Source organism: Corallococcus sp. AB018 (genome assembly GCF_003986945.1).
Taxonomy (GTDB): domain Bacteria; phylum Myxococcota; class Myxococcia; order Myxococcales; family Myxococcaceae; genus Corallococcus; species Corallococcus exiguus.
In genome coordinates this window covers 1-45,474 of the sequence record NZ_RAWR01000056.1, presented here as the reverse complement: position 1 = coordinate 45,474, position 45,474 = coordinate 1, and the positions used below count along the sequence as shown (strand labels likewise).

Below are 45,474 nucleotides of genomic sequence, written 5' to 3'. Positions count from 1 at the left end.
CTCCCCATGCGTGCATTGCCCTCCCCCACCCCCTCCCTTCGGAGGGGGCGATGTCGCGGGCCTCACTGGTAATCCCGAGTGCGCAGCTCTTACACGCTCACCCAGGAGATCCCCATGGTCCGTACCCCGCAAGTGGGCCCGAGCAAGAACCGGTGGCGCACCCGAGCCGGTCTGCTGTGCGCCGCCGCATCGCTGTTCGCCGCATCCCCCGCCGCAGCCCAGGCGCCCTCGTTCATCGAGTTCGAGAGCGCGCACGTGCGTCCGTTGGCCCTCTCTCCGGACGGGACGAAGCTGTTCGCCGTCAACACGCCGGACAACCGCCTGGAGGTCTTCAATGTCACCAGCGCGGGCCTGTCGCTCGCGGCGGAAGTGCCGGTGGGCCTGGAGCCCGTGTCCGTCGGCGTGCGCAACAACACCGAGGTCTGGGTGGTCAACCACCTGTCCGACAGCATCAGCGTGGTGAGCGTGAGCGGCACGCCGCACGTGGTGCGCACGCTGCTCGTGGGTGACGAGCCGCGCGACATCGTGTTCGCCGGCGCCAACGGCAATGCGTTCATCACCACCGCGCACCGGGGCCAGCAGCGCACGGATCCATCCATCGCCTCCGTGCCCGGCGCGGGGGACCCGCAGCTCACCACGCCGGGCGTGGGCCGCGCGGACATCTGGGTCTTCAACCCCGCGTCCCTGGGGGCGACACTGGGCGGCACGCCCGTCCGCATCCTGACGCTCTTCGGCGACACGCCGCGAGGCCTCGCCGTCAGCCCGGACAAGAAGACGGTCTACGCGGCCATCGCGCAGTCCGGCAACCGGACGACGACCATCAACATGGACAGCGTGTGCAACGGCTTTGGCAGCGCGGGCGTGTGCCTGGTCCAGCCGGACTCGTTCCCGTGGGGCAACAACCTCTTCCTGGGCGGCCTGCCCGGCCCCTCCACGAACGCCCAGGGTGCGAAGGCGCCGGAGACGGGCCTCATCGTCAAATGGAACAGCGCCCTCAGCCGCTGGGAGGACACGCTCGGCCGCAACTGGAACAACGGCGTGCGCTTCAACCTGCCGGACAAGGACGTCTTCGCCATCGACGCGGACGGCCTGCAGCAGAAGGCGTTCTACACGGGCGTGGGCACCACCGTCTTCAACCTGGCCACCAACCCGCGGACGGGCGCGCTGTACGCGACCAACAGCGACGCCAACAACCACACCCGCTTCGAGGGCCCCGGCACCTTCGGCGGCAGCACGGTGCAGGGCAACATCGCGAAGATGCGCATCACCGTCATCAAGGGGACGACGGTGTCTCCGCGCCACCTGAACAAGCACATCGACTATTCGAAGCTGGCCGGCGCCCCCGGCTTTGACTCCACGGCGAAGAATCACAGCCTCTCCACGCCCACGGAGATGGCCATCTCCAGCGACGGCGCGAAGCTGTACGTGGCCGCGTTCAGCTCCAGCAAGGTCGGCGTGTTCGACACCGCGGCGCTGGAGGCGGACACCTTCAATCCCCGGACCGCGAGCGCCAACTACATCCCCGTGAGCGGCGGCGGCCCCAGCGGCCTGGTGCTGGACGAGGCGCGCAACCGCCTCTACGTGATGACCCGCTTCGACAACGCGGTGAAGGTCATCGACCTGGCCACGAAGAGCCAGGTGGCCTCGGCGGCCCTCTTCAACCCCGAGCCCGCCTCCGTCGTGCAAGGCCGCCCGTTCCTCTACGACGCGAACTTCTCCTCGGCCAACGGAGAGGCCTCCTGCGCCAGCTGCCACATCTTTGGCGACAAGGACGAGCTCGCCTGGGACCTGGGCAACCCGGATGACCCGGTGACGACCAACGCCATCGACAAGCGGCTCGCGAGCAACCTGGAGATTGGCGCGTTCCGCCTGCTCACCGGCCACCCGAGCTCGGACGTCAACGGCACCGGCAACCAGAACTCCTTCCACCCGATGAAGGGGCCCATGACGACGCAGACCCTGCGCGGCATGTCCACCTCCGGCGCCATGCACTGGCGCGGGGACCGGTCGACGGGCTTCTTCGGCTCGGGTTCGTATGACGAAGCCCTGTCGTTCAAGAACTTCGTCGTCGCCTTCCCGGGGTTGCTCGGCCGCGTGGATCAGCCCACCGAGGCGGAGATGAACCAGTTCACGAACTACCAGCTCCAGGTACAGCTGCCGCCCAACCCCATCCGCAAGCTGGACAACTCGCTCACGTCCACCCAGGCATCCGGCCGCGACTTCTACTTCGGTAGCCGCCGCGTGGACGGCCTGGCGATTGGCACCAACACCGGCTTCAACTGCAATGGCTGTCACACCATCGACGCCGCACAGGGCCACTTCGGCACCGACGGTCAGGCCAGCTTCGAGGGAATCAGCCAGATCATGAAGATTCCCCACGTGCGCAACATGTACACGAAGGTCGGCATGTTCGGCTTCCCGGACAGCAGCTTCTTCCAGCACTCGGAGACGGGGCCCACGGGCGACCAGATCCGCGGCTTCGGCTACACGCACGACGGCGCGGTGGACACGCTGTTCCGCTTCTTCAGCGCCATCGTCTTCTCCAACACCAGCATCGGCGGGCCGCTGGTGGGCTTCCGCGGCGACACCGATCGCCGCGAGGTGGAGGCCTACATGATGGCGGTGGACTCCGACCTGGCGCCCATCGTCGGACAGCAGGTGACGCTCACGTCGACGAACGCCTCCGCGGTGGGAGCGCGCATCGACCTGCTCATCGCCCGGGCGAAGGCGCCGTTCGTGTCGAAGATCCTCGGCGGCTCCACGTATGAGGCCGACCTGGTGGCGAAGGCCGCCATCGGAACCCGCGTGAAGGGCTTCCTCTTCGACCGCGTGGCCGGCACGTGGAGGCCAGACGACGGCACCGCCAACCTCACCACCACGGCCCTGCGCGCGCTGGCGAACACCCTGGGCCAGGAGGTGACCTTCACCGCGGTGCCTCCGGGCTCCGGCACGCGCATCGCGCTCGACCGGAACCTGGACGGCAGGCTCGACGGTCAGTGACGGACTGACGTGGATGGCCCCCTCCCCGCCTCTCCGGTGCCCCCGGGGAGGTGGGGCTTTTTCGTGTCCGCTGGCCGGGGCTCTCAAATAACTGAGAGGCCTGTCGGCACGGTCCCCCGGAAAACGATGGGATGACCATGGCCTGACAGCTGCATCAGCGCCAGAGCCCAATCCCAGGAGGATGCAGATGCGACTCACACTTCCGTTGATGGCCCTCACCACGCTGCTGGTGGCGTGTGGGGAGGTAGAGGTCTCTCTCTCCACGGACGCCACGGAGTATCGGCCCGGCGACACCGTCCAGTTCGAACTGCGCAACGAGGGCACTCGCGAGGTGGGCTACAACCTCTGCACCGTCCGAGTCGAGCGCAGTCAGGACACCGCGTGGAGCACCACACCGCACCTGGACGAGGGCGAGGCGTGTCCGCTCATCCAGCACACACTGAAGGCCGGCGCCCGGGCCCATGGCACGCTGAGGCTCCCCACGGAGTTCCCTGCCGGCGAGTACCGCATCGTGCACGACGTGGACACCCTGCGGACCGACTCAGAGGGGCGGACCCTCCAGGAGCAGGTGATCAGCAATCCCTTCCTCATCGAGCCGTGACGATGCGGGATGGCTGGCTCAGCGCGCCTTCGGGTTCCATTGCTCGACCATCAGGTCGATGAAGCGCCGCACCTTCGCCGGCAGGTGACGTTTGCTCGGGTAGAGCGCCATGATCGGGACATGCTCCGTCTCACAGGACGGAAGCAGCGCCTTGAGCCGCCCGCTCGCCAGGTCTTCGTTGACCAGGAAGCCAGGAAGATAGGCGATGCCCAGCCCCGCGACGGCTGCGTCCCGGATTGCCTCGCCACTGTCGAGCCGCAGGCGGCTTCGTCCTTCCACCTTCACCGTGGAGCCGCCCTTCTGGCGCAGCTGCCAGTGCTGCCGTCGCGTCCGGCTGCTGAAGGCCAGACACTCATGCCCCGCCAGGTCCTCCGGCGTGGCGGGTTCGCCGTGCGCGTCCAGGTAGGCGGGCGCCGCGCAGACGAACACGGGGTATCGGGCCACGGTCCGTGAAACCAGGCGCGTGTCGGTGCTGGAGGCATTGATGCGCACCGCCAGGTCGTAGCCCTCCTCGATGATGTCCTCGACGCGATCGGAGAAGCTCACCTCCGCCTGCACCTCGGGCCAGGTCCGCAGATAGTCCCGCAGCAAGGGAAGGACCTGCAGTCTGCCGAACGCGGCGGGCAGCGTGAGCCGCAGCAACCCCCGGGGCGTGCCCGTGCGCTGTCCGACGCTGGCTTCCGCGTCGTCCAGGGCCGCGAGGACCTGCAAGCAGCGCTCGTGAAAGACGCGGCCCTCGTCGGTGAGGCTCAGGTGGCGCGTCGTGCGGTTGAGCAGGCGCACCCCCAGGCGGGATTCCAACCGGGCCAAGGCCTTGCCAGCCGCCGAACGCGTCAGGCCGAGGGCCTGTCCTCCACCCACGAAGCTGCCCGCGTCCACGACGGACATGAAGGCGAAGATTTCATCCAGTTGGGAGCGCTTCATCGATGGCGCTCGATTGTAGCGACCGCGTCGCGGGAGAGGGGAACGCCGTTCGTCAATGGCCCCGGTATACGAGCCAGTCACTCACCTTCCCTTTGGAGATGATCCATGCCCGTGACCCTGCTCAACCCCGACGGAATCATGAAGCCCGACGTGTACCGGCAGGTGGCCATCGCCACCGGCACCCGGCAGGTGCACATCGCGGGACAGGTCGCGTACGACGCGGAGGGCCAGTTGGTCGCTCGCGGCGACCTGGCCGGACAGGTGGCGCAGGCCTACCGCAACGTCGCCATCGCCCTCGCGGCCGCCGGGGCGACGTTCGACGACGTCGTCCGGCTGACGTTCTACGTGGTCGACTGGAAGCGCGAAGCGATGCCTGACTTCATCGCCGGCATCGAGCAGGCCGCCAGGGAGCTGCGGATCTCGCCAGCGCCGGCCTCGCTGATCGGGGTCTCGGTGCTTTACGAGCCGGGCGTCCTTGTGGAGATCGAAGCCACGGCCATCGTGGGCTGAGCCGCTTCCCGCTTCAGGGGTCACCCGGACCGGCTGCGCCGCGACCTGGCGCGCGGGTGTGGCGGCTTCTCGCGCGGCGGCTTGACGACCTTGGGGGCCACGGGCGTCCGGGCGAGGTGGAGCATCTGGTAGAGGCTCAGCAGCATCATCGTCACCGCGAGGGACTCATCCGGGGTGGAGGACTTCTCCTCCCCCGTGTCCTTCGGGACAAAGGGACGCCAGGTCTCCTCCAGCTGGATCCGGAGCCGCAGGTGCTCTCCGGTGATGCGCAGCCGCTGGAGCTTCGCGCCGGGAGGAAGGCGCACGGTCGCCCGGGCCCGGTCGAGCGACAGCGCCACGAGCCGCGGGTGCCGCTTCTCCTTCACTCGCAGCCGGGCCTCCAGGAACAGCGCATCGTGTTCCTTGATCCGCGTGCGCCGCCGGGGCCCGTTGGGTCCACGGTCGCTGACCCGGACACGGCGTCGCTCCACCGCGCTCAGCCGCAGGTGCGAGCCATCCGCCAGCCGCGTTTCCAACGTGAGCCACGGGTCCAACACATCCGGCGGAGCCGTCTTGATGCCCTTGAGGAAATACAGGCTCGAACCCGGTCCCTCGGGCCGGGGATCGGGACGAAGCCGCAGGCGCACGGACGCGTCCGGTGCGAGGTCCGCCTTGAGCCGCTGGAGCACCCGGACGACCAGCTCCGGCCGGCGGCCCGGATCGTCGCCAGCGTGCCCGGGCACGCGCAAGCGGGTGGAGAACATCCCGCGAATCCCCAATGCGGCCACAAGCCCGAGCCCCAGGACTCCCGCCACGACGGACAGCGGGCCTTCGACAGTGCCAGCAATCCCGATGCACAGGATGACGACCCCCAGCGGCGCCAGGGACCGCGCCCCGGACAGCAGGCGGTGCCTGAAGCGACGGGCCTGCTGGGCCGCGGGGAGCGCGCGCAGGGCACTCTCCACGCCTGACAGGGGGCCTTCTACCGCCAGGGCATCCAGCGCCGGGTCGATGCCATCCGAAGTCGCCAAGGGGCCCCTCCTTCCAACATGGACATGTTCGGGCGCGGGCATGCTAGCCGATATGCTGGGTGCCCATGAGCCCCTCCCCCACACAGGATGAAGCTGGAGCCCATCGCGACGGCTACGCCCGGCGTGTCGGTTTGTTCTCGGGGGTGATGCTCGTCATTGGCGGCATCATCGGTTCGGGCATCTTCCTCAACCCGGCCATCGTCGCGCAGCGCGTGCACACACCCGCGCTCACCCTGGCCGTGTGGCTGCTCGGCGGAGTCGTGGCGCTCATTGGCGCCTTCATCTACGGGGAATTGGGACAGCGCATCCCCAGGGCGGGCGGCAGCTATGTCTATCTGCGCGATGCCTTTGGTCCCCTGCCCGCGTTCCTCAATGCGTGGGGTTTGATGCTGATGATCGCCACCGGCGCCATCGCCGCGGTGGCCGTCACCTTCGCCAACTACACGCTCGCGCTCACCGGCCTGGGGCCCGGCTTCCGCTTCCCCCTCGCCGTCGGCGCCATCCTCCTGCTCTCCGGGGTGAACTACTTCGGCGTGCGGTCCGGGACGCTCACGCAGAACGTCTTCACCGTGCTCAAGCTGCTGGCGCTCGCGGTGCTCGTGGGCGCAGGGCTCCTGCTCGAAAGCGCCCATCCTGCCGCGGTGGAGGTCGTGGCCGCTCCGGTGGCGCCCGACTCCCTCGTGCTCGCGCTGGGGGCGGCGCTCGTCCCGGTGCTGTTCAGCTACGGCGGCTGGCAGCAGACGAACTTCGTGGCCGAGGAGATGGTCGACCCCGAGCGCAACCTGCCGCGCGCCCTGCTGCTCGGCGTCATCGGCGTGGTGACGGTGTACCTGCTCGCGAACCTCACCTACCTGCGCACGCTCGGCGCGGTGGGGCTCGCGGCGAGCAGCGCTCCGGCGGCGGACGCGCTCGGCCAGCTCATCGGGCCCGCGGGCCGCACGTTCATCACCCTGGGCGTCGCCCTCTCCACCTTCGGGTTCCTCAACCTCGTCATCCTGGTATCTCCGCGCGTCTACCAGGCCATGGCGGCGGATGGACTGTTCTTCCCGTGGATGGCCCGGCTGCACCCGCGCTACCGCACGCCCTCCAACGCCATCCTCTTCCAGGCGGCCTGGGCCATCCTCCTCACGGGCACGGGCACGTACGGCGAGCTGCTCGATTACGTCGTCTTCGCCGACTGGCTCATCTTCGGCGCCACGGCCGCGACGCTGTTCGTCTACCGAGCGCGCGAACGCCAGGGGCTGGTGCCTCGCGCCGCGTACCGGGTGCCCGGCTATCCCATCACCCCGCTCCTCTTCATCGCGGCGGCGCTGTACGTCCTGCTGGGCTCCACGGCCTCCAACCCGCTCAACGCGCTCAAGGGCACGTTGCTGTTTGGCGCGGGCGTGCCCGTGTTCCTGTTCTGGCGCCGGCGCACCCGGCGGACAGAGACCCCGCCGGCCCTGGGCGCGCCTTGATGGGAGGCCCGGCGATCCATCGCGATCGCCAGGCGCCCCGGTTCACGCTCGCGACTCAGCTCTCGACGGCGGCGGACTGCTCAGCGGCCGGGTTCTGCTCGCTGCACACCTGCGCGGAGGCATCGGCCTGCTGGACCGCTTCCGGGGTCGCCGGGGCGGAGGAGTCGCTGGAGCCGCCAATGCCATCCACGCAGCCCCAGAACATCGCGTTCTCGGCGCACGTGGTCGTGCGTCCCCAGACATCACAGACCATGCTGCAGGGCCTTTCATAACAGATGTCTTCACACTGGGGCTTCGCGGCCAGGGCCGCCGCGGGCGAAAGGGAAACAACAGCCAGGGCAGCCAGAAGGGACTTCCGCAGCGTGCGCATGTGTGCTCCGTCTGAGAAGAACTGCCCCACCAGTGTATGATGTTGTTTGACTACGAATACAACACGTATTTGTTTTGCTCTCAGTCGCTCAACGACATCGGGGAGCTGACGGAAGCCTGCGGCTGATTGAGCCCATTGCGTCTCCCCCCCGCTCGCCTGCCTACCCGGCGAGCGGGGGCACGCCGAACCCAGGTGGCGTGTATGGGTAGACCCGTGGAAAACCCCTAGCCGGGCCTCCAACGCAATGTGCAACACCGTCCGGACGCAATCGTCCGCGCCCACAGGAATCACCTGATTTGCTCGTTCTGATTTGCAGTTAAATCAAGACCAGTGATAGGAAGTCCTCGGCTTCGGCCAACCCCACACAATCAATTCAGGAGTAGTCCATGACGAGGAACGTGAAGCGTTTCCTGGCCGCCTCCCTGTTGTCCCTCGCGCCGTCGGTTGCCTTTGCCGCTCCGGCCGACCTCGGGTTCCCCGACTACCTGTCCCAGCGCGACGAGTACGTCAGCGTTCGCGAGGGCGCGGTTGAAATTGCCCAGGTGAAGGGCGGCGCCTCCATTGGCCCGGCCCTGGAGAACTTCTTCGTCTCCAACCAGAGCGGCGCCACCATCTCCCTGGGCCTCCAGACCGTGACCGGCACGTTCAACGGCGTGTTCTCGCCCTATCCCGTGCCCACCGCCACCCTGGGCGGGTTCCAGATCAACGCCCCCGCGCCGGCCCCGTCGTTCTCCCAGCAGTACTACTGGACGGTCAACCCGTCGGCCCCGTCCACCTCGAAGACCTGTGTCTGGCGCGTGGACATCGCCGACAACGCCGGGACCTGCACCGCGACGGTCTATTACGGCACCTATGGCGGCGCCATCTGCGCCGTCGACACCATCAACTCCATCATCGACGTGAACACCTGCCAGGCGCAGATCGTCACCATCATGCAGTGACGTGAGCGTCACTCCGCCCGGGGCCGTTGCAGGAGGCCTCGGGCGGTGCAGGGTCAATCGCGACATCCTGGAGCGCAATGACAGCTCTGGAGATGATCCAGCCGGCCGTGGCAAGATTCGCTGGGTCCTCGCCCCAGAGAAGACATGCGCCGAGCTGACATAGCCCTGCTGCCGTTGCTGTGTGCCGTCCCGTCGTTCCAGCAGGCCCAAGCGAAAGAAATACCGGCCCGCGTCCGCGACCTGACTCCCGGAACGCTGTCGGGTTCTCCCTCGACGTTCACGTCCATGGGGAACGCCCGGTTCTTCTTCGCGAACACCCACGGCCGCATCGACGTCTGGAGGTCGGATGGCACGACCCTGGGCACGGTGAGCGTGTCCAATCCACAGTCAGCCAACACGGGCCAGGAGCCCGGATGTCTCCCACTGGGCCCCGCCGTGGGTGGACGCGCCCGACCACTTCACCGGTCTGGGCAACACCGCCTGCTTCGGCGCCAGCAGCGTGCGAAGCGACGCGGGGGACCATCCTGTCCAGTGTGCCCAACGGCCCCCTGCTCTTCGCGGAGGAGGCTCCCGGAGGCCACGGTGGGGCGGCGCCTGCCCGAACCGAAGGGGCCGGGCAATACCTCTTGAGGGTGAGGGACAGGTTTTCAGCACATCGCTATGGATGAGCGGTCGCGACGTACAAACCCGCAGGGTTGCCCCAGGAGGGTGGATGTTCAGTCCCATGAATCGCACTGCCGACGGGATCAAGGACCGGGCCCTCTTGGCCCTCAACAGCACGCTGCTCCTCCCCCAGGCCCTCGATGCCGTACGCGCCCCCTTCCTCGAGCTCGTCCAGGCCGACGCCATGGCGCTGTGCCTCATGCACGTGGCGCCCAACGCGGACTTCCGGTGGTTCGTCCCGGGCCACCCGCTCCGCATCCTCGATGAGTATGCCAGCCTGATTGACCATGACTTCCTCCGGGCCCCCATCTTCGCCCGGCCCAACGTGCCCGTCCGCGACACGCAGCTCCTCACCCGCGGAGAGTATGAGCGAACGCTCATCTACCAACGCAGCCGGGAGCTGGATCCATGCCTGGAACACATCATGGCCATGCTCCTCCCCGTCCGCCCCGGTCTGGTCGCCGCCCTCGCGCTCTACCGGAACCGGCAACGCGCCTTCACCACCCACAACTCCGCCGTCCTCTCCAACTTCGCCCCGCACCTCGTGAACGCCGTGCGCAACTGCGGTGACTTCCAGACCCTCATGACCGGTGCCAGCCTCCTCGATGAGCTCTACCGCCGCACCGACTCCGCCTTCCTGATCGTGGAGTCTTCCTTCGAGGAGGCGCTCCGCTCCGACTCCGCCGTCGCCCTCCTGGATCGGTGGTTCGCCCGCTCGGACCTCCACTCCTCCGGGCTCCCGCTCGTCCTCAAGGAGCGGTTGGACGCCTTGATTCGCATGGACGCGGACGCGCGGCTCGGCAAGAGCCAATGGGTCCTCAACCATGACGATGGCAACCGCACGTGCCGGTTCGTCGAGCTGCCCACCGCTGACGGCCCCCGGCGATGGGCCCTCCTGCTGAACGAGACGCCCCACTCCATCCCGCTCCCCGCGGAGATGAAGAGCAAGCTCACGCCCCAGCAGGTCACCATCGCGACGTTCCTGCTCCGCAACTGGACCAACGAGCAGATCGCCAGTGAGATTGGCCGAACCCATCTGACCGTGAAGACCCACGTGCGGAACATCTTCGACAGGCTGGGCATCGACAGTCGCGCGGACCTCATCTACCAGGCCGCGCGCCTCAACAAGCCTGTCTGAGAAATTCGAACGCAAGGAAAGACGCCTCCCGTAGGGCCAGGGCTTGAACGGGAGGCTCTCCCAGCTTGCGTGTGTTTGTCTCTACCTCGTGTGGGGGTGGCCGGCGGTGGCGTCCTCGCGGAAGATGCGCGGGTAGACGCTCCGGGCGACCCGGGCGGAGAAGAGGATGGCCTCCTGGTCCTCCGGATCCGTCAGTGGCGTCAGGATCTTCTGCATCTCCGCCACGTGGCCCCCGTCCAGCGCGCCGTGGCTGCGCAGGAACGTGACGGACTTGCGGATGTTGGGGATGGTGGACACCTCCAGCAGCCGCTCCGCCCACACGCCCGCCCGCGTCTGCGACAGGTACTCCAGCGCGTACGCGGTCCCCAGCACCGCCGTCGGCACGCCCGAGAGCGACGTGAAGAAGTTCCACCCCGTGTAGGCATCCACCGCGGGGTTGTGCGCCGCCGCCTCCACCTGCGCCTCCGGGACGCCCAGGTTCTTCAGGTCCGTCAGCAACCAGATGTCGTGTCCCCGCTCCTCCTCCCCCTTCTGGATCAACAGCTTCGCCAGCTCCGGGTGCCGGCCCAGCCGGTTCAGCCGGTGGCCCGCCTCGGCGAGGATGGGGGTGCTCCAGCGGGCGTAGTGATACGTCTGGACGAGGTAGTGGATGTAGCCCTCCACGTCGAGGGTGCCGTCGAGGAGGCCGCGGGCGTCCGGGTGCGCATCCACCGCCGCCACCAGCCCCCGCGCCTCTTCGTCCAGCGCCGCCAGCCAATTCGTTGCCGTCTGCTGCTCCGTCTGGGTTTGCACGTACGTCTCCTGTCCGGGGCCTTTCGGGCTCCCGGTTGTTGCGTGTGGAAGGTGAAGGGAAGGAAGGAACGGCCCCGGCCTAGGCGGCGGGGCTCACACCGAACTCCAGCGCGTGGAAGCGCGCCAGGCTGTCCGCGGGGATTTCATCCAGCGCCATGACGAGCGGCAGCGTGAACCACTGGAAGTACGCGTCGTAGAGCGGCTCCGAGATGAAGCGAGCCCCCATCGTGCTGGCGAAGAGCGAGGGCGACCGGGGCAGCCGCAGTCCGTCCAGCTGCCCCTGCTCCGCCCTGGCCCGCTCCTCGGGCGTATAGAAGCGGTTGCGGGGATGCACCGGCGCCTGCCACGGGTCGGGCACGTCCACCCGCCAGCGAGGGCTGAGCCATCCGCGGCTGGCCGCCACCTGCCACGACAGGAGCGCGTCCTCGGGCGAGTCCGTCTCCAGGTTCGCGGACGCAATCCAGTGCGTCACCCCGCGCCGCCGGCTCTCCGTGTACATGGCCGTCTGCAGCCAGGTGACGGCCTCCGTGCGGCGCCACTTCGGCAGCACGCAGAAGCGCGAGGGCTCCGCGAACGACATGCCCGGCTGGATGACCCTGGAGAGGTCCACCCGCTGAGCCATCTCCAGCCCCACCGTCCCGCCCAGGTTCGCCGCCACCTCCGCGTTGGGCAGCGCCACCCGCATGGTCGCCACGGCCTCCGAGCCGGCATGGACGAGCAGGTGCACCGTGGTGTCGAGCGTGTCGATGCAGGTCATCTCCCGCCGCGACACCGACCACTGCGCGTGCAGCAATCCCATCTCTCCGCCAAAGACGGCCCAGCGGATGCGAGCCACGTCATCGAGATCCCGCTGTGTGGTGGCAACACGCCAGCGCCAGTGAATGCAGCTCATGGGTCCTCTCCCGGTAGGGAAACGGGCCGGTGTCTCACCGCCCTCACACGTTATTTCGTCGCGGGTGACCCGAGTTCGAGCGCGGATTCGACTACGCTGAAACATGCGGCCGGGAGCATGGGGCCCTGACCGCGACGGATGGGGGCATCGAGGATGAGCGCGGTCGCAGCGGGAGTGTGTCTGCTGGTGGAGCTGGGGCTGGGCGTGGCGCTGCTGGTCGGCACCTTCTTCACCCTCGCCTTCAGCAGCGAGTCGTACCGGCACTCCGCCACGCCGCTGCATCAGGCGTTGAACGGGCTGGCCTTCGTGCTCGCGGTGCTCCCCCTGCTCCTCACCCTCTGGGTCGGCTGGCGGCGCTTCCTGTCGGACCGCCCGTTCGACTCGCTCCCGCTGGGGATGGGCCTGCCCATGGTGGCGCTGGTCGCGTGCGCCGTCACCGCCGCCCTGGCCATCATGGGGGGCGAGTGGTCGACGTCGCGTCACCGCGCACGGCAGGAGCTGGAGGCGCGGCTCGCGCTGCGCGCGGCGGTCGAAGGAGGCGCGTCGGACAAGGCGTGCGACCTGGTGGCCGCGGATCCGCGCGCTTCGGCCGAGGACATGCGCCGGTGCCGCGAGTTCATCGAGTCCCGCCCCGACGCCGAGGCCCGCTGGACGGAGCTCGCGAAGTTCGCCGACTCGCGGGGCGGCTTCAACACCTGGCACCTGGGGCAGACGGGGCTCGCGCCGGACTGGGAATGGGGCAGGACGGTGCCGGTCATCCGGTATGACCAGGAGTGGTTCCTCCGCACGTTCTATGAAACGTGGCTGGCCCGGAGACAGGACCTGCCGACCCTGGAGGACCTGGGCGGGTTGCAGCTGGCGCTCCAGAGCAGCACCCGCTACCTGGGCTGGGATGCCCGGGCCGTGGAGACCCTCCGCACCCAGGTGCTCCCCACGCTGAGCGCGCGGCTGGAGGCCCAGGAGCCCCGCCTGCGCGCCCTGCCGGGCATGGACCCCTGGGTGCTGGACGCGATTCGAGACCGCATCCAGAGCCTCCAGACGAAGCCTGACGACGGCGTGGAGCCGCTGCCCCCGTTGCCGGGAACGCCGTCGCCGGGAGACGTCGGCGTGGCGCGGATGGACGACACGGGCGCGCTGGACCTGTGGCTGCGCGCCACGCCCACCTCGGGGAACTTCGGAGACGTCTACGTGCGCCGGGCGTCGTACGACAGCGAGTACGAGAAGTGGCTGAAGTACCTGGGGCCGCTGCGTCCCGGAGAGCTCCGGTTCATCCCCGCGCCCTGAGCCTCAGCGCAGCTTGCCGGCGAGCAGCTCGCGCATGCGCACCGGCTCACGCCCGAGCAGCTGCCGCAGCGTGGGGTCGACCGCCGCGAACTCGCCGTCGCGGCTCGCGCGGTAGAGGCCGAGCGAGATGCCGACCACGGGCGCGGGCATGCCGCTCGCCACGAGCTTCGCGCGCATCTCGTCCTCCGACACGGTGCTTCGACGGAGGGGACGTCCGAGGATGCCGGACGCGATGTCACACAGCTCTCCGAAGTCGAGCGCCTGCGACGCCGTGAGCGGCGGCGTCGGCCCGTCAAACCGCCCCTCGTTCGTGAGGATGACCGCCGCCGCCTCCGCGAGGTCCGCGTGCGTGGTCCAGGAGACCTTCCCGTCCGCGGGGGCCTCGAACACGCCCGATGACAGGGCCCGCTCCAGCAGGAACGCCGCGCTCGAGGCGTAGAAGCCATTGCGAAGCGAGGTCCACGCCACACCGGACTCCGCAAGCATCTGCTCCGTCGCCGCGTGGTCGAGCATCGGTGGAAACGCCGACGTACGGCTCGCGCCCATGTGGCTCGTGTAGATGATGCGCCGCGCGCCGGCGGACCGCGCGGCGTCGATGGCGGAGCGGTGCTGGGCCAGGGGATCGCCCCCATGCGCGGCCGCGTTCGACGAGACCATCAGCACCTGGGTCGCGCCCTCGAAGGCATGCGCGAGGCTCTTCGGCTCCGCGAAGTCCCCGCTCCGCACCCGGACGCCGCGTGCCTCCAGGTCCTGGGCCTTCTGGACGTCCCGGACGCTGACGGCGACCCGGTCCACCGGGATGCGGGCGATGAGCTTCTCCACGATGAGGCGGCCAAGCTGCCCTGTTGCTCCGGTCACGACGATCATCGAGCGTCCCTCTTCCCTGTCAACGGAAACAAAATCAAGATACCGACGATAACGTAGCGGCCGCTATCGCCGTTATCAAGCGTTCGTTACCGCCGTTCCGGAAGCCGCGTGTTAAGTCAGGCGCATGAAGGACCGGGAGAAGGTCACCGCCGAAGACGCCGAGGGCCCCGATACGCGTGCGCGCATCCTGGCGGCCGCCGCGGACCTCATCGCCTCTGGAGGACCCGACGCAGCGACCACGCGTGCCGTCGCCGCCGCGGCAGGCGTGCAGGCACCCACGCTCTACCGGCTCTTCGGCGACAAGCACGGGCTCCTGTCGGCCGTCGTCGAGCACGAGCTGACGAGCTACGTGGCGAAGAAGGCCGCGCGCAAGCCGCACCCGGATCCGCTTCAGGACCTGCGGATGGGCTGGGACATGCACGTCGCGTTTGGACTCAGCCATCCAGGGCTGTTCGCGCTCATGTGCAGCGACCTGGAGCCAGCACCGCAATCCTCCGTGGTCAGCACGGGGAATGAGGTCCTGCGGCGCCGCATCCGGAACATCGCGCTCGCGGGCCGCCTGAGGGTCAGTGAAGAGCGGGCGCTCGGCCTCGTGTCGTCCATGTGCAACGGCGCCGTGCTCACGCTCCTGCGCCAGCCCGAAGGGCAACGCGACCTCGGACTGTCCGAGGCCGCGCGAGAGACGGTCATGGCCGCCATCTCCAGCGAGACGGCGCCTCCGGCGAATACGGAGGTCCGTTCAGCGGCCACCACGCTGCGAGCCTCCCTGGACCGGCTCACCGTCCTGACCCCAGGCGAAAGCGCGCTGTTGAGCGAACTGCTGGCGCGCATCACGGATGCCGGGTGACAGCGCGCGTCGTCAGGTAGGGGCCGGAAGCCGCCGGTCCCCCACCTGGAGAAATTCGTTACGGCATGGGCCGCGAACCGGAGGACGGAGCTTCCGGAACCGCGGGCCAGCCGTTGGGCCACGTCATCGCATCCACGAGCATCACCCGGGCCGTGTGGGCGCTGTTCCACGCGTGGTAGACCATGACCGTGTCCCCACCGGGTCCGGTGACCACCGAGTTGTGGCCGGGCCCCACCCAACCGCCGCCCGTCTTGAGGATGGGATTGCCCAGCTTCGTATAGGGCCCCAGCGGACTCGTGGCCCGGGCCACTCCCACGGCGTAGGTGCTGTTGGCGTACGAGTTGCCGCTGTAGAAGAGATAGTAGTAGCCGCCCCGCGCGACGACCCACGGCGCCTCGACGACGCCGCCCTCCCAGCCGAGCGTGTTGCTCATCAGCGTGCGGCGCGTGCCGGTGAGCGACAGCCCATCCGCCGACAGCGTCTGGCCATAGATGGGCGTGGGCTGCCCCACCGCGTTCCCGTCCGCCTTCCACACGAGGTACGGCACGCCCGCGGTGTCGTAGAAGAACGTGGCGTCAATCATCCCCATGCCCGCGTCATGCACCAGGGGATGGCCCAGGTCCGTGAAGGGCCCCAGCGCGCTGGTGGCCGTCGCGGCGCCAATGGACAGCTTCCCGTCCTGATGGCGCGCGGTGAAGTACGCGATGTACCGCGTGCCCACCTTGTGGAGCTCCGGCGCCCAGTAGTCTCCCGTGGCCCACGTCGGCCGGCGCGCGGAGGGGAAGATGTTGCCCGCGGCCGTCCAGGTGACCAGGTCCTTGGACGTCCGCAGCGGGAACGCGTTGGCCGCGCCCCCGGACGTGCAGGCCGCGACGTACTGCGTGCCGTCGTGGATGACGCCCGGATCCGCGCAGTCCACGGGCACCACGGGGTTCTGGTAGAGCCCTCCACAGCCCGTGTAGCGCAGCGAGATGCCGCACGCGTTGGTGCCGCTGAAGTACGGCGACCAGTCGTTCGACAGCACCGTGTACGAGTTGGGAGAGGCATTGGTGCAGCCCCGGTCCCACGTCACGCGGCCGCCCACGTCGTCGTACTGGGCCGCGTGTCCCGCGGGGTGCAACCACGCCGGACCGTAGGTGACGCGCGTCGCGCAGGTCGTGGCGCCGGAACAGTCCGTGTCGAGCGCCAGCACACAGGCGTTGGGCCCGGTGAAGTACGGCTTCCAGCCGTTCGACAACACGGCGTAGGAGTTGCTGCCTTCGTTGACGCAGCTGCCGTCCCAGGTCACCAGACCGCTCGCGGTGTCGTGCTGCTCCGGGTGCCCGGGGTGGATCCACCGGTCCCCGTAGGTGATGCGCGTGGTGCACGCGAGCGCCCCGCTGGACGTGCCCACCGGGGCCTCGTCCACGAGGGGGGCGTCGGAACGCTCTTCACCACAACCCGCCGCGAGCGCGGCGAGGACGACGGCGGAAAACAACGAGGGGTTCTTCATCGATGGACCTCCGAGTTTGCTAAGACTCGGAAGTCCTATTTATCAGCTTTTACCAGTTGTCGAGATTCCGTCCCGTCCCGGGCATGGGAAGGGTCTGTCAGCGAACCTCGAGTTCGTAGATGCGCGTCGCCGGGTCACCGTTCTGGCTGGGGGTCGTGATGTTGAGCCGGACGTAGCGCGCGGACGTGGCGCTGATGGCGTGGGTGGAGGTGTTGGCGGTGTTGTTGGTCACCGTCACCGGGGTGCTCCAGCTGGTGCCGTTGGTGGAGGTCTGGAGGGTGAAGGCCCGGGTGTTCCAGGTGCTCGCTTCGCCGCCCGCGCCGGCATGCTGGACCGTGAAGCTGCTGACCGTCTGCGCCGAGCCGAGATCCACCTGCATCCAGGCGCCCGACACCAACGAGCAGAACTTGTCGGTGGTGCCACCGGAGACGCTCCCGTTGACCGCCTTGGCGGGCGTTTCGCTGCTGTTGCAGGCGGTGGAGCCGGTCGCCGGTTTGTTGAGCGCCAGGTTGGCGTAGCCCGAGCCGACCGAGACGGCCTGGGTCTTGGTATTGCTGGCGCCACCGTTGTCCGTCACGGTCAGGCTGACGTTGTAATTGCCAGCGCTGGCATAGACACGACTGGGATTCGTCGCGGTCGAGCCGCTGCCGTCGCCGAAGCTCCAGTTGCGTGAGGTGATGGTGCCGTCGCTGTCGCTGGAGGCGTCACTGAAGGTCGCGGTGAGTCCGCTCACGGTGACGCCGAAGTTGGCCACGGGAGGGGTGTTGCCGCTGACCGCAGTGTTGATGGCCGCCGCGTACTGCGCGCTCGTGCCCTGCGCCACGCACTTCTGGATGTCGTCATACAGCCACATGAAGCCGCCGTTGATGCCAGCGCTGCTCTTCCAGGTGCTCATCCGGCTCTGCACCGAGGCCGGACTGTCGCCGCTGGCGCAGTTGGTGCCGTGGCGAGACCACAGGCCCGGGTCGACGGTCATGCCCATCGCGGTGTTCCAGCTCGCGGGGTTGTTGCCAGCGCCGCCGTCGTAGACCTGCAGGTAGATGCCGTCGACCGCGGCGCCGAGGTTGTCCTTGAGGTTCCGCCAGAAGGTCTGCTGGGTGTAGGGCGCGAAGGTGATCTTGAAGCCCTGGCCAATGAGCATCTGCCCGAACTGCGTGGTGGGAGCGAGGTCGTAGGCGCTCTCGTCGTCGAAGTTGACCGCGTTGGCGCCGGTGGCGGCCTTCAGCGCCTGGAAGTTGCGGTAGAGGATGCTGTTGGTGCCGGTGCCGCAGACGAGCGTGCTGCCGCAGCCGGCGGCGGTGCCGTTGACCAGCCGGGCCATGCGCTCGAAGTCGGGGACGCTCCAGGCGCCAATGGACACCTCGATGCGATTGACCGAGGTCGGCGCCGTCTTGAGCGTGGCCAGCCGCGTGGGCCAGGCCGGGTCGCCGATATAGGCGCCGTTCCTGACGACCGGGATGTCGTTGTAGACGAGGTCGCCGTTGTCCTCGATGTGGAAGCTCCAGAGGATCACGGTGGTGAAGCCCGAGCCGCGCAGGTCGTTCATCACCGCGGTGCCGCCGGAATAGAACGGGCCGCCGCCGTAGATCGCGGAGTCGGCAAGGGCCACTGGCGAGACCGTGGCCAGCGCGAGGGCAAGGCAGGACGCGAGTTGCTTCGACTTCGGCATGGTGTGCTCCCCAGTCATGGACGCGAGGCCATGGACATTGCGAGCACACAAACACGAATGTCAATACTAGTCAGACAAACTGCATTAACCAGGAATCCTTAAGAGGCTACCGGGGAAGATCCGCCAGGTATGCCAGAGCGTGCCGCCCTGGGGGTTCCAGGCGGGCGAGTGCACATCGCCCGCGCCGACCTGGAGCTCGAACCCTCCGAGGCCCACGATGGCCGGCTGAGACCCGCGGAGATCGCCACCCTGCCCCTCCAGAGGGCCACGCTCGTCACGCTGGCGGCATGTGACACGGCCCGGGGTGAAGCGGCGCTGAGCGACGAGCGCCTGGACTTCACGCGGGCCTTCCTCATCGCGGGCGCCAGCGCGGTCCTCGCCACCCGCTGGAAGGTCGCGGAGGACGAGGCCACGACCCGGTTCCTCGTGGACTTCTATCGCGCATATCGCGAGCCTTTGGAGACGCCGCCCGCCTTGCGGAAGGCGCGGGCACTCACGGTCGCGCGGCGCCTGGCCCGCGAGCGGCAGGAACCCGCCAGCGTGTGGGCCGCGTGGGTGCTCGTGGGAGACGCGCGTTGAGGCGGTGATGGTGCCGGGTCCAGGGATGGAGTTGGATGCGGGCCATGACCGTGCTGACGCTCACGAAGGCGCTGCCCCGGCTCCAGAAGGCCTATCAGGAGCACCGGCTGATTCCCTTCCTCGGGGCGGGCTTCTCCGCGCCGCTCCGGCTGCCCACCTGGAGCGGACTCATGCGGTGGATGGGAGGCAACCTGGGGTTCGACCCTCCGGAGCTCTTCGAGGTCCACGGCAACGCGCAGCAACTCGCCGGCTACTTCGAGCTCGAGCATCCGGAGCGGCTGATGGGCTTCATCCAAGAGATGCGGGAGCGCTTCCACCACCGCGACGTCGACAAGCAACGGCGCACGTCCATCCAGCACCAGGCGCTCGCGGGCTGTGACTTCCGGACCCTCTACACGACGAACTTCGAGCACCATATCGAGAGAGCCCTGCGCGACCGGAACAAGAAGCGGAAGGTCCTCACGCTGACCCGGCTCGAGGACTTCATGAAGCCCGTGGACCCGACCGCCTGCAGCGTCATCAAGTTCCACGGCGACCTCGCGCACCCCGAGACGATCGTCCTGACGGAAAGCCAGTTCTTCGACCGCCACCGGTTGGAGGCCGCGCCGGATCAACGGTTGCGCAGCGACCTGCTGGGCAACGTGTTCCTCTTCGTGGGCTACAGCTTCAGCGACCCCAACATCCGGTACATCTGGCACCGGATGGATCGGCTCCGGAAGGAGAGCCGGAAAGGAACCGGCGCGAGCCCGACCTCCGCCCCGCTGAAGTCCTATTGGGTCACCTTTGGCGCGGGCCGCGTCCAGCCACGGCTGCTCGAGGAATGGAACATCGACGTCATCGAGCTGGATGCAAGCGACAAGTCCGCGAGCGTCGCCGAGCTGCTCAACCAATTGCATGCGTGAGGGAAGGATGCCCCCCGTCTACTTCAGCACGTCGAACGCGGAGAAGTTCGAGGCCGTGAAGCGCTTCTTCCACCGCAGCAGGACGCCTCCGCGGCTCCTGAAACAGGAAGTCCCGGAGGTGCTTTCCCACGACCTGGACTTCGTCGTCCGCGAGAAGGCCTTCGAGGCGTACAGGAGGACACCGGTCCACCTCTTCGTGGAACACGGCGGGCTCTACATCGACCATTTCAAGCAGCTGCCGGGCCCCCTGGTGAAGCCGTTCTGGAATGCCCTCCAGGGAGACCTCTGCACCTTGATCCCCCCAGGGGCCTCGCGCGCCGCCCATGTGATCCAGCGCGTCTGCTATTGCGACGGCCAGAAGCTCCAGGTCTTCGAGGGACGCATCGAGGGCAGCATCGCCCCCATGCAGAAGGGCACGGGCCTGCACTGGGAGCCCGTCTTCATCCCCGCGGGGCAGACACGGACGATGGGCGAGATGCCCCTGGATGAGAAGCTGGCATGCAGCGGGAGCGCCCAGGCCTATGGGAAGCTGCGGAAGGCCTTGGGACGGCTGCTCGGGTAGACAGGCCCGAGGTGGCGCCCATCTTTTCCTGCCTTCGTCAGTCGCGGAAGTGCGACTCCGCGATGGAGGCACCCCAGCAGCAGGCGGCCTCTCCCTCCTCGCCGGTGGGCAGCGTCGTGTGGAGCGGAGCGCCCGCCTTCACGTCCTCGAAGTAGAAGAGGTTCTTCGGGAGGAGGACGAGCGCGCGGTCCGCCTTGCGCGTGCGCAGGGTGAGTTGCGCCAACGCCGGGTCGGCCACGTCCGCGGGCCCCTTCGGGAAGAAGGCCTCCCGCTTCGGCGGAGCACGGTCGCCCTCCGGGATGCAGCCGCCATCCTCCGTGGAGACCTCCACTTCGCGCACGCGGCAGCCCTTGCCTTCCGCGAAGTGGAACACCGCCCGCACCTTCGTGAAGTAGCAGTCGGGGGTGCCGCAGTCCGCGCTGTGGACGTCCGCCACCGCAGTCAGGCGCACCTTGTTTCCAGGCAGGGACTCCACCATGCCGTTGCGCGCGTAGCGCTGGAACAAGGGCGCCTGGGCGCAGCTGGAGGCCACCGGAGCCGCCGCCCGGGGCGCGTCGCCAGGCACGGACAGCAGGAGCGCGACGAGGGGCGCGACGTGCTTCAAGGACATGGCTGAAGTCATATCAGGCGCCGGTCCAATCCATCGACCGTTTGACGGGCTCCGCGCTTGGGAGCACGGTTCGGATCAGCGAGGTGAACAACATGAAACGGGTCACTCTGATTCTCTCCCTGGCCACCGCGGGCTGCGCGTCCAGCCAGCGTCCGGCTCCCACGGATCGCTATCTCCTCACGAGCACGCGGCTCTATGTCGCTCCGGACGCGCCCCCGTTGGACAACGCCTGGGTGGTCGTGAGCGGCGGGAAAATCGAAGCCATGGGTTCCGCGCCGGTTGCTCCGCCTCCCGGAGTGCGGCTCGAGGATGCATGCAGCGGTGGGGTGATCACCGCGGGGTTCCAGAACAGCCACGTCCACTTCACGGATGCCGCGTTCGCCGGAGCCGTCAGCCGTCCGCGCGACGAGCTTCAGCCACCGCTCAGCGGGATGACCACGCGCTTTGGCTTCACGACGGTCGTCGACACCGGCTCCGACCCCACGAACACCGAGGCCCTTCGCCAGCGCATCGAGCGAGGCGAGCTGCAGGGGCCGGCGATCCTCACCGTTGGGTCCCCGATGTATCCGCGGAACGGCATTCCCTTCTACCTGCGGGACCTGCCGCCCGAGCTGCTGGCGCAGCTTCCGCAACCCGCGTCGGCGGAGGAGGCCCGCGCCGTCGTCCGCACGAATGCCGAGGGCGGCGCGAAGGGGACCAAGCTGTTCGTCGCCACGCCCCAGGGAGGGGGGGAGATCCGGCGCATGGCGGAGGACGTCGCTCGCGCCGCGGCGGATGAAACCCACCAGCGAGGGGGTCTGGTCATGGTGCATCCCACCGACCCCGAAGGCGTGAGCGCGGCCGTGCAGGCTGGCGTCGACGTCGTCGTGCATACGACCATCGATTCACCGAAGACCGGGTGGAGCGAGGAGCTCGTCGGCCAGATGGTCGCGCGCCACGTCTCCCTGGTGCCGACATTGCAGCTCTGGGGGTACGAGCTAGCCAAGGCGGACGTGCCCACGGACGTGCGCGACCGCCTCGTGGGGGGTGCCGAACGGCAGCTCGCGGCGTTCTCCAGCGCGGGCGGCCAGGTCCTGTTCGGCACCGACGTCGGTTACATGACGGACCTGGATCCGACGCAGGAGTACGTCCTCATGGCCCACGCGGGGCTGACCCCGATGCAGATCCTCGCATCGTTGACCTCCGCCCCCGCTGCGCGCTGGAGCGCCTCCGAGCGCCGGGGCCTCGTCAAGCCGGGCTTCGACGCCGACCTCGTGGTGCTCAACGGAGATCCCTCCACGGATGTCCGGCGGTTCGCGGACGTGAAGTGCACGATTCGAACGGGCAAGGCGCTCTTCGTCCGCGCTTCCGCCGAGTAGCGGATTGCCACGATTCCCCACGCGGCATGTCCGGGGCGAGCATCCACACTCCCCCTTCTCCCCCGGAGCTCCGCATGCGCATCCCCGCCCCGTTCGCCGCTGCCCTCCTCCTGCTCACCTCCGCGCCGGCCCTCGCCGCGGAGACCCCGTGCAGCATCGTCTGCGCGCAGAGGTTCCCGCTCTGCGAGACCGCCTGCAGCGTCAACGGCGAGGACACGAACTGCGGTGCGGCGAACTACCGCTGCGTCGAAACGGTCGGCGTGGGCTCCGAGCCCACGACCTCGGTGATGTCCACCGACGAAGCCCCCCAGGTGTGTCGCGAGGGTCGCCCGGACGGCGAGCAGCCCCAGACCGCCGAGGGTTGAGCGTCCGGAAGCGCCCCAGCTGATGCAGGGCACGGAGGTGCCCTGCATCCCGAGGCTTCAGTCGCGGACCACGGCCACGTCGTCCACCTGCAGCCAGGTGTCGCCCGCGTTCGCCCAGGTTCCGGCGTACACCTCCACGCTGTGGTTGGCGCCGGAGTTGAAGGTGACGGACTGGAGCGTGTAGCCGCCCAACGGCTGCGTCAGGTGCACCTCGTTGAGGACGGGACCGCCGTTGAGCATGCGCGCGCCGAAGTAGCCGTCATTCTGGTTGGAGGACGTCTTCACCCAACCGGTCAGCGTGTAGACGGTGTTGGGCGTCACCGCGACCTCCTGCTTGAGGGCGTTCCAGCCGGTGTTGTTGCGCACGAAGCCGTTGTTGGCGCCGGTGCGCGCGAAGCCCAATCCCCGGTCGACGCCGCCATTGCCCTGCACGTACCAGGGCGAGGTCGCGGTGGTGGACAACTGCTGTTCGAAGCCACCCTGAGCCACCAGGTTCGCGCCCCGCGTAAGGCTCACGCCGTCCAGCTGAGCCCAGGTGTCGCCCGCGTCCGCCCACACGCCGCTGTACACCTCCACGACGGTGTTCGCGCCGGAGTTGAACGTGACGGTGCGCTCCGCCCAGGAGGGCAGCGAGCCGTACTGCGTCTCTCCCAGGATGGGGCCATTGCCCGCGGCGCGAGCGCCGAAGTAGCCCCGGGTGGTGTTGGACGACGAGCGCAGCCAGCCCTTGAGCGTGTAGTCCGTGTACGGCTGCACCACGACGCTCTGCTTGAGCGCGTTCCATCCACTGGACGCGCGCACGTAGCCGTTGTCCTGGCCGGAGCGCGCGTTGCCCATCGCCCGGTCGATGCCACCCGCGCCAGCCAGGTACCAGGGCGCCATCGTCGGCGTCGCGGCCTGCGTCTCGAAGCCCGGCTCGGACAGCAGGTTGTTGCCTTCCGCGTCGGCCGTGAGCGTCGCGCGCAGCAGGAACGTGTTGTAGGGCGTCCACTGCGAGGTGATGAAGTACAGCTCGCTGGCGCTGTTGCCCCACGGGTGGATGAAGCCGTTGTAGACACCGGGGAAGGCGGCGCCGGTGGCCAGCAGCTTCTCCCCGCTCCACGGCCCGGTGGGCGTGCCCGCGTCGCGCATCACCACGGCCTGCCGGTGCTCGTTGAGATACGTCATCAGGAAGCGGCCCAGCGCGGCGTTGTAGGCGACGGACAACTCCCCCGCGATGCCGATGACCACCGGGCGCGCCGCTGCCTGGGACGCGGACCAGCCGTTGCCGTCCCAATACCGGTACGCGTTGATGTCCAGCAGCGCGCCCTCCGGCACACGCGCCAGATGCACGTTGCCAAAGCGCCCGTTGGGCGTGGCGTACAGGTAGACGAAGCCGCCGTTCTTCACGAAGGCGCCCATCTGGAACGGATTCGTGAAGGACGCGTTGTTCACCCAGCGCGCCGACGGGTGCTTCACCCAATTCTGTCCGTTGTCATCCGAGTACGCGATGCCCGAGTAACTGGTGGTCCACTGCCCCGGGTCACCCCAGTGCTTCACGGACATGTAGTGGATGAAGTGGCGCGTCCCCACGCTGACGCCCGCGGTGGGGATGACGGTCATCTCGTCGTTGTCCACCTTCCGGGACGCCAGCACCTCCTTCGCGTGGCGGGTGCGGTCCTGGATCATCGTGGTGAAGGACAGGCCGTTGGACAGCGTGGTGTCCGCCGAGCGCGCCAGCACGTTGCTGCGCCAGCCGCCGCCACACCCGCCGTTGCCGCACCAGCCCGCACCGAAGGTGTCTCCGAACAGGACGAACACCTCACCGCCGCCCTTGTCCCAGACGATGCCCAGGTCCGTGCCATACACCTCGTAGTTCGTGTGCGTCTGGTTCGGGTTGGGCAACGTTTCACCCGCTGGCGTGGCGCCCGTCACCCGCGCCACCTTCGTCACGTTCGTGGGCGTCACCGCCCCGGCCGTCCCCGCGCCTCCCAACAGACACACCGCCTGAAACACCACCGCACGCCTCATCATCTGGACCCCTCCGGCAAGGAATTTGCACTAACAGCAAAAGCTCCAAATCAAGAAATACCCAACCTTGATTTGAGGACTCCAGTGTCCGGTGGATCAGCTGTAGCTTGGGGTCGCCCAAGGAGAACCGGATGCTCGCCTGCGTGGACGTGGACTACCGCCCCGACGTCACCGTGGCCGCGTGCGTCCTCTTCCGCGGGTGGACGGACGCGAAGGAGGCCGGGCACCTGGTGGACCGGGGCCCCATCGCGGCCCCCTACGAGCCCGGTCAGTTCTACCGCCGCGAGCTGCCGCACCTGCTGCGGGTGCTCGCCGACGTGCAGGAGCCGCTGGAGGCCATCGTCGTGGACGGCTACGTGTGGCTGGGGGAGAACGTACCCGGACTGGGAGCGCACCTGTACGAGGCGCTCTGTCGCACGGTGCCCGTCATCGGCGTGGCCAAGACGCCCTATGTCACCACCGGGCCCGCACTGCCCATCGTGCGGGGAGGGAGCCTGCGTCCCCTGCTCGTCACGGCCATTGGAATGGAGACCGCGACCGCCGCGGAGCACATCCGGCGGATGCACGGGGGTTCGCGCCTGCCGACGATGCTGAAGTTCGTGGACCGGCTGTGCCGTGAGTCCTGACCGTGCTACCCCAGGGGCATGGATCGCCCCCGCCGCCCCACCGCCTCGCCTTTCGAGTTTCCGCCCGAAGCCGCGTTCATCTGGCATTCGGAGAGTGACGAGCCCGCGCCCACTCGCCTGTCGGCCGTGGACGACGGCCTCAGCGCCGACACCGCGCTCAAGCGCGTCCGCCGGGGCGAGTTCCTGCGCTATTCCGGCGACTTCCACAACGCGAAGCAGCTGCTGGGCGCGTTGGGCCGGCGGCTCGAACGGCCCTGGCAGGCCCGCTCACCGCTGGAGGCATTCCGGGCCGAACGCCGCGCGCGGCAGCTGGAGCATGCGACGCTGTCGCGCATCGTCGTCGCGCTGGACCGAGGCTACCGCCTGGACCTCGCGCGCGCGCCGGACGTCGCGGAGGCGTGCCGGCAGGTCTGGGGCGAGCCCACGGAGGACTTCACCGTCGTGCCTCTCAAGCAGCTGCTCGGCATGCTCGGGGCCGCGGAGTGGCGGCGCAAGGGCCTGGAGGTCCCGGGGCTGAAGGGGCTGCTCCATCCGCATTACGGCGTCTACCTGCCCACGCGCACGGACTACGTGGAGCTGCTGGCGGCCGTGTCGGACGTGAAGGGCAAGCGCGTGTTCGACGTGGGCACCGGCACCGGCGTGCTGTCCTTCCTGCTGCTGCAGCGCGGAGCGGCGTTCGCGCAGGCCACGGACTGCGACTCCCGCGCGGTGGCGTGCGCACGGGAGAACGCGGAGCGGCTTGGCCTCTCGCAGCGCTTCCAGGTGACGGAGGCGGACCTGTTCCCGGAAGGAAAGGCGGACCTCGTCGTCTGCAACCCGCCGTGGATTCCCGAGCCGCCCAAGAACCGGGTGGACCGCGCGGTGTTCGACGAGGACAGCCAGTTCCTGCGCCGCTTCCTGGAAGGGCTCCCCGCCGCGCTGAACCCGGGGGGAGAGGGATTGCTGATCCTCTCGGACCTGGCGGTGCTGCTGGGCCTGCGTCCGGCCGGGTGGATCGATGAGCAGTTCGAGCGCTGCGGCCTGACGGTGGCATGGCGGAAGTCCACCCCGGCACGGCACTCCAAGGCGAAGGACAAGGCGGACCCCCTGCACGCCGCGCGCTCCCAGGAGGTCACCACCCTCTACGGCCTCGTGCCCACCGCCAGATAGACGCCGCATCATCCCGCGCGAGTGGCCACCGCCAGGGCCGCCGGAATCCTCTCCCGCATCCACTCCACGAACCTGCGAAGCCTCGCCGGATGGAAGCGCGCGGCGGGATAGAGCAGGTACATGGGCAGGGGCGCCGCCTGCCATCGCGGCACCAGGTGCACGAGCCGGCCGCGCTGGAGGTCCTCCCGGAGCACCCAGGACGAGCCCACGCAGACGCCCAGGCCGTTCACCGCGGCGCTGCGCATGGCGTAGAGGCTGTCCGTGCTCACGCGTGGCTGGAAGACGATGGGCTGGACCTCACCGGTGGCCACATGGGTCAGCGCGATTTCGTTGCGATAGAACGTGCGCAGGGACAGCCAGGGCAGCCTCGCGAGCTCGTCGGGATGCACCGGTACGCGTCCCCCTGTCAGCACCGAGGGCGCGGCCACGACGATGCGAGGCACCTCCGCCACGCGGATCGCCACCACGCTGGGGTCCTTCACCTCGCCGACGTGGAGCGCGCAATCGATGCCGTCCGCGATGAATTCCACGGCCCGGTCATGCAGCAGCCATTCGACGGAGACCCGCGGGTAGCGGCCCAGGTATTCCGTCAGCGGGTCCACCAGCAGTTCCTGACCGAAGGCGTGAGGCACCACGACGCGCAGGGTGCCCTCGGGTTCGTCGCTCGCGCCGCGCAGGTCGGACTCGAACATGTCCCAGCTGGCCAGCAGCTCCTTCGCCCGTTCGTAGCAGCGCGTCCCATCCTCGGTGAGCTTCATCGCGTGGGTGGAGCGCTGGAGCAGCCGCAGCCCCAGTGAACGCTCCAGCGCCTGGAGCCGGCGGCTCACCGTCGGCTGCGTGGTGCCCAGCTGCGCGGCGGCGGAGGACAGGCTCCCGGCGTCCACGATGCGGATGAACGTCTGCATCAGCTCCAGCCGGTCGGCGCTGGCGGACGTGGGAATCTTCGGCGGCGACCCGCGCCGACGGGCAGGCTTCGAGAGGTTGGGCATGGTGATACGCAACGCGTATAACCGCTGTACGGAGCAGGCGTCTACCGTCCCCTCCCGCTCTGGCGCACTGTCACCTCATCGCGCATCACCCGAGGTGACCCTCATGTCCTTCATTCGCGCCGTACATGGAACCGCCGGAAACGGCTCCCTCCCCTCACCGGCTCCCGCCGCCAGCAACTCCCTGTCGCACGGTCTGCGCCTGCTGCTGGCCGCGAGCGCCGGCCTGTCGGTGGCGGCGATCTATTACAGCCAGCCAATGCTGGGGGTGATGGGGGCCACGCTCGGCGCCTCCGACACCGCGGTGGGTCTGGTGCCCATGCTCACGCAGCTGGGCTACGCGCTGGGCATCCTGCTGCTGACGCCGCTGGGTGACCGCTTCGACCGGCGCCGCATCATCCTCATCAAGGCCGCGCTGCTGAGCGTGGCCCTGCTGCTGGGCGGACTGGCTCCGGACATCCAGCTGCTGCTGGTGGTCAGCTTCACCGTGGGCCTGACGGCGACCGTGGCGCAGGACATCGTGCCGGCCGCCGCGACCCTGGCCTCCGAGCATGAGCGCGGCAAGGTGGTGGGCACGGTGATGACGGGCCTGCTGCTCGGCATCCTCCTGTCCCGCGTCATCAGCGGCGTGGTGGCCGAGCGCTTCGGATGGCGCGCCATGTTCATGGTCGCCGCCGCCAGCGTGGCCTTCGTCGGCGTGGCGGCCTGGCGCGGCCTGCCCCGCTTCCATCCGACCAACACGCTCTCCTACGGCGCCCTGCTCGGCTCCCTGGCGGGCCTGTGGCGCAAGCATGGCGCCCTGCGCCGGGCGGCGCTGGCCCAGGGACTCATCTCCATTGGCTTCAGCGCGTTCTGGTCCACCCTCGCCGTGATGCTGCATGGCGCCCCGTTCCACCTGGGGAGCGCGGCCGCGGGTGCCTTCGGTCTGGCGGGCGCGGCGGGGGCGTTGGGCGCTCCGGTGGCGGGCCGCATCGCGGATCGCTACGGGCCGGAGGTCGTCACGCGCCTGGGCGCCGGACTGACCGTCCTCTCCTTCGCCACGATGTTCGCGGCGCCGTGGCTCGAGCCCCATCACCGGCTGTGGCTGATTGGCGCCAGCGCGATTGGCTTCGACCTGGGCGCGCAGGTGACGCTCGTGGCGCACCAGACGCTCGTCTTCGGCATCGAGCCCGCCGCACGCAGCCGCCTCAACGCCCTGCTGTTCGCCGGCGTGTTCATCGGCATGTCCGTGGGCGCGGCGAGCGGCAGCCTGGTCCTGGCCCACTGGGGCTGGGTGGGCGTGACGCTGCTGGCGACGGCTTCCGCGCTGGCGGCCCTGCTGGTCCGCATGTTCCCGGCGGCCCCCACGGTCCGCTGACGGTGCCGAAACCGCGCCCCGTCCTCTGTCCGAGGACGGGGCCCCCCCTCCCCCACCTACTGCAAAGCCTGTTCGGACAGCATCCGCACGTTGAGCGCGCCGTTGGCGAAGAACTGACTGTTCTGGCCCACGCGGTGCTGCTCCAGCCGGCGCTGGAGGTTGACGTCGTAACGGCCCAGCTTCATCAGCCCGTCGTTGAACCAGCCATCCCCCGGCCCGGTGCCGTCCACGAACTCCGCATACACCTTGGGCGAGGGCCAGATGACGGTGTTGAGCGTCGTGACGAACCTGCGGATGTCCGCGTCCGTCCACTCCATGCCCGCGTCGTGGGCCTCGACGATGAAGGCCAGCACGTTGTTCGCGTGCGCCACGTCCTGGCCGGGCTGGGCGTTGGTGTCCCACTTGTCGTTCCAGAACCAGGCCGCCGGGTGGTCGGGGTTGGGCGCGATCTTGTCGCGCAGCGAGGACGGGAAGTTCGGCATGCCGTGGTTGATGTTGCTGAAGACCTCCAGGTAGCGGGCCTTCCGCTCCGGGTCGGTGGTCATCCGCGACAGGTCCATGGCGATGAAGGCCCAGTGCGCGGCCATGTGCGTGCGGTTGCGGTAGACGAAGTCGTTCGCCCCGCGCAGGAACCACTTGTCGAAGATGTTCCGCTCCGTGAACGCCAGCAGCCGGTCGTACTGTCTGCGGTAGTTGCTGGAGCCGTAGAGGTCCGGCGTCTCGCGGATGATGCGCAGCATGCGCGTCACGTAGCGCCAGCAATAGCTCTCATAGAGCGGCACCTCCTGCCCGGCGGGGGACGTCAGGGTCGAGGACCAGCCCAGGTATCCGTCCTTGAACTGGCTTTGGGGAAGCGCCGAGGAGACGCGGGCGGAGGCCACCAGGTTGTTGACGTAGAGCAGGGCCCGGTCCAGGTACGCCCGCTTCCCGGTGGCCCGGTACATCGCGGTGTTGGCGTCCAGGCCGTAGGCGAGGTTGTAGAAGTCCCAGCTGTCGCGTGAGTTGCTCCAGGGCAGGAAGGTCTGCATGTGCTCGCGGCCCCACTCCTCCACGAACATCCCCTCCCAGACCGCGACGGGCCGGAGCCCCGCGGGAGTCGGAGGCAGCGTGGGGGGCGTCGCGGGGAGCGCATCTTCTTCGGGGGCAGAAGCAGGCTCCATGGGAAGCGCCTGCACTTCAGGGGACTCGATCCGGCCCACGGCCTCACATGCACTGCACAGCAGCAGCGAAAGCACCAAGACCGGGAGACGGATCCAACGAGAGCGGCACGAGCAGCGGGGGTTTGACATCGGGGGTCCTCGCTTCAGGTCGATGTGGCCTGAAAGGGTATGGGCGCAAGCGGACCCTCCCAATGCCCCCACGGGAATGGCCGCCCATCCAGGACCGGACTTCCACGTGCCCTGGCTGCTTGCCTCCTCACATCGTGATGTCTGGGGTTGGACAGACTCCATGTCCAGGACCGGCCGCTCTCGACGGACGCGGTTCGAAAGTCCAGACATGCCCCTTGCTGGCGGTGGGTGCGGGCTGCCTCATTTTCAGCCAACAGCACGAACAAGAAGACCTACGAGGGGCAGGCCACGACGGTGAGGCCGTGGGCCATCTCTTCATCTGCGTGGTGCCGGCCGACTCCTCGGCGCCGTGCCCCGCCCACCGCTCCGCGCCTAGAGGCAGCCCAGCTCCATGGCGCGGAGCACGGCGCGGGTGCGGTCCCTCACGCCCAGCTTGGAGAGGATGCTGGAGGTCTGGTTCTTCACCGTCCCCTCCGCCGTCCCCAGCGCGTCGGCGATCTCCCGGTTGCTCAGCCCCCGCGCGATGAGGCGCAGCACCTCCACCTCGCGGCGGGTGAGCCCCTCTGGCAGGTCCGCGTGGGGGAAGTCGCAAGGCAGCTCCGCCATGCCGCGCGCCACGCGCTCCGCGACTCCTGGCGGCAGCAGCGTCTGACCGGAGGCGACGCGCCGGATGGCCTCCGCCAGTTCCTCCAGGGACACGTCCTTGAGGAGGAAGCCCTGCACTCCCAGGCGGAGGGCCTCGATGAGGACGGCGTCCTCGTCGAAGGTCGTGAGCAGCACCACGCGCCGGTCCGCGTCCGTGAGGCGCAGCGCACGCAGGGCCTCCAGTCCCGTCATGCGTGGCATGCGTACGTCCAGGAGCACCACGTCCGGGTTCAGCTCCGCGACCTTGCGCAGCGCCTCCTCGCCGTCCGAGGCCTCACCCACCACCCGCAGGTCGGGCGTGAGATCCAGCAGGCTGCGCAAGCCCTGGCGCACCAGGGCGTGATCATCCGCGAGCACCAGGCGGACCGTGTTCATGTCCCCACCCCACGCTCCTGCGTGGCCGGCAGCCACGCCTCCAACTCCAGCCCCTGCCCCGTCGTCGCGCGCCACTCCACGCGCCCGCCCAGCCGGGTGAACCGCTCCCGCATGCCGGTGAGCCCCGCGCCGGGCGTCACCCCCGCCGCGCCACTTCCGTCATCCCGCGCATGCACCCGCACCCCGCCGTCCTCCGTGGGCGCAATGACAATCCACAGGTTGCGGGCCCCGGCGTGGCGCAGCGTATTGGTGAGGACCTCCTGCACGCAGCGGAACAGCGAGTGCGCCGCTTCGGTGGACTCCAGAGCCAGCTCGCCGGGGACGTCCAGGTGGACGGAGAGTCCAGGGGCTCCCTCCGCGAGCGCGCGCAGCGAAGGCAGGAGCGGCATGGGCGCCTCGCGCAGCTCCGTCACCGTGCGCCGCACCTCGGACAGGAGCGTGCGGGCGGTCTCGCGCGCGCGGCGCAGGTGTTCGGCGGCGGCCGTATCCTTCGCGGTGTACGCGGCGGCCTCCAGGTTGAGGCTGAGCGCGGTGAGGTGGTGCCCCACGGAGTCGTGAAGCTCGCGGGCGATGCGCAGCCGCTCGCCCTCGCGCTCACGCGTGGCGAGCAGCACCTGGGTGGCCTGGAGCTCCGCGTGGACCCGGGCCAGCTCGCGGCGGGCCTCGGCCTCCCGGACCATCACCAGCGAGGTGCCGAACGTGAAGCCCTGGAAGCCGGTGTAGAGGAGCGTCTGCACCAGGGCCTGGAAAAGCGGGTGCTGGACCGCGAACACGACGAGCATGCCCAGGACCTGGGCCCCCACCCATGTCAGCGCCCTGCGCTGGGAGAGGATCTCCGGCACCTGCCCGGCGGTGATGGCGAGCAGCGCGCCGTCCAGCCCGCTCTCCCCCGTGGCGAGACAGACGAGCGCCGCGAGCGTCTGCGCGACGAGCAGCGGCAGCTCTCCTCGTCCCTGCACCCGCGTCTGGAACCAGAAGGTCCCACCGAAGGTGAGGAGCGCGAGGCCCCACAGCAGCGTGTCCGGAGCCATCCATCGCGCGGGCTCACGCGCCAGGTCCTCGACGTGCGCGAAGCCGACCACGGCCCAGGTCAGCATCCCGGCGACGAGCAGCATGCGATGGGTGGTGGCGGGCTTCGTCACGGCAGACCGCGCGGGCATGGCGGAGGACCCTAGGCCACCCGGGACGCAGGGGCCATGTGCCGGAAGTCACATGCGGGCCGTATGACTTCCGCCAGATGGAGGCACACGCGCCGACGCGTACCTTGCTTCTCGAACTCGCAGCACGTCGGAGGCACCCGTGTCGTTCTATCTGCTCGCCCGCTGGCTCCATATCGCTTCGGGAGTCGTCGCGTCCGTCACGCTCTGGCTGCCCCTGGTGGCGCGCAAGGGAGGCGCCCTGCACCGCCGCGTGGGCTGGGCCTACGTGGGCGCCATGATCTCCGCGGCCATCTCCGCGCTGGCCATCTCCGGCTGGCGCTTCGTCCAGGCACCGGGCGAGCAGCCCATGGACCTCTTCTTCATCTACATCGCGGTGCTGAGCGCGGCCTCCGCGTCCATGGGCGTGCGCGTGATCCGGACGAAGACGCGCACCGGGGCGAGCACGCATCCGCTGGACGTGGGCCTGTCCACGCTGCTGCTGTGCATGGGGCTCTTCACCGAGGCGTATGGGCTGCGGATGGGCGTGCCGCTGCTGTGGGGCTTCGCGCCGGTGGGCATCCTCTCCGGGCTGACCGGGCTCTGGTACTGGATGCGGCCGCCCCAGGACCGCATGCACTGGTGGTTCCAGCACATGGCCGCCATGGTGGCCTCGGGCATCGGCACCATCACCGCCACCCTGGTGGTGAACGCCAGGCACGTCGGCGTCGAGGGCCTTCAGCTCGCGATCTTCCTGGGGCCCACGGTGGTGGGCGTGGTGGGACTGAACCTGTGGACGCGCTACTACCGCCAGCGCTTCGCACGGAAGGCCGCCCCAGGTCCCGCTAGCGTCCCTTGGGCAGGGGCCGCAGCGCGGCGATGACCAGGTCCACCACGGTGTCTGCGTACGCGCTCGTGAGGGGCGCGGTGCGAAGCAGCCACCGATGGAAGAGCGGCCCGACGAGCAGCTCCACCGCGACGTCCAGGTCCACCCCCTTCGCGACCTGGCCTGCTTGCTGTGCCGAGCGCAGCCGCTCCTGGACCGCCCTCAAGTGGGGTCGCAGCACGGCCTCCACGAACTGCTGGGCCAGCGCGGGGTCCGACTGGGACTCGGCGGTGAGCGCCCGCGAGGGCAGGTCGAAGCGCGGATCCGTGAGCTCTTGCACCGTGGCGCGCAGCACCACCCTCAGGTCGGCCTTGAGGTTGCCGGTGTCCGGCAGCGCCGCGGGCTGGTTGCCGCCGCTCAGCTCCACGAAGGCGTCCAGCACCACCGCCCCCTTGGAGGGCCACCACCGGTAGATGGTCTGCTTGCCCACCCCCGCGCGCGCCGCGATCGCCTCGACCGTCAAACGCGCATAGCCCACCTCCCCAACGAGCTCGACGGCGGCCGTGAGGATGGCCTGGCGGGAGCGCTCACTGCGGCGGGACGGTTCCGGGGTCTTCGGGTCAGCCATCGGCCGCCAGCCTACCGCAAACGAGACGGACCGTCTCGTCTTGACATCCACCCACTTCCAGCGGACCTTGTCGAAACGAGACGGTTCGTCTCGCCAACTTCCGCCAGGAGAGTGCCATGTCTCGCCGTGCCCACATCGCGATGGTCAGCATCCCCGCCCATGGCCACGTCAATCCGAGCCTGGAGCTCATCCGGGAGCTGGTGTCCCGAGGCCACCGGGTGACGTACGCCAACGACGCGGCCTTCGCCGAGCCCATCAGCCGCACGGGCGCGGAACTGCGCCCCTACCGCTCCCTGCTCCCCCGCGAAGGGGCGCCGGATACACGCTGGCCCGACGACCTGGTGGGACAGCTGGACATGTTCCTGGATGACGCCATGTCCATGCTTCCGCAGCTGCGCGCGGCCTACGAGCACGACCGGCCGGATCTCTTCCTCTACGACATCGGCTGTTCCACGGCGCGAATCCTCGGAGAGAACTGGGGCATTCCCGCGGTCCAGCTCTCACCCTCCTCCGTCGTCTGGGAAGGCTACGAGCAGGACATGGCCGCAATGGTGGAGATGCTGCGCACCGAGCCGCGCGCCGTGGCGCATTACCAGCGCTACTCCGCCTGGCTGAAGGAGTGCGGCGTTGCGGAGACCGACGCCATGCTCTTCGTCGGGAAGCCTGCGCGCGGGCTGGTGCTCATCCCACGCGCGCTCCAACCCCAGGCGGACCGGGTGGACCGCAAGCGCTTTACCTTCGTGGGGCCGTGCTTCGGGGATCGCTCGGCACAGGGCTCGTGGCAGCGTCCGCCAGGCGCGCGGAAGGTGCTGCTGGTGTCGCTCGGCTCGACCTTTACCCGCCAGCCCGCTTTCTACCGCGCGTGCCTCGCTGCCTTTGGAGGGCTTCCCGGCTGGCACGTCGTGCTGCAGATCGGCAAGCACGTGGCGCTGGAGGACCTGGGAACAATCCCAGACAACGTGGAGGTCCACCGCTGGGTGCCACAGCTGGCGGTGCTCGAACAGGCCGATGCGTTCATCACCCATGCGGGCATGGGCGGCTCGCAGGAAGGCCTGTACTGCGGGGTGCCCATGATTGCCGTGCCTCAGGCGACGGACCAGTTCGCCAATGCCGACCAGCTCGTCGCGCTCGGCATCGCGCGGCGGATCGACACGGATGACGCCACGCCCGACGCATTGCGCTCCGCGCTGCTACAGCTCACGGAGGACCCGGCTGTTGCTACCCGGCTCGCGGCCCTTCGGATGGAGCTGCGAGCGGAGGCTGGAGCCGCGCGCGCGGCGGAGCTGCTGGAGAAGGAGTTCCGCCTGTAGATGAACCCGGGGTTCCCATGCGACCTGAGCACGGGATGCCCCGGCCGAAACGAGCCAGGGCATCCCAGATCCGCACCACTCGACTGGCGCTCAGGAGATGGAGCGCCGCCGGGCCGCCATCGCGCCGAGGAGCCCCAGCAGCCCCCAGACAGCGCTCACGGGCGCACCACTTCCCGCCGCGCATCCGCACCCCGTGCCCCCTGGGTCCGGGATGGGCGGAGCACCCGCGTCTGGCTTCGTCCCTGCGTCCGACTCCGTCCCTGCGTCCGGCGTCTGCGGGCCAGCGTCCGGCTCCGTCCCCGCGTCCGGCTTCGTCCCTGCGTCCACCTCCATCCCTGCGTCCGGCTCCGTCCCCGCATCGAAGGGGGACGGCTTCACGTTCACCGACACCTGGAAGTCGCACGTGGCGCGGTTGCCCGCGGCGTCCTCGGCGGTGACGGTGACGGGCGTCGTCCCGGGCGGAAAGGTGCTGCCCGAAGCCCGGCTGTACGTCAGGACGGGCGAGGCCGTGACGAGATCCACGGCGATGGCGGGAGGAAACTCCACGGTGTTCCCAGCCTCGTCCTCGACGGTGACGGAGACGTCCTCCGGACACGTCAGCTGGGGCGCGGTGGTGTCGCGGACGAGCACATGGAAGGTACACGTGGCCGTGAGCCCCTCCTCATCCTGCGCCGTGACCGACACCTGGGTGTCGCCTGGCGGGAAGGTGCTGCCCGACTCGGGGCTGTACGTCACCTGCGGCGGGGCGGTGTCGTCCGAGGCCCGAGCCTCCGGCAGGCTCACGTCCGCGCCCGCGACACCGGTGGCCTCGGCGGTGACATCCTCGGGGCAGGTGACGGTCGGCGGTACGGGGCCGGTCACCGCCCGCAGGGGGATGAGCCAGGGCTCCAAGCCCGTCCAGCCGTCATTCGCGGAAAGGAAGATGCGGTTGCCGCTGCGCGTGAACATGCGCGGGCGCGAAGAGCCTGGCCCCGGCGCAATGTCCGTGATTCGCACGGTGCCCGCCTCCGTCCCGTCCGTCCTCCACACCTCGACACCGGACGCGGCATCCGCGGCGGCGAACAGCAACATGCCTTCGGGTTCGAGCGCGAGAAACGACATCGGGTCTCCGGTGCCCAGCAGGCCCGGCATGGGTCCCTTGACGCGCACGGTGCCCGCCTCGGTGCCATCGCTCTTCCACAGCACGGGGGCGCCTGAAGCGTCGGTGGCGGCGAAGTAGAGCGTCCCGCCCACGCGCGTCAGCAACATGGGCCCGGTGCCGCCATAACCCGGCACCAGCTCCTTCACCTTCACCGTGCCCTCGGGCGTCCCATCGCTCGTCCACAGCTCGTTGCCAGACATGCCGTCGTTCGCGGCGAAGTAGACCCTTCCGTTCAGGCCCACGAACGATGAGGGCTTGGAGCCATAGATGCCGGGCCAGAGGTCCTTCAACTGCGCGGTCCCCTCGGGCGTGCCGTCGCTCGTCCACAGCTCGGAGCCGTAGCTGTAGTCGAACGAGCGGAAGAAGAGCCGGTTCCCCACTGCGGTGAGCTGGTAGGCATCACGGCGCGTATCCGTGGCGAGCTGCTTCACCATCCACGTCCCCGCGTCCGTCCCGTCCGTGCGCCACAGCGCGGTGTAACGGATGAAGTACAGGACGCCACCCATCTGGACCGGCTCGGGGTTGACGCCGCTGGACAGGCCGTAGGGCCAGTCCTGCACCTTCACCGTGCCCTCGGAGGTGCCGTCGCTGCGCCAGAGGTCCACGCCGGACACGCCATCATGGGCCAGGAAATAGAGCATCCCCTGGTAGACCCCGAGCACGCTGCATTCACACCCCTCCGTCCCGGGGCGGATCTCCTTCACCATCACCGTGCCGGCCGCGGAGCCGTCGCTCCTCCACAGCTCATGGCCCGTGGCGGGCGTGTAGGCGAAGAAGAGGAGCGTCTCTCCGACCCGGGTGAGCACCACCGGCAACGAGGCATTCGAGCCCGGTGACACATCCTTGACCAGCACCGTGCCCTCGGGCGTGCCGTCGCTCTTCCACAGCTCGTTGCCGTGCACGCCATCATCCGCGGAGAAGAACACCGTGCCGCCCATGTCCACGAAGCTCTGGGGAGTAGAGCCGACCGTCGCGGGGCCCCGGTACGTCAGCCGTACGGTGCCGGCCTCGGTGCCATCACTCGTCCACAGCTCCGAGCCCACCGCTGCGTCGAAGGCGAAGAAATAAAGGCGGCCCTCCAGCATCAGCATCTTGCTGGGTCCGCTTCCCTCGGAGCCCGGGTTGATGTCCTTCACCCACCAGGTGCCGTCGGACGTGCCATCGGTCCGCCACAGCTCGATGCCGGACACGCCGTCATTCGCGACGAAGTAGAGGACCCCGTCCAGCACCACCCGGAAGTAGGACCAGGACAAGGAGGAGTACCCCCCGGGCCAGATGTCCTTCACCAGCACCGTGCCCCCGGGCGTACCATCGGTCCTCCACAGCTCGTACCCGATCCCTTTGCCCTCGGCGATGAAGAGGGTCACCCCGTTCAGCTCGATGAAGGACTGAGGGAAGCTGTTGTCCCACTCGTTGATGTCCTTGAGCAGCCCCGTGCCCTCGGGCGTCCCGTCGCTCTTCCACAGCTCGACACCCTCGCCCTTCAGCCCATCGCTCCCGAAGTAGTACGTCCCGCCCACGACCCCTGGATCGTAGATGAACAGGCCACCGACCCCGGGGCGCGCGTCCGTTATGAGCACCGTGCCCCCGGGCGTGCCGTCGCTCTTCCACAGCTCGTTGCCGTGCACGCCATCATCCGCGGTGAAGAAGAGCGTCCCTTTCACATCCCTCAGGTTCGTGGGCTGGGAATGTCCCTCGCCGGGCTGGATGTCCTTCACCAGGACCGTGCCTTCGGGAGTGCCGTCGCTCTTCCAGAGCTCCCAGCCGTAGCCCGGCTCGTTCGCGGAGAAGAAGAGCGTCCCGCCCGAGACGGTGGGTTCCCCGATGGTGTCATAGATGGAGCCCTCGAAGGAGCGCACGAGCACGGTGCCCGCCTCGGTGCCATCGCTCTTCCACAGTTCGCTTGTGCGGATGAAGAACAGCTGGTGGCCCACGCGGGAGAGGAAGCTCGGCCCGCCGCTGTCGGGCCCCGGGGCGATGTCCTTGACCCGCCAGGTCCCCTCCGGGGTGCCGTCACTGCGCCACAGCTCGGCGCCGGAGTGGTCGGTGGCGGAGAAGTAGAGGATGCCGTCCATTTCCACGAAGTAGGCCAGGTTCGAACTGTTGGGCCCCGGCCGGATGTCCTTCACCAGGACCGTGCCCTCGGGGGTGCCATCGCTCTTCCAGAGCTCGCCCCCGTTGCTCAGGTCGGATGCGACATAGAAGAGCGTGCGGCCCACACGCAGGCCCTCGCCCCCGCTCTTTCCGTAGGTCGTGCCGGCCGTTCCCGCGTGGATGTCGCGCAGGAGCCGGGCCTGCCCCGCCGCGAGCGCCTGGGCGCGTGAGCTCTGCTTCTGGGACACTCCAGCCCCCGGACGCCCCGCGTCCGAGCACCCTCCCAGGCCCAACCACAGGACCACCAGGAGAGCCCCCCACTTCGTCACGGCCTGCATGTGAGTCCCCTCTTCCACCACCGGCCAGCCCCCCAGGGCGGCGTCTCGGCGGTGAGGGCTTGGAGGTACAGGGTGGGTGGACGCAACGTCAATCCCCCACCCCGGTGGCCTCTACGCAACCCGGGCAAGGATGTCCGACCAGCGCTCGCGCATGGCCTCGCGGGTCTCCGCGTCCGGGAGAGTCTCCATCTGCACGAGCAGGGAGGCGCCCTTCGTCTTGGGCGTCACCGTGAACTGCAACGTCGCCGGCTTCGTCCAGCCTTCCGGCTGCCAGGTCATGCGAAGGCGCCGGCCTGAAATCACCGACCGGACCTCGCCACTCACGGAAGGGGCTCCGCGGCGCTTGGGGACCGAATAGGGCGTGCCGGCTTTGGGCTTCAGCGTCGCGCCCGCTCCCAGCCAGGCGTCCGCCCCGGTCGTCAGCCACTTCCACAGCGCGGGGGCCGTCATGGGCAGCGTGCGCACCACGCCCACCTGGAAGCCCTTGGCGGGAGACTTCTTCGCGCCTGCGGGCTTCTTCGCGCTCGCGGCGATCTCCGCGAGCCGCACCTGCACCAGCTTCTTCACCAGCTTCGCCTGGAGCGGTTCGTCCGGGGGAAAGGTAACGCCGCTCTTCGACGTGGTGTAGCCCTCCAGCTCCGACTTCAGCGCCGGCACCACGCTGCCGCTGCCGGGGTAGAAGCCGCAGTTGTTCTTGAAGTACGCGAAGCCCACCACGATGTCCCCGTCCACCTTGAAGGCGGGCATCTGGTAGCTGATGGTCTCGGTGGCCTTGGGGAGCAGCTTGCGTAGCTGCGTGCGCAAGGCGCTCAGGGTCTTCTTCGCCGCTGGATCGGATACGGCCGCCAGGTAGGCGTCAATCGTCTGGGGGACGCGAGTCGTCGTCGCCATGGTCTTCGGGCCTCCGGGGCGTTTCGTCCCGGTCGATGTGGAACGAGAATCTTGGACTGTAGGGGACGCTGTGGGTGTGTGGAATATGGCAACGCCAGGCAAGGGAGCGATGCTCCACGCCCGCTCCAAAGGGGTCCCATGAAGCTCGAGCGCCACGTCGGCGGACTGTCGCTTGCGCGCAAGGTGAACTACCTGCGCGCGCGCGGCTGGCACGAGGACACGGAAGGCTGGTCGAGCGAGCGTTTCCGCCCCGTCCCCATCGCTCGCGCCCTCCATCACCAGCTCACCGACGACCTCAGCCGGGCGCTGTGTCAAATGGGCTGGCAGGTGATGGGCTACTCCCCGCGAGGCTATGTCCAGATGCGCGACGGTGAACGGGGTCAGTCCTGCTCCCTGCCCAAGGCGCTGCGCCTCCAGGCCCGGCGGGAGCGTCGGCCCGTCGCCGAGCTGACGTATGCGTTGTTCCTCGCGGCACTCCTCGAGACCGAAGGCGACGCCCCCGGGTGAGGCCGGAAGAGACGTGCGTTTCGTGCGCATGGCATCATCGGCGGCCAGCCCCCCCGAGGAAGAGGTCCCGTGAGCGTCGCAACCGTCGATGAAGGCCCGTTGCTGGGCCCGAGCTTCTTCCTCAGCCGGACGGCGCTCCGCTCGCTCGGGTTGGCGCATCGCGACACCTACGGCGCCGCCCGGCCCCACCCGCACGTCGTCATCGACGGCTTCCTGGGAGAGCGGCTGGCGACGGAGCTGGCCGGCGTCTTTCCAGGCGCGACCGGGGCCCCCTGGCTGCGCCGTGATCATCCGGAACAGGCGGCCCGCCTGGGACAGCTTCAGCGCAAGGCCTTCGAGGGCGTGCACGGCGCGCTCCGGCACCTGCTCGCGGAGTTCTCGGGCTTGTCGTTCCTCGACTTCCTGGAGACGATCACCGGCATCAAAGGACTCATCGCGGATCCGCACTTCCGGGGCGCCGGGCTGCACCTCACGCTGCGCGGGGGCCATCTGGCGCTCCACGCCGACTTCAACCGCGATCGCATGCGTGCGCTCACACGGCGGCTCACGGTGCTGTACTACTTGAACCCGGGCTGGGAGCCCGAATGGGGCGGCGACCTGGAGCTATGGAACGCCGACCTCTCCCGGTGCGAGGCCCGCATTGCTCCGGTGCTCGATCGGCTGGTCGTGATGGCGCACGGCGACACCCACTGGCACGGCCACCCCGCCGCGCTGGCGTGCCCTGAAGGACGGGGCCGGGCCACGGTCGCGGCCTACTTCTACACGGCGGAGGAGTCCCCGGACGCGCCGGAGGCTCACAGCGCCCTCTGGGCGACACCGCGCCCCTGAGCGGCCGGGGGTCCCTACCAGCTCCCGCTGGAGCCGCCTCCCGACGAGCGCCCGCCTCCTGACGACGAGGAGCGGGAGGAACTCGAAGAACTGGAGGAGCTCGACGACGAGGGCCGGGTACGTCGGGGCGTGGAGTGGCGCGAGGTGGACACGAAGTCGCAGTGCCCACAGCGCACCGTCACCTCCACTTCGCCACCGTGGTCGTAGGTCGCGCTCCGCAGCGTGCGCGAGGTCTGCTTGCCCGTCACGTAGCTGCACCGCTTGCAGCGCTTGAAGCCCGAGAAGAACCGGCCGTAGCGCTCGACGCTCGCGTCCTCACACGGACTGCACCACCAGACGTCGTAGTCCACGGAGCCCAGCGACTCCTCGGACCGCTGGCCCGCGTCCAGGTGGGCATCATCCTCGGCTTCGCCCAACCGCACCCGGAGGGTGCCGCACGTCCGGCACTTGCGCGGACGACGGCGGAGCCAGGCACTGCCCGCGAGCCCCGCCGCGCCAAGCACGCCCGCGGCGCCCGCGAAGAGGCCGACGTTCGGTGAAGAGGAGGACTCCTCCGCTGTGCTCACGTGTATCCGTGGAGTGCTCAGGAACGCCTCCCGGTCCCAGTCCGTGAGCTCGACGTCGTCACTGGCGGCGCTCGGGGCGTCGGCGGCGGCGACAGGGTTGTTGAGCCGCGAGTCCTCGATGAGCTCCTTCAGGCCTTTCGCGCCCCCGCGCACGGCCTCGTTCGGGTCGCCACGCTTGAAGGCAGGCACGATCTCCTCCGCCATCACCACGTCGCTGGCCACCTGGTCGTCGGGCTCATCGACCCCATCTCCGAGGATGATCTCCGCCTTGCGGTCCGCGTACGCGATGAAGAGCAGCGCGCCGTCGTCCCTTCCGGGATGACCGATGCCCCAGCGGTTGAAGAGCTCCAGCGCGAACTCATGCGAGCGCCTGGGCGACGTGGTGTCCACCATCACCACCATGAGCTGGCCAAGCCCGCGGTCGTTCAGCGACCGGGCCATCTCGTCGACCTCCGCCCTCACGGCTGGAGTGAGGACGTGGGACGGCGTGAGGTCCACCGTCCAGGAGCCCGCGGCGGGCCGGGGCACCCTTTCCACCGTGACGCCCAGGGCCGGAGTGCCGAGGGCGCAGAACAGGACCACGAAGCCCAGCCATGCACGCATGGCGCCGAATGTAACAGATGGCGCCATGCCCCGAAGGAACGACGCCTGCGCTGAAGCGCCAACCTGCGTCAGAGAAGGCCGGCAAGGCTCGGGCCTGGGCATCGCTACTCGAAGACTCAAAGCCAGCTGCGCCGAGCAACGTCGGCTGCCATCCATGACGTCCTCGCCCCAGGTTCTGATGGTGGTGTGTGCCGACGATGGCAGCTGCGGGCGCCTCGCTCCTCAACTGTCCTGATGAGCTGGTGGCCGCACGCCCCCCTTTGCGCGCCACCAGGGTACAGGGCTCGTTCCACGCGTCTTCTCAACTACGGCAGGTAATTGGAGGCAAAGAGGGTTCTTGACACTTCAATACCAAACACCCCAATGAGGTCCGGAACTTTGACCCAGCCCAGCAACCCCATCGCCGAGGTGGAAGCTTCAATCCTGGCGCGATAGACGGGCGAATCTGATTCGCCTCCATTCACAACAACAGTCTGCCCGGAAATCGCGACTCCGGACTTACACCAGACAGCAAAGTGCTGACAATTATTACCGAGAAAGGAGTAGTCACCCAAGCCGATTTTTTCGATGGCTCTGGCACAGGTCGCTCTCCCGCTATAGACCCGCCGCCCGCAGACTCTTTCCGGAAATTTCAATATCTGGAACTCTTCGGCATCGCCGAGGAATTTGGACATGCCGGTCCGCATGACCCGGTTGTTCGCGGAGACGTCACTGTCTGCCGAGGTGAAGTGAACCGCTTCATCACCGCCGACATACACCCCGTAATGCCAAAAGCCTGTTCTTCCCACCCGAAGGATCGTTCCAGGGCGGAGCTTTCGGTCGGTGCTGACCTTATCCAGGTCTCGCAGGTGTGAATCCTGAAAAACATCGGTTTTGATGGAATTGGAGAACCGCTCGTGAACAGGCGTGTCCATGAGAACATCCACGACGTCCGTTACCAATGAGACAGGTGACGTCAACAGTTCAACCAGGGTGCTGGCCCAATCCTTCGCCATGGTCTGTCCTCACGGTCTTTCAGCTGCACGATAGAGAGCAGGCACCTGGTCCTATGACCGGGTGAAGTCTGCGGGTTGGTAATGGAACTTCGCTCGGGCCTTCGGCACGGTGCATCGCCAGCGAATCCGGAGTTGCTGGCGATTGGCCCACTTCTGCCATGCCTGGCGGCTGTGGGTACTGAGCCACAGCGGAAGTAGGCGTAGTCCCGACGTGCCTCACGCCCGGAGCGGGCGGGCGATGCTGGGCGTACCCATTCCAGCAGCGGCAGCCCGCCCATCAATCTCCACCCAGCCAAGTGCCCTCCGTTGAGACCCACGGAGTCATGAACGACCCTTGAGGCGATGCGAGTGACTGGCACAGCTGGGACTGCAGGAATCATCTTGAAATCCAATTCTCAAAAGTTAATATGAATGAGCAGGCTTCACGGCCCTTGGACTGTTTTGGTGAATCCAGACAGCCATGCGAACGCCGCTCCTGCATAACCCGTAGGCGTCCCAATGGAGTGTCTATGTCGAGAGGAACCGCGTCGTTGCTGGCAACGGCAGCCTTGTCCTTGTCCACGCCAGTGACGACCGCCTTCGCCGAGACGGCGAAGGCACCGCTGACCCTCCATGCGGGCGCTCCGTCCCGTGTCGTGGACCTGAGCGCTTCCGCCGATCTCGCGGGAAGCAGCCCTTCCCTGGCCTCCTTCGTCCCGCCGGGTGACTTCGATCCATCGTTCGGCGCGGGGGGCATCGCCCTCTACGAGCTCAGCGGCGCGACGCTGGGAACCGACTCGGTCCTGGTGCAGCCAGACGATCGGATCGTGGTCACCGGCAGCTTCCGGACGAACACGGGCTGTGGCATGTACGCCGCCCGGTACAACGCCGATGGGACGGTCGACACAACCTTCGCGGGAGGCATGGGCCTGGTGACGACGACGCTCGCCTCGGGCTTATGCAATGCCAGTTCCGCGCGTGGGGCGCTGCAACCGGATGGGAAGATTGTCATTGCGTCCACGCGAGACCAGGGGGCGGCGACGGACTTCGCCTTGGTCCGCTATACGGCCAGCGGGGCTCCCGACACGACGTTCGGTTCGGGAGGATTGGTCATCTACAATTACGTGATGTTTGACCATGCCATCGACGTGGCCATCCAGCCGGACGGCCGGATCCTCCTGGCGGGGTCTTCCTCCAACAACACCAACCTGGACTTCGTGGTGGCCCGGTTCACGAGCACGGGCGCCCTGGACAGCACGTTCGGAGTCGGAGGCCGGGCAACCTACGATTTCCCCTCGGGCCGCAACGACTCGATGACGGACATGGCCCTGCAGCCGGACGGCAAGGTATTGGCCGTAGGGCTCACCTACGCGATAGGGGCGTCGCCGGACTTTGGCCTGGTGCGATTCACCGCCTCGGGGGCGCTCGACTCGTCCTTCGGAGGTGGAGGCGCTCTGAAGATCGACGTGTTCGGGAGCACCGACCAGGCCATGGCGGTGGCGGTGCAGACCGACGGCAAGATCCTGGTCGGGGGCAATGCCTACTATCCCTCGGGAAGCCAGTACTACATGGCGCTCCTCCGGCTGAACGCGAACGGCACCGCGTTCGACTCGACCTTCAACGGCAATGGGCAGGCCTACCTCAGCTTCGGTCCTACCAACAACATCATCTCCCGGCTGGCAGTCCAGGCGGACGGGAAGATCGTCGCGGGCGGCTACACGAGCCTCACCTCTCGCGGGAACAACTACGACGCGGCCCTGCTGCGGTTCCTCCCGACGGGACCTCTGGACTCCACCTTCGCGGGCGGCGGTGGGTTCATGTACGAGGGCTTCGTGGACAGCCATGACCTGACCGGGGGCCTCGGCTTCCAGTCGGACGGGAAGCTCATCGCGGGTGGTCTCAGCGACAAATACATCCGGCTCTCCCGTCACGGGAACTGAGCCCTGAGGGGATGAGAAAAAATTAACGATTCTGATGCATCCAAAGGATGCATAAGCGCTGCTGTGCGAGCATGAATCGCCATGGCGGGGAGCAAACGGCCGCGAGTGCGTGTGCTCCGGCCGAAACGGACGCAGGTGCTGGCGGCTCGGACCTACGAGCAGTTGGTTGACCGAGATCATCCAGTGCGCGCTGTATGGGCGGCTGTCGAAGCGCTGGACATGTCGGACTTCGAGCGCGCTATCCGTGCGCGTCCCCATCACGCGGGTCGTGCGGCGGTGGACCCGAGGCTGTTGCTAGCGCTGTGGGTGTACGGGCAGATGGAGGGCCTCTCCAGCGCTCACGCCATTGCGGCGAGGCTGCGTACGGACGTTGCGTATTGGTGGTTGTGCGGCGGCGTCAATGTGTCGGCGCATACGCTGTC

41 protein-coding genes are annotated in these 45,474 nt (G+C 68.6%); 22 read left to right on the top strand and 19 right to left on the bottom strand.

The features are described 5' to 3' along the window. Positions 1–114: 114 nt before the first annotated feature. Both D7Y11_RS14260 and D7Y11_RS14255 read left to right on the top strand, forming a co-directional pair. Positions 115–3,000 carry a YncE family protein gene (locus D7Y11_RS14260; protein ID WP_126933970.1) on the top strand — a complete coding sequence of 962 codons (2,886 nt, stop codon included), beginning with the start codon at positions 115–117 and terminating at the stop codon, positions 2,998–3,000. Positions 3,001–3,187: 187 nt separating this feature from the next. Next, positions 3,188–3,601 (top strand): immunoglobulin-like domain-containing protein, encoded by a 414-nt coding sequence (locus D7Y11_RS14255; RefSeq protein ID WP_126933969.1) that lies wholly within the window; start codon positions 3,188–3,190, stop codon positions 3,599–3,601. Between the two features lie 18 nt (positions 3,602–3,619). Here the strand turns inward: D7Y11_RS14255 and D7Y11_RS14250 are convergent, their stop codons facing one another. Next, positions 3,620–4,525, bottom strand: a complete 906-nt coding sequence (locus D7Y11_RS14250) for a LysR family transcriptional regulator (protein ID WP_126933968.1) — start codon at positions 4,523–4,525, stop codon at positions 3,620–3,622. A gap of 105 nt (positions 4,526–4,630) precedes the next feature. Between D7Y11_RS14250 and D7Y11_RS14245 the strand changes: the two genes are divergently transcribed. After that, a complete protein-coding gene (locus tag D7Y11_RS14245; protein ID WP_126933967.1) occupies positions 4,631–5,035 on the top strand; it encodes a RidA family protein in 405 nt (134 codons plus the stop codon). Positions 5,036–5,055: 20 nt separating this feature from the next. On the opposite strand, the gene D7Y11_RS14240 is transcribed toward D7Y11_RS14245, so the two are convergent. After that, positions 5,056–6,045 carry a hypothetical protein gene (locus tag D7Y11_RS14240; protein ID WP_126933966.1) on the bottom strand — a complete coding sequence of 330 codons (990 nt, stop codon included), beginning with the start codon at positions 6,043–6,045 and terminating at the stop codon, positions 5,056–5,058. 65 nt (positions 6,046–6,110) lie between these two features. Here D7Y11_RS14240 and D7Y11_RS14235 point away from each other — a divergent pair, with 65 nt between their 5' ends. Further along, the gene (locus D7Y11_RS14235; protein WP_126933965.1) at positions 6,111–7,502 is read left to right on the top strand and encodes an APC family permease; all 1,392 of its coding nucleotides are present in this window, start codon (positions 6,111–6,113) and stop codon (positions 7,500–7,502) included. 55 nt (positions 7,503–7,557) lie between these two features. On the opposite strand, the gene D7Y11_RS14230 is transcribed toward D7Y11_RS14235, so the two are convergent. Beyond that, positions 7,558–7,755, bottom strand: a complete 198-nt coding sequence (locus D7Y11_RS14230) for a hypothetical protein (RefSeq protein WP_126933964.1) — start codon at positions 7,753–7,755, stop codon at positions 7,558–7,560. Positions 7,756–8,258: 503 nt separating this feature from the next. Here D7Y11_RS14230 and D7Y11_RS14225 point away from each other — a divergent pair. Together D7Y11_RS14225 and D7Y11_RS14220 are read left to right on the top strand one after the other, a co-directional pair. Further along, a complete protein-coding gene (locus D7Y11_RS14225) occupies positions 8,259–8,813 on the top strand; it encodes a hypothetical protein (RefSeq protein ID WP_120575347.1) in 555 nt (184 codons plus the stop codon). A gap of 724 nt (positions 8,814–9,537) precedes the next feature. Further along, positions 9,538–10,614 (top strand): LuxR C-terminal-related transcriptional regulator, encoded by a 1,077-nt coding sequence (locus D7Y11_RS14220; protein ID WP_233596721.1) that lies wholly within the window; start codon positions 9,538–9,540, stop codon positions 10,612–10,614. Between the two features lie 81 nt (positions 10,615–10,695). Here D7Y11_RS14220 and D7Y11_RS14215 read toward each other — a convergent pair whose 3' ends face one another. Together D7Y11_RS14215 and D7Y11_RS14210 are read right to left on the bottom strand one after the other, a co-directional pair. Beyond that, positions 10,696–11,406, bottom strand: a complete 711-nt coding sequence (locus D7Y11_RS14215; RefSeq protein ID WP_120597637.1) for an iron-containing redox enzyme family protein — start codon at positions 11,404–11,406, stop codon at positions 10,696–10,698. Between the two features lie 79 nt (positions 11,407–11,485). Further along, positions 11,486–12,298: a GNAT family N-acyltransferase gene (locus D7Y11_RS14210; protein WP_121751505.1), complete on the bottom strand. Its 813-nt coding sequence runs from the start codon at positions 12,296–12,298 to the stop codon at positions 11,486–11,488. Between the two features lie 153 nt (positions 12,299–12,451). Here D7Y11_RS14210 and D7Y11_RS14205 point away from each other — a divergent pair, with 153 nt between their 5' ends. Beyond that, positions 12,452–13,582: a hypothetical protein gene (locus D7Y11_RS14205; RefSeq protein WP_126933963.1), complete on the top strand. Its 1,131-nt coding sequence runs from the start codon at positions 12,452–12,454 to the stop codon at positions 13,580–13,582. Between the two features lie 3 nt (positions 13,583–13,585). Here the strand turns inward: D7Y11_RS14205 and D7Y11_RS14200 are convergent, their stop codons facing one another. Then, complete coding sequence (locus tag D7Y11_RS14200) at positions 13,586–14,449, bottom strand: SDR family oxidoreductase (protein WP_126933962.1); 864 nt, start codon at positions 14,447–14,449, stop codon at positions 13,586–13,588. 124 nt (positions 14,450–14,573) lie between these two features. Between D7Y11_RS14200 and D7Y11_RS14195 the strand changes: the two genes are divergently transcribed. Continuing rightward, positions 14,574–15,296, top strand: a complete 723-nt coding sequence (locus D7Y11_RS14195; RefSeq protein WP_126933961.1) for a TetR/AcrR family transcriptional regulator — start codon at positions 14,574–14,576, stop codon at positions 15,294–15,296. A gap of 58 nt (positions 15,297–15,354) precedes the next feature. Here D7Y11_RS14195 and D7Y11_RS14190 read toward each other — a convergent pair whose 3' ends face one another. Then, entirely contained in the window at positions 15,355–16,788 is a 1,434-nt protein-coding gene (locus tag D7Y11_RS14190) for a glycoside hydrolase family 43 protein (protein WP_126933960.1), read from the bottom strand. Between the two features lie 97 nt (positions 16,789–16,885). Then, positions 16,886–18,457: a PKD domain-containing protein gene (locus D7Y11_RS14185; RefSeq protein WP_126933959.1), complete on the bottom strand. Its 1,572-nt coding sequence runs from the start codon at positions 18,455–18,457 to the stop codon at positions 16,886–16,888. Between the two features lie 168 nt (positions 18,458–18,625). On the opposite strand from D7Y11_RS14185, the gene D7Y11_RS14180 reads away from it, so the two are divergent. The 3 genes from D7Y11_RS14180 to D7Y11_RS14170 are packed head-to-tail and all read left to right on the top strand — an operon-like array spanning position 18,626 to position 20,500. Beyond that, positions 18,626–19,036 (top strand): CHAT domain-containing protein, encoded by a 411-nt coding sequence (locus D7Y11_RS14180; RefSeq protein WP_158628988.1) that lies wholly within the window; start codon positions 18,626–18,628, stop codon positions 19,034–19,036. A gap of 44 nt (positions 19,037–19,080) precedes the next feature. Continuing rightward, positions 19,081–19,938 (top strand): SIR2 family protein, encoded by an 858-nt coding sequence (locus D7Y11_RS14175; protein ID WP_121751511.1) that lies wholly within the window; start codon positions 19,081–19,083, stop codon positions 19,936–19,938. Positions 19,939–19,945: 7 nt separating this feature from the next. Further along, positions 19,946–20,500 carry a non-canonical purine NTP pyrophosphatase gene (locus D7Y11_RS14170; protein ID WP_121751512.1) on the top strand — a complete coding sequence of 185 codons (555 nt, stop codon included), beginning with the start codon at positions 19,946–19,948 and terminating at the stop codon, positions 20,498–20,500. Positions 20,501–20,537: 37 nt separating this feature from the next. On the opposite strand, the gene D7Y11_RS14165 is transcribed toward D7Y11_RS14170, so the two are convergent. Beyond that, on the bottom strand, positions 20,538–21,110 hold the full coding sequence (locus D7Y11_RS14165) for a hypothetical protein (RefSeq protein WP_121751513.1): 573 nt from the start codon (positions 21,108–21,110) through the stop codon (positions 20,538–20,540). A 92-nt stretch (positions 21,111–21,202) separates the two neighbouring features. On the opposite strand from D7Y11_RS14165, the gene D7Y11_RS14160 reads away from it, so the two are divergent. Both D7Y11_RS14160 and D7Y11_RS14155 read left to right on the top strand, forming a co-directional pair. Continuing rightward, positions 21,203–22,468, top strand: coding sequence for an amidohydrolase family protein (locus tag D7Y11_RS14160; RefSeq protein ID WP_126933958.1), 1,266 nt, complete (start codon positions 21,203–21,205; stop codon positions 22,466–22,468). Positions 22,469–22,542: 74 nt separating this feature from the next. Continuing rightward, the gene (locus tag D7Y11_RS14155) at positions 22,543–22,833 is read left to right on the top strand and encodes a hypothetical protein (RefSeq protein ID WP_126933957.1); all 291 of its coding nucleotides are present in this window, start codon (positions 22,543–22,545) and stop codon (positions 22,831–22,833) included. A 57-nt stretch (positions 22,834–22,890) separates the two neighbouring features. Here the strand turns inward: D7Y11_RS14155 and D7Y11_RS14150 are convergent, their stop codons facing one another. After that, positions 22,891–24,846: a DUF4185 domain-containing protein gene (locus D7Y11_RS14150; RefSeq protein ID WP_126933956.1), complete on the bottom strand. Its 1,956-nt coding sequence runs from the start codon at positions 24,844–24,846 to the stop codon at positions 22,891–22,893. 104 nt (positions 24,847–24,950) lie between these two features. On the opposite strand from D7Y11_RS14150, the gene D7Y11_RS14145 reads away from it, so the two are divergent. Then, complete coding sequence (locus tag D7Y11_RS14145; RefSeq protein ID WP_233607287.1) at positions 24,951–25,469, top strand: endonuclease V; 519 nt, start codon at positions 24,951–24,953, stop codon at positions 25,467–25,469. Positions 25,470–25,487: 18 nt separating this feature from the next. Then, complete coding sequence (locus D7Y11_RS14140; protein WP_126933955.1) at positions 25,488–26,618, top strand: class I SAM-dependent methyltransferase; 1,131 nt, start codon at positions 25,488–25,490, stop codon at positions 26,616–26,618. An 8-nt stretch (positions 26,619–26,626) separates the two neighbouring features. On the opposite strand, the gene D7Y11_RS14135 is transcribed toward D7Y11_RS14140, so the two are convergent. Further along, entirely contained in the window at positions 26,627–27,607 is a 981-nt protein-coding gene (locus D7Y11_RS14135) for a LysR family transcriptional regulator (protein ID WP_233604804.1), read from the bottom strand. A 103-nt stretch (positions 27,608–27,710) separates the two neighbouring features. On the opposite strand from D7Y11_RS14135, the gene D7Y11_RS14130 reads away from it, so the two are divergent. Beyond that, positions 27,711–28,961 (top strand): MFS transporter, encoded by a 1,251-nt coding sequence (locus tag D7Y11_RS14130; protein ID WP_126933954.1) that lies wholly within the window; start codon positions 27,711–27,713, stop codon positions 28,959–28,961. 56 nt (positions 28,962–29,017) lie between these two features. On the opposite strand, the gene D7Y11_RS14125 is transcribed toward D7Y11_RS14130, so the two are convergent. The 3 genes from D7Y11_RS14125 to D7Y11_RS45170 all read right to left on the bottom strand — a co-directional run bounded on the left by D7Y11_RS14125 (position 29,018) and on the right by D7Y11_RS45170 (position 32,430). Beyond that, entirely contained in the window at positions 29,018–30,121 is a 1,104-nt protein-coding gene (locus tag D7Y11_RS14125; protein ID WP_233604805.1) for a hypothetical protein, read from the bottom strand. Between the two features lie 501 nt (positions 30,122–30,622). Next, entirely contained in the window at positions 30,623–31,270 is a 648-nt protein-coding gene (locus tag D7Y11_RS14120) for a response regulator transcription factor (protein WP_126933953.1), read from the bottom strand. Further along, entirely contained in the window at positions 31,267–32,430 is a 1,164-nt protein-coding gene (locus tag D7Y11_RS45170) for a sensor histidine kinase (RefSeq protein WP_121751520.1), read from the bottom strand. The genes D7Y11_RS14120 and D7Y11_RS45170 overlap by 4 nt, the downstream gene beginning before the upstream one ends. A gap of 139 nt (positions 32,431–32,569) precedes the next feature. Between D7Y11_RS45170 and D7Y11_RS14110 the strand changes: the two genes are divergently transcribed. Continuing rightward, the gene (locus D7Y11_RS14110) at positions 32,570–33,289 is read left to right on the top strand and encodes a DUF2306 domain-containing protein (protein ID WP_126933952.1); all 720 of its coding nucleotides are present in this window, start codon (positions 32,570–32,572) and stop codon (positions 33,287–33,289) included. Here D7Y11_RS14110 and D7Y11_RS14105 read toward each other — a convergent pair. Continuing rightward, positions 33,252–33,860, bottom strand: coding sequence for a TetR/AcrR family transcriptional regulator (locus tag D7Y11_RS14105; RefSeq protein WP_126933951.1), 609 nt, complete (start codon positions 33,858–33,860; stop codon positions 33,252–33,254). The genes D7Y11_RS14110 and D7Y11_RS14105 overlap by 38 nt on opposite strands. 116 nt (positions 33,861–33,976) lie before the next feature. Between D7Y11_RS14105 and D7Y11_RS14100 the strand changes: the two genes are divergently transcribed. Further along, positions 33,977–35,170 carry a macrolide family glycosyltransferase gene (locus tag D7Y11_RS14100; protein ID WP_126933950.1) on the top strand — a complete coding sequence of 398 codons (1,194 nt, stop codon included), beginning with the start codon at positions 33,977–33,979 and terminating at the stop codon, positions 35,168–35,170. Positions 35,171–35,260: 90 nt separating this feature from the next. Here D7Y11_RS14100 and D7Y11_RS14095 read toward each other — a convergent pair whose 3' ends face one another. Next, positions 35,261–38,743 (bottom strand): ELWxxDGT repeat protein, encoded by a 3,483-nt coding sequence (locus D7Y11_RS14095; RefSeq protein WP_126933949.1) that lies wholly within the window; start codon positions 38,741–38,743, stop codon positions 35,261–35,263. A gap of 111 nt (positions 38,744–38,854) precedes the next feature. Next, a complete protein-coding gene (locus D7Y11_RS14090) occupies positions 38,855–39,634 on the bottom strand; it encodes a DUF1801 domain-containing protein (protein ID WP_126933948.1) in 780 nt (259 codons plus the stop codon). Positions 39,635–39,772: 138 nt separating this feature from the next. Here D7Y11_RS14090 and D7Y11_RS14085 point away from each other — a divergent pair, with 138 nt between their 5' ends. Both D7Y11_RS14085 and D7Y11_RS14080 read left to right on the top strand, forming a co-directional pair. Continuing rightward, positions 39,773–40,141, top strand: coding sequence for a hypothetical protein (locus tag D7Y11_RS14085; RefSeq protein WP_120574737.1), 369 nt, complete (start codon positions 39,773–39,775; stop codon positions 40,139–40,141). A 69-nt stretch (positions 40,142–40,210) separates the two neighbouring features. Further along, complete coding sequence (locus D7Y11_RS14080) at positions 40,211–40,969, top strand: 2OG-Fe(II) oxygenase (RefSeq protein WP_120574738.1); 759 nt, start codon at positions 40,211–40,213, stop codon at positions 40,967–40,969. Between the two features lie 14 nt (positions 40,970–40,983). Here the strand turns inward: D7Y11_RS14080 and D7Y11_RS14075 are convergent, their stop codons facing one another. Both D7Y11_RS14075 and D7Y11_RS14070 read right to left on the bottom strand, forming a co-directional pair. Further along, a complete protein-coding gene (locus D7Y11_RS14075) occupies positions 40,984–42,138 on the bottom strand; it encodes a YgcG family protein (RefSeq protein ID WP_121751526.1) in 1,155 nt (384 codons plus the stop codon). Positions 42,139–42,443: 305 nt separating this feature from the next. Further along, positions 42,444–43,133, bottom strand: a complete 690-nt coding sequence (locus D7Y11_RS14070; RefSeq protein ID WP_126933947.1) for a lecithin retinol acyltransferase family protein — start codon at positions 43,131–43,133, stop codon at positions 42,444–42,446. A 554-nt stretch (positions 43,134–43,687) separates the two neighbouring features. On the opposite strand from D7Y11_RS14070, the gene D7Y11_RS14065 reads away from it, so the two are divergent. Further along, a complete protein-coding gene (locus tag D7Y11_RS14065) occupies positions 43,688–45,052 on the top strand; it encodes a delta-60 repeat domain-containing protein (RefSeq protein ID WP_158641941.1) in 1,365 nt (454 codons plus the stop codon). 81 nt (positions 45,053–45,133) lie between these two features. After that, on the top strand, positions 45,134–45,474 hold a 341-nt coding region (locus D7Y11_RS14060; RefSeq protein ID WP_148139207.1), incomplete at its 3' end, for a transposase.

Excerpts from the sequence above, each read along its gene's own strand:
- D7Y11_RS14260 (WP_126933970.1), top strand. The coding sequence starts at position 115 with ATGGTCCGTACCCCGCAAGTGGGCCCGAGCAAGAACCGGTGGCGCACC.
- D7Y11_RS14255 (WP_126933969.1), top strand. The coding sequence starts at position 3,188 with ATGCGACTCACACTTCCGTTGATGGCCCTCACCACGCTGCTGGTGGCG.
- D7Y11_RS14250 (WP_126933968.1), bottom strand. The coding sequence starts at position 4,525 with ATGAAGCGCTCCCAACTGGATGAAATCTTCGCCTTCATGTCCGTCGTG.
- D7Y11_RS14245 (WP_126933967.1), top strand. The coding sequence starts at position 4,631 with ATGCCCGTGACCCTGCTCAACCCCGACGGAATCATGAAGCCCGACGTG.
- D7Y11_RS14235 (WP_126933965.1), top strand. The coding sequence starts at position 6,111 with ATGAGCCCCTCCCCCACACAGGATGAAGCTGGAGCCCATCGCGACGGC.
- D7Y11_RS14230 (WP_126933964.1), bottom strand. The coding sequence starts at position 7,755 with ATGGTCTGTGATGTCTGGGGACGCACGACCACGTGCGCCGAGAACGCG.
- D7Y11_RS14225 (WP_120575347.1), top strand. The coding sequence starts at position 8,259 with ATGACGAGGAACGTGAAGCGTTTCCTGGCCGCCTCCCTGTTGTCCCTC.
- D7Y11_RS14220 (WP_233596721.1), top strand. The coding sequence starts at position 9,538 with ATGAATCGCACTGCCGACGGGATCAAGGACCGGGCCCTCTTGGCCCTC.
- D7Y11_RS14210 (WP_121751505.1), bottom strand. The coding sequence starts at position 12,298 with ATGAGCTGCATTCACTGGCGCTGGCGTGTTGCCACCACACAGCGGGAT.
- D7Y11_RS14205 (WP_126933963.1), top strand. The coding sequence starts at position 12,452 with ATGAGCGCGGTCGCAGCGGGAGTGTGTCTGCTGGTGGAGCTGGGGCTG.
- D7Y11_RS14200 (WP_126933962.1), bottom strand. The coding sequence starts at position 14,449 with ATGATCGTCGTGACCGGAGCAACAGGGCAGCTTGGCCGCCTCATCGTG.
- D7Y11_RS14195 (WP_126933961.1), top strand. The coding sequence starts at position 14,574 with ATGAAGGACCGGGAGAAGGTCACCGCCGAAGACGCCGAGGGCCCCGAT.
- D7Y11_RS14190 (WP_126933960.1), bottom strand. The coding sequence starts at position 16,788 with ATGAAGAACCCCTCGTTGTTTTCCGCCGTCGTCCTCGCCGCGCTCGCG.
- D7Y11_RS14185 (WP_126933959.1), bottom strand. The coding sequence starts at position 18,457 with ATGCCGAAGTCGAAGCAACTCGCGTCCTGCCTTGCCCTCGCGCTGGCC.
- D7Y11_RS14175 (WP_121751511.1), top strand. The coding sequence starts at position 19,081 with ATGACCGTGCTGACGCTCACGAAGGCGCTGCCCCGGCTCCAGAAGGCC.
- D7Y11_RS14170 (WP_121751512.1), top strand. The coding sequence starts at position 19,946 with ATGCCCCCCGTCTACTTCAGCACGTCGAACGCGGAGAAGTTCGAGGCC.
- D7Y11_RS14165 (WP_121751513.1), bottom strand. The coding sequence starts at position 21,110 with ATGTCCTTGAAGCACGTCGCGCCCCTCGTCGCGCTCCTGCTGTCCGTG.
- D7Y11_RS14160 (WP_126933958.1), top strand. The coding sequence starts at position 21,203 with ATGAAACGGGTCACTCTGATTCTCTCCCTGGCCACCGCGGGCTGCGCG.
- D7Y11_RS14155 (WP_126933957.1), top strand. The coding sequence starts at position 22,543 with ATGCGCATCCCCGCCCCGTTCGCCGCTGCCCTCCTCCTGCTCACCTCC.
- D7Y11_RS14150 (WP_126933956.1), bottom strand. The coding sequence starts at position 24,846 with ATGATGAGGCGTGCGGTGGTGTTTCAGGCGGTGTGTCTGTTGGGAGGC.
- D7Y11_RS14140 (WP_126933955.1), top strand. The coding sequence starts at position 25,488 with ATGGATCGCCCCCGCCGCCCCACCGCCTCGCCTTTCGAGTTTCCGCCC.
- D7Y11_RS14135 (WP_233604804.1), bottom strand. The coding sequence starts at position 27,607 with ATGCCCAACCTCTCGAAGCCTGCCCGTCGGCGCGGGTCGCCGCCGAAG.
- D7Y11_RS14130 (WP_126933954.1), top strand. The coding sequence starts at position 27,711 with ATGTCCTTCATTCGCGCCGTACATGGAACCGCCGGAAACGGCTCCCTC.
- D7Y11_RS14125 (WP_233604805.1), bottom strand. The coding sequence starts at position 30,121 with ATGGAGCCTGCTTCTGCCCCCGAAGAAGATGCGCTCCCCGCGACGCCC.
- D7Y11_RS14120 (WP_126933953.1), bottom strand. The coding sequence starts at position 31,270 with ATGAACACGGTCCGCCTGGTGCTCGCGGATGATCACGCCCTGGTGCGC.
- D7Y11_RS45170 (WP_121751520.1), bottom strand. The coding sequence starts at position 32,430 with ATGCCCGCGCGGTCTGCCGTGACGAAGCCCGCCACCACCCATCGCATG.
- D7Y11_RS14105 (WP_126933951.1), bottom strand. The coding sequence starts at position 33,860 with ATGGCTGACCCGAAGACCCCGGAACCGTCCCGCCGCAGTGAGCGCTCC.
- D7Y11_RS14100 (WP_126933950.1), top strand. The coding sequence starts at position 33,977 with ATGTCTCGCCGTGCCCACATCGCGATGGTCAGCATCCCCGCCCATGGC.
- D7Y11_RS14095 (WP_126933949.1), bottom strand. The coding sequence starts at position 38,743 with ATGCAGGCCGTGACGAAGTGGGGGGCTCTCCTGGTGGTCCTGTGGTTG.
- D7Y11_RS14090 (WP_126933948.1), bottom strand. The coding sequence starts at position 39,634 with ATGGCGACGACGACTCGCGTCCCCCAGACGATTGACGCCTACCTGGCG.
- D7Y11_RS14085 (WP_120574737.1), top strand. The coding sequence starts at position 39,773 with ATGAAGCTCGAGCGCCACGTCGGCGGACTGTCGCTTGCGCGCAAGGTG.
- D7Y11_RS14075 (WP_121751526.1), bottom strand. The coding sequence starts at position 42,138 with ATGCGTGCATGGCTGGGCTTCGTGGTCCTGTTCTGCGCCCTCGGCACT.
- D7Y11_RS14070 (WP_126933947.1), bottom strand. The coding sequence starts at position 43,133 with ATGGCGAAGGATTGGGCCAGCACCCTGGTTGAACTGTTGACGTCACCT.